This window comes from Kocuria marina (assembly GCA_014652975.1).
GTDB lineage: Bacteria > Actinomycetota > Actinomycetes > Actinomycetales > Micrococcaceae > Kocuria > Kocuria marina.
Map to the genome: position 1 here is coordinate 115,344 of BMZV01000004.1, position 57,293 is coordinate 172,636.

Annotated in this window: 52 protein-coding genes, 1 tRNA gene and 1 other RNA gene (2 of these 54 cut by a window edge); 15 read left to right on the forward strand and 39 right to left on the reverse strand. The window is 69.1% G+C overall.

The features are described 5' to 3' along the window. The 7 genes in view from atpB to IE157_RS10070 are tightly spaced (at most 30 nt apart) and all read right to left on the reverse strand, a layout consistent with a single transcriptional unit that may run on beyond the window. Window positions 1-343: the 5' end (the start) of a F0F1 ATP synthase subunit A gene (atpB, locus tag IE157_RS10040; RefSeq protein WP_064845326.1), read on the reverse strand. The gene continues 449 nt to the left of window position 1, outside the view; the window shows 343 of its 792 coding nt (coding positions 1-343); the start codon lies at window positions 341-343; its stop codon lies beyond the left edge, outside the window. Between the two features lie 30 nt (window positions 344-373). Then, the gene (locus IE157_RS10045; RefSeq protein ID WP_064845328.1) at window positions 374-754 is read right to left on the reverse strand and encodes a hypothetical protein; all 381 of its coding nucleotides are present in this window, start codon (window positions 752-754) and stop codon (window positions 374-376) included. Continuing rightward, on the reverse strand, window positions 751-1,344 hold the full coding sequence (locus IE157_RS10050) for a hypothetical protein (protein ID WP_193519871.1): 594 nt from the start codon (window positions 1,342-1,344) through the stop codon (window positions 751-753). Before IE157_RS10050 ends, IE157_RS10045 begins: the two co-directional genes overlap by 4 nt. Beyond that, on the reverse strand, window positions 1,341-2,471 hold the full coding sequence (locus IE157_RS10055) for an MraY family glycosyltransferase (protein ID WP_193519872.1): 1,131 nt from the start codon (window positions 2,469-2,471) through the stop codon (window positions 1,341-1,343). Before IE157_RS10055 ends, IE157_RS10050 begins: the two co-directional genes overlap by 4 nt. Continuing rightward, window positions 2,468-4,426, reverse strand: coding sequence for a polysaccharide biosynthesis protein (locus IE157_RS10060; protein WP_318281432.1), 1,959 nt, complete (start codon window positions 4,424-4,426; stop codon window positions 2,468-2,470). Before IE157_RS10060 ends, IE157_RS10055 begins: the two co-directional genes overlap by 4 nt. A 26-nt stretch (window positions 4,427-4,452) precedes the next feature. Further along, on the reverse strand, window positions 4,453-5,310 hold the full coding sequence (locus IE157_RS10065) for a glycosyltransferase (protein WP_193519873.1): 858 nt from the start codon (window positions 5,308-5,310) through the stop codon (window positions 4,453-4,455). After that, window positions 5,297-6,229, reverse strand: a complete 933-nt coding sequence (locus tag IE157_RS10070) for a glycosyltransferase family protein (RefSeq protein ID WP_064845332.1) — start codon at window positions 6,227-6,229, stop codon at window positions 5,297-5,299. Before IE157_RS10070 ends, IE157_RS10065 begins: the two co-directional genes overlap by 14 nt. 244 nt (window positions 6,230-6,473) lie before the next feature. Here IE157_RS10070 and IE157_RS10075 point away from each other — a divergent pair, with 244 nt between their 5' ends. After that, window positions 6,474-7,442, forward strand: coding sequence for an NAD-dependent epimerase/dehydratase family protein (locus IE157_RS10075; RefSeq protein WP_085106384.1), 969 nt, complete (start codon window positions 6,474-6,476; stop codon window positions 7,440-7,442). Between the two features lie 127 nt (window positions 7,443-7,569). Here the strand turns inward: IE157_RS10075 and IE157_RS10080 are convergent, their stop codons facing one another. The 9 genes from IE157_RS10080 to argS all read right to left on the reverse strand — a co-directional run bounded on the left by IE157_RS10080 (window position 7,570) and on the right by argS (window position 19,975). Further along, window positions 7,570-8,598, reverse strand: coding sequence for an L-threonylcarbamoyladenylate synthase (locus tag IE157_RS10080; protein ID WP_193519874.1), 1,029 nt, complete (start codon window positions 8,596-8,598; stop codon window positions 7,570-7,572). Between the two features lie 108 nt (window positions 8,599-8,706). Next, window positions 8,707-9,573 carry a peptide chain release factor N(5)-glutamine methyltransferase gene (gene prmC, locus IE157_RS10085; RefSeq protein WP_193519875.1) on the reverse strand — a complete coding sequence of 289 codons (867 nt, stop codon included), beginning with the start codon at window positions 9,571-9,573 and terminating at the stop codon, window positions 8,707-8,709. Window positions 9,574-9,579: 6 nt separating this feature from the next. After that, window positions 9,580-10,686, reverse strand: a complete 1,107-nt coding sequence (prfA, locus tag IE157_RS10090) for a peptide chain release factor 1 (protein ID WP_193519876.1) — start codon at window positions 10,684-10,686, stop codon at window positions 9,580-9,582. A 48-nt stretch (window positions 10,687-10,734) separates the two neighbouring features. Further along, on the reverse strand, window positions 10,735-12,861 hold the full coding sequence (gene rho, locus IE157_RS10095) for a transcription termination factor Rho (RefSeq protein ID WP_193519877.1): 2,127 nt from the start codon (window positions 12,859-12,861) through the stop codon (window positions 10,735-10,737). Between the two features lie 291 nt (window positions 12,862-13,152). Further along, on the reverse strand, window positions 13,153-14,115 hold the full coding sequence (thrB, locus tag IE157_RS10100) for a homoserine kinase (RefSeq protein WP_318281438.1): 963 nt from the start codon (window positions 14,113-14,115) through the stop codon (window positions 13,153-13,155). A gap of 95 nt (window positions 14,116-14,210) precedes the next feature. After that, complete coding sequence (gene thrC / locus IE157_RS10105) at window positions 14,211-15,320, reverse strand: threonine synthase (RefSeq protein WP_193519879.1); 1,110 nt, start codon at window positions 15,318-15,320, stop codon at window positions 14,211-14,213. Window positions 15,321-15,382: 62 nt separating this feature from the next. Further along, complete coding sequence (locus IE157_RS10110; RefSeq protein WP_193519880.1) at window positions 15,383-16,699, reverse strand: homoserine dehydrogenase; 1,317 nt, start codon at window positions 16,697-16,699, stop codon at window positions 15,383-15,385. A gap of 170 nt (window positions 16,700-16,869) precedes the next feature. Then, entirely contained in the window at window positions 16,870-18,300 is a 1,431-nt protein-coding gene (gene lysA, locus IE157_RS10115) for a diaminopimelate decarboxylase (RefSeq protein WP_193519881.1), read from the reverse strand. A 4-nt stretch (window positions 18,301-18,304) separates the two neighbouring features. Next, complete coding sequence (gene argS, locus IE157_RS10120) at window positions 18,305-19,975, reverse strand: arginine--tRNA ligase (protein ID WP_193519882.1); 1,671 nt, start codon at window positions 19,973-19,975, stop codon at window positions 18,305-18,307. 123 nt (window positions 19,976-20,098) lie between these two features. Between argS and IE157_RS10125 the strand changes: the two genes are divergently transcribed. Next, a tRNA-Arg gene (locus IE157_RS10125) sits at window positions 20,099-20,174 on the forward strand. 97 nt (window positions 20,175-20,271) lie between these two features. Here IE157_RS10125 and IE157_RS10130 read toward each other — a convergent pair. Genes IE157_RS10130 through IE157_RS10145 form a run of 4 tightly spaced genes read right to left on the reverse strand, consistent with a single transcriptional unit; the run spans window position 20,272 to window position 23,512 of the window. Beyond that, entirely contained in the window at window positions 20,272-20,643 is a 372-nt protein-coding gene (locus IE157_RS10130; protein ID WP_193519883.1) for a hypothetical protein, read from the reverse strand. Between the two features lie 4 nt (window positions 20,644-20,647). Beyond that, complete coding sequence (locus tag IE157_RS10135) at window positions 20,648-21,556, reverse strand: ABC transporter ATP-binding protein (protein ID WP_193519884.1); 909 nt, start codon at window positions 21,554-21,556, stop codon at window positions 20,648-20,650. Between the two features lie 4 nt (window positions 21,557-21,560). After that, window positions 21,561-22,520, reverse strand: coding sequence for an ABC transporter permease (locus IE157_RS10140; protein WP_085106359.1), 960 nt, complete (start codon window positions 22,518-22,520; stop codon window positions 21,561-21,563). A gap of 5 nt (window positions 22,521-22,525) precedes the next feature. Next, the gene (locus tag IE157_RS10145) at window positions 22,526-23,512 is read right to left on the reverse strand and encodes an ABC transporter substrate-binding protein (RefSeq protein WP_193519885.1); all 987 of its coding nucleotides are present in this window, start codon (window positions 23,510-23,512) and stop codon (window positions 22,526-22,528) included. Between the two features lie 165 nt (window positions 23,513-23,677). Here IE157_RS10145 and hrpA point away from each other — a divergent pair, with 165 nt between their 5' ends. Further along, window positions 23,678-27,805, forward strand: a complete 4,128-nt coding sequence (hrpA, locus tag IE157_RS10150; RefSeq protein WP_193519886.1) for an ATP-dependent RNA helicase HrpA — start codon at window positions 23,678-23,680, stop codon at window positions 27,803-27,805. A gap of 79 nt (window positions 27,806-27,884) precedes the next feature. Here hrpA and IE157_RS10155 read toward each other — a convergent pair whose 3' ends face one another. Beyond that, window positions 27,885-28,313 carry an HIT family protein gene (locus tag IE157_RS10155; RefSeq protein WP_035964690.1) on the reverse strand — a complete coding sequence of 143 codons (429 nt, stop codon included), beginning with the start codon at window positions 28,311-28,313 and terminating at the stop codon, window positions 27,885-27,887. Between the two features lie 46 nt (window positions 28,314-28,359). Beyond that, window positions 28,360-29,022 carry an MBL fold metallo-hydrolase gene (locus tag IE157_RS10160; protein WP_193519887.1) on the reverse strand — a complete coding sequence of 221 codons (663 nt, stop codon included), beginning with the start codon at window positions 29,020-29,022 and terminating at the stop codon, window positions 28,360-28,362. Between the two features lie 105 nt (window positions 29,023-29,127). Between IE157_RS10160 and IE157_RS10165 the strand changes: the two genes are divergently transcribed. Further along, window positions 29,128-29,589, forward strand: coding sequence for a Fur family transcriptional regulator (locus IE157_RS10165; RefSeq protein WP_064845348.1), 462 nt, complete (start codon window positions 29,128-29,130; stop codon window positions 29,587-29,589). A 5-nt stretch (window positions 29,590-29,594) separates the two neighbouring features. Then, window positions 29,595-30,545 (forward strand): diacylglycerol/lipid kinase family protein, encoded by a 951-nt coding sequence (locus tag IE157_RS10170; protein WP_193519941.1) that lies wholly within the window; start codon window positions 29,595-29,597, stop codon window positions 30,543-30,545. Here the strand turns inward: IE157_RS10170 and IE157_RS10175 are convergent. The 4 genes from IE157_RS10175 to IE157_RS10190 form a co-directional block, all read right to left on the reverse strand. Next, window positions 30,467-31,462: a metal ABC transporter permease gene (locus IE157_RS10175; RefSeq protein WP_064845350.1), complete on the reverse strand. Its 996-nt coding sequence runs from the start codon at window positions 31,460-31,462 to the stop codon at window positions 30,467-30,469. The two genes, IE157_RS10170 and IE157_RS10175, sit on opposite strands and share 79 nt — an antisense overlap. Next, the gene (locus IE157_RS10180; RefSeq protein ID WP_193519888.1) at window positions 31,459-32,310 is read right to left on the reverse strand and encodes a metal ABC transporter ATP-binding protein; all 852 of its coding nucleotides are present in this window, start codon (window positions 32,308-32,310) and stop codon (window positions 31,459-31,461) included. The genes IE157_RS10175 and IE157_RS10180 overlap by 4 nt, the downstream gene beginning before the upstream one ends. Window positions 32,311-32,314: 4 nt before the next feature. Beyond that, a complete protein-coding gene (locus IE157_RS10185) occupies window positions 32,315-33,268 on the reverse strand; it encodes a metal ABC transporter solute-binding protein, Zn/Mn family (protein ID WP_193519889.1) in 954 nt (317 codons plus the stop codon). Between the two features lie 115 nt (window positions 33,269-33,383). Continuing rightward, window positions 33,384-34,841 (reverse strand): GuaB1 family IMP dehydrogenase-related protein, encoded by a 1,458-nt coding sequence (locus IE157_RS10190; RefSeq protein ID WP_193519890.1) that lies wholly within the window; start codon window positions 34,839-34,841, stop codon window positions 33,384-33,386. Between the two features lie 280 nt (window positions 34,842-35,121). Between IE157_RS10190 and IE157_RS10195 the strand changes: the two genes are divergently transcribed. The 3 genes from IE157_RS10195 to IE157_RS13110 all read left to right on the forward strand — a co-directional run bounded on the left by IE157_RS10195 (window position 35,122) and on the right by IE157_RS13110 (window position 40,010). Further along, window positions 35,122-39,015 (forward strand): multifunctional oxoglutarate decarboxylase/oxoglutarate dehydrogenase thiamine pyrophosphate-binding subunit/dihydrolipoyllysine-residue succinyltransferase subunit, encoded by a 3,894-nt coding sequence (locus IE157_RS10195; protein ID WP_404820633.1) that lies wholly within the window; start codon window positions 35,122-35,124, stop codon window positions 39,013-39,015. Between the two features lie 130 nt (window positions 39,016-39,145). Next, the gene (locus IE157_RS10200) at window positions 39,146-39,745 is read left to right on the forward strand and encodes a GDSL-type esterase/lipase family protein (RefSeq protein ID WP_098054024.1); all 600 of its coding nucleotides are present in this window, start codon (window positions 39,146-39,148) and stop codon (window positions 39,743-39,745) included. Between the two features lie 190 nt (window positions 39,746-39,935). Next, window positions 39,936-40,010, forward strand: coding sequence for a 50S ribosomal protein bL37 (locus IE157_RS13110; protein WP_098054049.1), 75 nt, complete (start codon window positions 39,936-39,938; stop codon window positions 40,008-40,010). Window positions 40,011-40,187: 177 nt separating this feature from the next. Here IE157_RS13110 and rsrA read toward each other — a convergent pair whose 3' ends face one another. Together rsrA and IE157_RS10210 are read right to left on the reverse strand one after the other, a co-directional pair. Next, window positions 40,188-40,454, reverse strand: a complete 267-nt coding sequence (rsrA, locus tag IE157_RS10205; protein WP_131332657.1) for a mycothiol system anti-sigma-R factor — start codon at window positions 40,452-40,454, stop codon at window positions 40,188-40,190. A 3-nt stretch (window positions 40,455-40,457) separates the two neighbouring features. Further along, window positions 40,458-41,138: a sigma-70 family RNA polymerase sigma factor gene (locus tag IE157_RS10210; RefSeq protein WP_131332656.1), complete on the reverse strand. Its 681-nt coding sequence runs from the start codon at window positions 41,136-41,138 to the stop codon at window positions 40,458-40,460. A 210-nt stretch (window positions 41,139-41,348) separates the two neighbouring features. Here IE157_RS10210 and IE157_RS10215 point away from each other — a divergent pair, with 210 nt between their 5' ends. From IE157_RS10215 to hisN, 4 genes are read left to right on the forward strand one after another with little or no spacing between them, the layout of a single operon-like run. Next, window positions 41,349-41,885 carry a DoxX family protein gene (locus IE157_RS10215; RefSeq protein ID WP_193519892.1) on the forward strand — a complete coding sequence of 179 codons (537 nt, stop codon included), beginning with the start codon at window positions 41,349-41,351 and terminating at the stop codon, window positions 41,883-41,885. Between the two features lie 17 nt (window positions 41,886-41,902). Continuing rightward, window positions 41,903-43,243: a 3-phosphoshikimate 1-carboxyvinyltransferase gene (aroA, locus tag IE157_RS10220; RefSeq protein ID WP_193519893.1), complete on the forward strand. Its 1,341-nt coding sequence runs from the start codon at window positions 41,903-41,905 to the stop codon at window positions 43,241-43,243. Window positions 43,244-43,247: 4 nt separating this feature from the next. After that, the gene (gene rsgA / locus IE157_RS10225) at window positions 43,248-44,363 is read left to right on the forward strand and encodes a ribosome small subunit-dependent GTPase A (RefSeq protein WP_064845831.1); all 1,116 of its coding nucleotides are present in this window, start codon (window positions 43,248-43,250) and stop codon (window positions 44,361-44,363) included. Window positions 44,364-44,367: 4 nt separating this feature from the next. Next, window positions 44,368-45,174, forward strand: a complete 807-nt coding sequence (gene hisN, locus IE157_RS10230) for a histidinol-phosphatase (RefSeq protein WP_145006332.1) — start codon at window positions 44,368-44,370, stop codon at window positions 45,172-45,174. A 74-nt stretch (window positions 45,175-45,248) separates the two neighbouring features. On the opposite strand, the gene IE157_RS10235 is transcribed toward hisN, so the two are convergent. Continuing rightward, the gene (locus IE157_RS10235; protein ID WP_145006329.1) at window positions 45,249-46,049 is read right to left on the reverse strand and encodes a DUF4190 domain-containing protein; all 801 of its coding nucleotides are present in this window, start codon (window positions 46,047-46,049) and stop codon (window positions 45,249-45,251) included. A 538-nt stretch (window positions 46,050-46,587) separates the two neighbouring features. Continuing rightward, window positions 46,588-46,955: a transfer-messenger RNA gene (ssrA, locus tag IE157_RS10240) on the reverse strand. 389 nt (window positions 46,956-47,344) lie between these two features. Here ssrA and IE157_RS10245 point away from each other — a divergent pair. After that, a complete protein-coding gene (locus IE157_RS10245; protein ID WP_193519894.1) occupies window positions 47,345-49,087 on the forward strand; it encodes an ABC-F family ATP-binding cassette domain-containing protein in 1,743 nt (580 codons plus the stop codon). A gap of 10 nt (window positions 49,088-49,097) precedes the next feature. Here the strand turns inward: IE157_RS10245 and smpB are convergent, their stop codons facing one another. Continuing rightward, a complete protein-coding gene (gene smpB / locus IE157_RS10250; protein WP_035964713.1) occupies window positions 49,098-49,586 on the reverse strand; it encodes an SsrA-binding protein SmpB in 489 nt (162 codons plus the stop codon). A gap of 109 nt (window positions 49,587-49,695) precedes the next feature. Continuing rightward, window positions 49,696-50,814 (reverse strand): peptide chain release factor 2, encoded by a 1,119-nt coding sequence (prfB, locus tag IE157_RS10255; protein ID WP_193519895.1) that lies wholly within the window; start codon window positions 50,812-50,814, stop codon window positions 49,696-49,698. Window positions 50,815-50,895: 81 nt separating this feature from the next. On the opposite strand from prfB, the gene IE157_RS10260 reads away from it, so the two are divergent. Next, window positions 50,896-52,068, forward strand: a complete 1,173-nt coding sequence (locus IE157_RS10260) for a glucose-1-phosphate adenylyltransferase family protein (protein WP_145006320.1) — start codon at window positions 50,896-50,898, stop codon at window positions 52,066-52,068. A 27-nt stretch (window positions 52,069-52,095) separates the two neighbouring features. Beyond that, window positions 52,096-52,257, forward strand: a complete 162-nt coding sequence (locus IE157_RS10265) for a hypothetical protein (protein ID WP_156523380.1) — start codon at window positions 52,096-52,098, stop codon at window positions 52,255-52,257. Window positions 52,258-52,693: 436 nt separating this feature from the next. Here IE157_RS10265 and IE157_RS10270 read toward each other — a convergent pair whose 3' ends face one another. The 7 genes in view from IE157_RS10270 to IE157_RS10300 are tightly spaced (at most 42 nt apart) and all read right to left on the reverse strand, a layout consistent with a single transcriptional unit that may run on beyond the window. Beyond that, a complete protein-coding gene (locus IE157_RS10270) occupies window positions 52,694-53,266 on the reverse strand; it encodes a pilus assembly protein TadG-related protein (RefSeq protein WP_231885500.1) in 573 nt (190 codons plus the stop codon). Between the two features lie 8 nt (window positions 53,267-53,274). Beyond that, window positions 53,275-53,733, reverse strand: coding sequence for a hypothetical protein (locus tag IE157_RS10275; RefSeq protein WP_231885499.1), 459 nt, complete (start codon window positions 53,731-53,733; stop codon window positions 53,275-53,277). After that, entirely contained in the window at window positions 53,711-54,121 is a 411-nt protein-coding gene (locus IE157_RS10280; RefSeq protein ID WP_064845826.1) for a TadE/TadG family type IV pilus assembly protein, read from the reverse strand. The genes IE157_RS10275 and IE157_RS10280 overlap by 23 nt, the downstream gene beginning before the upstream one ends. After that, a complete protein-coding gene (locus IE157_RS10285) occupies window positions 54,093-54,317 on the reverse strand; it encodes a hypothetical protein (protein WP_094067118.1) in 225 nt (74 codons plus the stop codon). Before IE157_RS10285 ends, IE157_RS10280 begins: the two co-directional genes overlap by 29 nt. A gap of 42 nt (window positions 54,318-54,359) precedes the next feature. Further along, a complete protein-coding gene (locus tag IE157_RS10290) occupies window positions 54,360-55,304 on the reverse strand; it encodes a type II secretion system F family protein (RefSeq protein WP_193519896.1) in 945 nt (314 codons plus the stop codon). Then, complete coding sequence (locus tag IE157_RS10295; protein ID WP_193519897.1) at window positions 55,301-56,158, reverse strand: type II secretion system F family protein; 858 nt, start codon at window positions 56,156-56,158, stop codon at window positions 55,301-55,303. Before IE157_RS10295 ends, IE157_RS10290 begins: the two co-directional genes overlap by 4 nt. Then, window positions 56,155-57,293 carry the 3' portion of a CpaF family protein gene (locus IE157_RS10300; RefSeq protein WP_241180774.1) on the reverse strand. Its footprint extends 187 nt past the window's final position, so the window shows 1,139 of its 1,326 coding nt (coding positions 188-1,326); its start codon lies beyond the right edge, outside the window; the stop codon is at window positions 56,155-56,157. Before IE157_RS10300 ends, IE157_RS10295 begins: the two co-directional genes overlap by 4 nt.

Genomic DNA, 57,293 nt, shown 5'->3' on the forward strand with positions numbered 1-57,293 from the left:
GGACGGGGATGGACCCGAAGAGGTTGTTCACCAGGATGAAGAAGAAGAAGGTGAACAGCAGGGGCACGAACGGGCGGAAGTCCTTCTCGCCGATGATGTCGCGACCCAGGTGGTTACGCACGAGCCCGTAGCCCATCTCACCCAGGTACTGGCCCTTGGTGGGGACCAGCGCTCGCCGCCGCACCACGTACATGAAGAACGCGGCGATCAGAACCACCGACAACAGGATCAGCAACGAGTGCTTACCGAGGGCGAAGGAACCCACTTCGAAGAACGGGGGCAGATGCGCATCTTCCGTGGACGGGGCCACGAATTCGGCCGGAATCCTCAGGGCGGGGTTCAATACAGGTCCTTTCTGCGGTATCCAGACCGGTCACACTCTGGGCTCGGGGCCCATGCCGGATGACTTCTTCGTCTCCGACGGGGTCTTTTGCGGGGCGGTACTGCGGTTCAAGGCGTCCCTCATATGAAGATAACCGAGGTACACCCCGGCGGCCGCCCCGAAGACAGCTCCCGCGATCACAATCCACCGAGTTCCCAGTAGGTGATCCAGGAACCAGCCTACCAAACTCCAAAACACCGCACCGACCACGATGTACAGCAGGACCGCGATCCCACCACCCAGACCGCCACGCTCCACGAGCTCCCCCGCGGTGTGGAGGGTTTCCTTGCGCGCGTTGTCCCGCATGCGCGTTGACATCCCCCGCAGGTCCCTGGGGCGCCGGTCTCCCGGCTCGTTCGGTGCGGAACTCATGGCGTTCGCCTTTCGTGAGTGGGTCGGTCGTGCCCCGCCCGGCCGCCACTCGAGTCACGGGCGGGAGGGACGGACGGGGCGGCAGCGGCGTCGTCGTGGGCGTGTTCGACGGCCGACGACGCAGCGTGGGGTGCGGGCTCGGGCGCGTCCTGCCGGGTGACACCGCGGGTCAGCACGGTGAAACTGGCCAGGGCGAGTACGAGACACACCAGGACGGTCACGGCGAACACGCGCGGGGCGAGCCACGGCGGGGCCCCCAGGAACAGCAGGAACCAGCCCAGCACGAGCACCTTGAGGAGGTACAGCGCGGCGAGCGCGGGAGCCGTGGCCGCCGGTGCCACGCGGTACATCTGAGCCGCCACGAGGGTGGTGGCTGCGGAGCTGACCGCAATGATCCCCGCCCCGAGCAGCGCCGAGCGCGGTGCCGAGAGTATGTCCACGACGGCTGAAAGTGTAAGCAGAATCACACCCAGGATCAGGAACATGACGGCCCCGGCCCGCACACCCCGGGCGTAGGAAGGGGGGCGGGAGCGGGCGGCGTCGTGCGCGGCGGATTCCTCCGACGAACGCGGAGCGCGGTCAGGGGTCACGGGCGCAAACTCCGTGCGGTGCTCCGGGCGCGGGCGAGCAGCACCGGGGACACGAGGTACAGCACGATCACGAGCACCACAGCCACACCGGCGAGCACGGAACCCGTGCCCGCGGCCCGTAGACCGTAGAGGGAGATCAGACTGACGCACGCCGTGGCGGTCGTGACCACCGCGGCGGACTGCACGTGGGACAGGCCCACGTCCGTGAGGCGCTGGTAGACGTGCTGCCGGTGCGGTGTGTACCAGACCTCCCCGCGGCGGATCCGCAGCACGAGCGTCACGGCGGTGTCCGCGAGGTAGACCAGCAGCGGGGACAGCAGGTACTCCACGTAGACGCCCGAGAGGAACGCGCCGATCGCGATCGCGGCGATGGCACTACCCAGGACGTAGGAGCCGACGTCGCCCAGGAAGACCGTGCCGCGCCCCAGGTTCCACGGTAGGAAGCCCAGGAACGCACCGGCGAGCGCGAGGCCCGCGCACACCATCCACGGCATCCCGTTTGCCGCACCGGCCCACGCGTAGAACAGCCCCACCACGCCGCCGTGCAGCCCGGAGATCCCGTTGATACCGTCCATGAAGTTGGCGATGTTGACGTAGGCCACGGTCGCGAGCACACCCACGGGCCACCACCACGCGGGGATGCCCAGGGCCACGATCATGGCGGCGGTCCCGAGCGCGCCCACGAGGGCCTGCATGCCCAACCGGACTCCGATGGACACGCCGCGGTAGTCCTCGGCCCAGCCCAGGGCCGCGCTGGCCGCGGTCATGGCGAGCACGGACAGGGCGAGCGAGCGGTCCACGGGGATCAGACCGAACCCCAGGGACAGCCCGTACGTGAGGATCAGGGCGATGGCCACCGCGAGTCCCATCCCGCGCAGTACGGGCCGCGAGTGCGAGGACCGGTCGGACGGGATGTCGATCACGCCCCACCGGCGTAGCAACGGCTTGACCGCGAACGGCAGGAGCACTGAGAGCACGAAGGCAGCGGCGAGTGTCCACGGGGCGAGGGCCAACAACAGATTCAGCGCCTGGCCGTCCGTGAAAGTGGCGGGGCCGGTGTCGACCGCGGGGGCCGTGGGTACGCCGTGGGCGGGCAGGAACGCGGTGGACACGAGGACGGTGCTCATGCGTGGCGCCTCCAGCCCGTGTGTCCCTCGGCGGCGTCGCCGTCCGCACCGTCAGCGTCCGCGTCCTCGGCGCGGGGTCCGGTGGCCGGTGCGCACTCGGCGGCGCGCGGCACGGAGAAGTCCGTGACCTTGGGCTGGGTGCTCACCACGACCTGCGGGATGGACCCCGTGAACATCATCCCGCCGCGCACCTTCCACACGTGACGGTCCAGGTTCGCGGGATCCAGGCGCTCGGCCTTGGCGTGGGAGATCTTGGGGTGGAAGGGCCGCTCGTCGGTCTCACCCGTGCCGATGAGGTCCTCGTGCAGCTTCTCACCGTGGCGCAGCCCGGTGATCTCGATGCTGATGTCCTCGCGCCCGGACATCGACCGCAACCGGCGGGCGATGTCCAGGATCCGCACGGGCTCCCCCATGTCCAGGATGAGCACCTCTCCCCCGTGCGCGATCGCACCGGCCTGGATCACGAGCTGACACGCCTCGGGGATGGTCATGAAGTACCGGGTGGCATCCGGGTGGGTCACGGTGATCGGCCCGCCCTGACGGATCTGTTCCGCGAACAGCGGCAGCATGGACCCGCGCGAACCGAAGACGTTGCCGAAGCGCACGGACGCGTAGCGCTTGCCCGTGCGGTCCCCCATCCACGCGGTGAGTTTCTCCGCCACGCGCTTGGAGTGACCGAGCGCCGTGGTGGGGTTGGCGGCCTTGTCCGTGGAGATGTTCACGAACACGTCCACGTCCACGGCGGCCGCGGCGCTCAACACGTGCAGCGAGCCCATGACGTTGGTCTTCCACGCCTCGTCCGGGTACTGCTCGAGCAGGGACACGTGCTTCAGCGCCGCAGCGTGGAAGACCACCTGGGGCCGGCGGTCCTGGAACACCCGGGTGAGCGCGTCCGGATCGCGGATGTCACAGAGCACGGTGTCGTTGCCGTCCAGCAGGCCACGCCCGGTGATGGAGATCTGTGTGGCCTGCAATCCGGATTCGTCACGGTCCAGCATGATCAGCTCGGCGGGTTCGAAACCCACGAGTTGGCGGCACAGTTCCGAACCGATCGACCCACCCGCGCCCGTGACGAGCACGCGCTTGCCGGTCACGTACCCCGCAATGGCCTCCACGTGGATGTCCACGGGCCGCCGTCCGATGAGGTCCTCCATGGAGATGTCACGAAGGTCCACGCTCTGGTTTGCGCCGGTGAGCATCTCGGTCAGGGGCGGGACGGTCATCACGCGGGTCCCGGTGCCCTCCACGGCTTCCGAGACGCGTTGCATGGTGCGGGGGTCCACGTCCGCGACGGCCACGATCAGCACGCCGGCGCGCGTGTGCTCCAGGACGGACGCGGCGTCGTGCAGCGTGCCCATGACCGGGACGGAGGAGATGCGCAGGTGCTTCTTGGCGGGGTCGTCGTCGAGCAGGGCCACGGGCAGGAAACCGGAGGCGGGGTCCTGCATCATGCGGTGTACCAGGAACGTGCCCAGCGCGCCCGCACCGAAGATCACCACGTTCTGCGCCTGCTCACCCGGCTTGGCCGTGGATTCCTGGTACATGCGTTTGAGGTAGCGGAACGCGGCCATCAGCAGGCACGCGAACGGGAACGCGATGAACCCCAGCGAGCGCGGGATCCACAGGGCCACACCGAAGACCAGCAGGACGGCCTCGAGCAGTGCCGTGACGATCACGGTCACGACCACGAGCAGCTTGGCCTCCTCGAAACTGCCGAACGAGTACCGGCCCTTGTAGAGGGCGAACGAGAAGCCCACGAGCAGTTGCAGCACGACCGCCACCACGCACGTGATGATCACGCCCCCCACGGAGATGAGCTCCACGTTCATCTCGAACCGGAGGAACGCCGCGACCCACAGCGCCACGATCCACGCGATGGAATCCAAGATCATCTGGATCCACAGCCACGCGACCGGTTTGTCCGCTCGGGGGGTGGGGCTTGCGGGGGTGACCATGCAGTCGTAGTCCTTTCGGGTGCGGGTCAGTCGCGGTGACCCACCATGAGCCGGTACGCCGTTTCCCGTACCCTCAGGGGGACGAATCGGTAGCCGCCGCGCACCATGACGTTCACGGCCCATTGTAGGAACCCCACGTGGCCCAGGGTGCGCAACCGGTGCTGCAACGTCAGTTCGGCCCGCAGCACGCGGTACCCGCCGCGGCGTTCGTAGGAGCCCGCGGAGACGCGATAACCCACGAGCGGTTCCGCCACGTTGCGCACGTCCGCGCCGGCATGGAGCATGCGCGTCCACAACCAGTAGTCCTCGGCCATGGGGACGTCCTCGTAACCACCCACGGCGAGCGCGGCACTGCGGCGCAGCACGACCGTGGGATGGGAGATGGGGTTGCGGTATCGGCTCACCGCGGCGATCCGCGCGGCCCCCACGGGGGCTGTGCGCAGCGCGACGGGCCGAGTCTCGTCGTCGCCGATCTCGTGCATGGACGCACCCACGAGGTCCGCGCCGTCCTCGATCAGGGGCAGTTGCCTCTCGAACCGGCGGGGGTAGGAGACGTCGTCCGCGTCCGCGCGCGCGACGACGTCGTACGCGCACCGCGGCAACGCAACGGTCAGCGCCCGGGCGAGGCCACCGTTTTCCGGGATCCGCAGCACACGGACGGGGATCGGGGATTCTTTCGCGAGCCGCTCGAGCTCCGCCGTGACCGACGCCGACACCGGACCGTCCTGGACGAGCAGCACCTCCGCGGGCGGGCGGGTCTGCTCCACCGAATTAGACTCCACCGCGCGCCGGATCCGCTCGGCGGTGTCCGCGGCGTACACGGGGATCAGCACCGAGAACCGAGCCGGCAGTTGCGCGGGGGTCAGCGGGTCAGCGAGGGCCACCGAAACCACGTCCGCGCATGCCGTTGCCGTAGAGCCGCGCCCACCGCACCAGTCCGGGCAGGTCACGGCGGCGCGCGTAGTGGGCGGGGTAGCCGATCGCGTCCGCGACCAGTTGCACCACGCGCTTGTAACGCCACGAGACGTACCCGCGGTTACGGAAGAAGTGGCGCTGCTTGAACTCCCCCGGCGGGATCAACACCTGCAGCTTGCCGGGGATCACCACGTGTTCCTCGGCCCAGCCCGGCGGGTGGGACACGGCCGTGGTCGTGACCGTGCCGAACGGCAGCCCACTCTTGCGCAGGCGCACGAGGAAGTCGACCTCATCCCCGCGCAGGAACAGTTTCAGGTCCGGCAACCCCACCCGGAAGAACACGGACTCGTCCATGAGCGCACCGTTGAAGAAATTGGCGTAGGAATCGATGAAGCCCAGCGGTTCCAGGTCCGCGCGACGGTGGGTGATCCCGCCGTCCAAGCGGAACGGGAACGCGAGGGCGTCGTGGTCCTGGGGCGCCACGATGAGCGGTGACACCACGGCGAGCCCCCGCTCGCGCGCTGTTTCGCGCAGGGTGTGTAGGCACTCGGGGTCCTCGGGATGGGCGTCGTCGTCCATGAGCCACACCTGGTCCGCGCCGCTCGCGAGCGCCGTGAGGATGGCGAGCGCGAATCCGCCCGCCCCGCCCAGATTGGCCACGGAGCGGCGGTAGTGCAGCGTGAAGGCTCCCCCGATCCGCTCCCCCAGCGCGGCCTGGTCCAGGGCAGTGCGCCCGGCGTCCACGAGACACAGACTCGCGATCGGGTCGGTCTGGACGCGCAGCGCGTCGATCAGCGCCGCGACGTCCTCGGGGCGGTCCTGCGTGACGCACGCGACGCTCACGTTCGCGTCCGGACGGTCGCTCGCCCGCGCGGTGGATTCGGTCATGGCGCCCCCGGGACGACTCGTGATGTGCAAGGAAGATGTGCTCGACCGCGGCGCACGCGCAGCCGCTCGCGCGGGCGCCCGGCACGCCGGTGAACTCCGGGAGTCTATCAACGCGTACCTTGACGCCGCCTCGACGTCACCCGCACGGGTGATGTGCCGTGCTGACGACCACGGGCTGACCACCAAGAACGGGTCCGGGGCGCTACCGTACGATGAAGACACCATCACAGGAGGAGACACAACAGTGACGGCTCACAGCTGGCGCGTTCTCGGGGCCACGGGGTTCATCGGTTCCGCCATCACCACTGCCCTGCAGACCCGGAACATCCCGGTCACCCCGGTGGCCACCCCCCGACTGGCCTCGCCCGCGACCACGGTGCACCACCTCATTGAGCACGCGCACCGCCTCGAGTCCGTGATCGACTACCTGGCCGATTCCTTCGCCGGCGCGGACGTGGTGGTCAACGCCGCCGGTCTGGCCGCCCCCGATCAGACGCACCAGCAGTCCCTGACCGGGGCTAACGCGCTGCTTCCCGTCCTCGTGGCGCTCGCCGCCCACCGCACGGGCGTGCGCCGGGTGATCCACATGAGTTCCGCGTCCGTGCAGGCCGACGCACCCGTGCTGGACGAGTCCATCCGCACCGCACCGTTCTCCCCCTACTCCTTCTCCAAGGCCCTGGGCGAGTCCGCGCTCTACCGGTTGCGCTCCCAATGGCGCGAGGAATCCGGCGCTCCGCAGTTGAGCGTCATCCGCGCGACGTCCGTGATGGGCAGCGGGCGGCGCACCACGCGCATGCTCGCACGGTTCGCGTCCTCGCCCCTGAGCTCGGTCGCCGGGGACGGCTCCGCCCCCACCCCCGTGACCTCCGTGACCGCCCTCGCGCAGTTCACGGTGGCCGTGGGCGAGTTCCCTGAGGTCCTGCCCCCCGTGATCCTGCAACCGTGGGAGGGCGCCACGACCGGTTCCGTGCTGCGCGACGCCGGACGCCGCCACCCCCTGCAGCTGCCGTCCTGGGTGTGCCGGGCGGTGATCGCGACCGCGCGCACGGCCTCGGCCGCTGCCGGTTACCGCTACGGCGGGCTCATCCGCCGCCTGGAGGTCACGTGGTTCGGTCAGCGCCAGGTCCCCGGGTGGGCCCACGAGAACGGTGTGCTCCCCGAGCCCCACGTGCAGGAGGTGCTGCGCCAGGCGCACCTCGCGCTGGGTCGCTGAGCCGCGCGTTGGGTTCTTCGCAGCGCGGCCGCGCCCGGTCCGGAGCACTCCCGCGCTGACAGAACGATCCCCGCACCGTACCCGTCATGGGATGGTGCGGGGATCGTCTCGTCAAGGCACCTGTTGTTCAGGCCCCGTGGTTCTCGGGTTCCCCGGCGACGAGCCGCTGCGCCTCCTCCATGCTCAGTGCCCCGGTCCCGTCCCAGCGCGGCTCGGTGTCCGGTGTGCGTTCCCGTCCCTGGTCCACGAACGGACGGGCCTCCGCGGGGGAACTTCGGACCAGGTCGGCCACGAGGTCCTCGTCCGCGGGAGTCGAGCCGGCCGAGAGGGCCACGCCCTCGCCGAACGATTCCGGTGCATTCGCTTCGGGGTTCTGACGCGCGGAGTGTGTCGACGCCGCGGCGTCGTCGTCCGAGACCGCCGCGCCGGCACCGCCGGCTGCAGCGGCCGCCTCCGGGCTCTCACCGGTCGCCGGAGCTGCCGGTTCGGTGCCGCCGTCCACGTTCGGGACGACCTCGCGCAGCCGCGCCAGCGTGATCGCGCCGTGGCGCAGCACCACGGGCGTCTCCCCCGTGCAGTCCACGATGGTCGAGGCCACGTCCTGCGCACCGGCGGGGACCTCACCCGCGGGCCGCGGACCGTCGTCGAGGTAGAGCGCCACGCGGTCCTGCAGCATCTCGCGGGCCTGCTCGGCGGTGCGCGCGGCGGGCATCCCCGTCCGGTTGGCGGAGGACACGGCCATGGGACCCACGCGTTCGAGGACCGCGCGGGTCACGGCGTCGTCGGGGACGCGTAGTGCCACTGTCCCATGGGTCTCCCCCAGGTCCCAGCCCAGGGTGGGCTGGGCCCAGCAGATGATCGTGAGGGCGCCGGGCCAGAACGCCTGCGCGAGCGCGCGGGCGTCGTCGGAGATCTGGTCCGCGAGGCCGTCGATCACCTCGGGGCGGGCGATCAGCACGGGCGGGGGCATTTCCCGCGTGCGGCCCTTGGCGCCCAGCAGTCCCTGGACACCGGGCGCCGAGAACGCATCGCAGCCGATGCCGTAGACGGTGTCCGTGGGCAGCACGAGGCATTCGCCGTCCGCGACGACGCCCGCGGCCTCGGTCACGGCCGCTTCGAGTTCCTGCGGGGTCCCGCAGGATCGGATCTCACTCACGAGCAACTCCTCTGCTGACGTGTTTCGTGTTCTTCCCGTGCTCCGCGCACCCGGCCGTCCCGTTCACGGTACGTCTCCCGGCACGACGGCGCTGCGGCGCCCGGTCTCTCAGCCCCCCGGCCCCGGCAGCGTGGCGGTCGTGGCCCGCGGGCGGTCGGTCAGGTCGTGGTACGTGCGGATGTCCCGGAACCCCCGGTCCTCGAGGGCGCGGGCGACGGCCGCGACCTGGGACTCGGCGTGTTCCATGACGAACGAACCGCCCGGACGCAGGATCCGCACGGCGGTGTCCATCGCGGCGCACGGGAACGTCATCCCGGTCTCGTCCCCGCCGTACAGCGCCGTGGGTGGATCGTAATCGCGTACCTCGGGATCCTCCGGGATCTCACCGTCCGGGACGTAGGGTGGGTTGGTCACGACCACGCAGAACCGCCCCGCCGACTCGACCGTGACATCGCGGTAGTCGGATTCGAGCAAGCGCACGCGGGAGCCCGCCAGATTGCGCCGGGTCCACTCCAGTGCGGCCGGTTCGCGTTCCACGGCGGTGACCCTACTCGCGGGATCCTCGCTCGCCACGGCCAGGGCTATCGCGCCACTGCCCGTCCCGAGGTCGATGACCCCCGGGTGGGTCTCGCCGGCCCCGCGCCATACGCGCACCAGATCCAGGGTCAATTGGACGAGCAGTTCGGTCTCCGGTCGGGGGACGAAGACCCCGGGACCCACCGCGAGCTCGAGCTTACGGAACGGGGCCGTGCCCGTGATGTGTTGCAGGGGCTCACGCCGTGCGCGGCGTTCCACGAGGTCGCGGTACCCGTGCGGTTCCGGCGCGCCCAGGATGGCCCGCGCTTCGGTGTCCCCGCGGCCCAGGCCCAGCGTGTGGGCGGCGAGCAACACGGCGTCGACGTCCGGGGAGGCCACACCCGCGCGAAGCAACCGGGACCGGCCCCACGCGATCGCCTGGGCGAGAGTCGTGGCCACGGGAAGTTACTTCCCGCCCGCGGACCCGTGCTGTGCGGAGTCCTGACCCAGTTGTTCCAACCGGTGCTTCTCGTCCAGTTCCACGGCGGAGGCGATCACGGGTTCCAATGCGCCGTCCAGGACGTGGTCCAGGTTGTAGGCCTTGTACCCGGTGCGGTGGTCCGCGATGCGGTTCTCGGGGAAGTTGTAGGTGCGGATGCGTTCCGAACGGTCCACGGTGCGCACCTGCGACTTGCGGGCCGCGGCGTTCTCGGCGTCGATCTGTTCCTGCTGGTGCGCGAGCAACCGGGCGCGCAACACGCGCATGGCCGCCTCACGGTTCTGCAGCTGGGACTTCTCGTTTTGCATGGACACCACGATGCCCGTAGGGACGTGCGTGATCCGCACCGCGGAGTCCGTGGTGTTCACCGACTGCCCACCCGGACCCGAGGACCGGTAGACGTCGATCTTGAGGTCGTTCTGGTTGATGTCGATCTCGTCCGGCTCGTCCACCTCGGGGAAGACCAGCACCCCCGCAGCGGACGTGTGCACGCGCCCCTGGGACTCGGTCACGGGCACCCGCTGCACGCGATGCACCCCGCCCTCGTACTTGAACCGGGCCCACGCGCCCTCGGCCGGATCGGAGGAGGACCCCTTGACCGCGAGCTGGACGTCCTTGTAGCCGCCCAGTTCGGTGGGGGTTGACGAGAGGATCTCGGTCTTGAGCCCGGATTGTTCCGCGAAGCGCATGTACATGCGCAGTAGGTCCCCGGCGAACAGGGCGGATTCGTCCCCGCCCTCACCCGCCTTGACCTCGAGGATTACGTTGCGGCCGTCGTCCGGGTCCCGCGGGATGAGCTTGCGGCGCAGTTCCTCGCGCGCCACGACGAGCTCGTCCTCAAGGGGCTTGACCTCCGCGGCGAGTTCGGGATCCACGCTCCCGAGCTCGCGCGCGGTGCCCAGGTCCTCGGAGATGCGTTCCACCCGGCGATGCGCCTCGACGATGCCGTTGAGTTCGGAGTAGCGCCGACCCAGTTTCCTGGCCTTGCTCGCGTCCGCGTGGACGGCGGGATCCGCCAGGGCGCGCTGGAGCTCGGCGTGCTCATCCAGCAGCGGCTGAACGGGGTCGGACATACGGTGCTCTCCTGGGATCGACGGGTGGAACGCGGTGCTCGCGGGTTCCTAGTGACCGGCCAGCGTGGTCTTCTGGACCTGCAGCAGGAACTCGGTGTTGGACTGGGTATCCCGCAGCTTGCTCGTGAGCAGTTCCAGGGCCTGCTGCTGTTCCAGACCGGAGAGCACGCGGCGCAGCCGCCACATGATCTTGATCTCGTCCGCGGACAGCAGGTTCTCCTCGCGGCGGGTACCGGAGGAATTGACGTCCACGGCCGGGAAGATCCGCCGGTCCGCGAGCTGACGGGACAGGCGCAGTTCCATGTTGCCCGTGCCCTTGAACTCCTCGAAGATGACCTCGTCCATCTTGGACCCGGTCTCCACGAGCGCGGTCGCGAGGATGGTCAGCGAGCCACCGTTCTCGATGTTGCGCGCGGCGCCGAAGAACTTCTTGGGCGGGTACAGCGCGGCGGAGTCCACACCACCGGAGAGGATGCGGCCGGACGCCGGTGCCGAGAGGTTGTACGCGCGGCCCAGGCGGGTCATGGAGTCCAGCAGGACCACCACGTCCATGCCCATCTCCACCAGGCGCTTGGCCCGCTCGATCGCGAGCTCCGCGACCGTGGTGTGGTCGTCCGCAGGCCGGTCGAAGGTCGAGGCGATAACCTCACCCTTGACCGTGCGCTGCATGTCCGTGACCTCTTCGGGGCGCTCGTCCACGAGCACCATCATGAGGTGGACCTCGGGGTTGTTGGTCGTGATCGCGTTGGCGATCGATTGCAGCATGAGCGTCTTACCGGCCTTGGGCGGGGAAACGATCAGACCGCGCTGGCCCTTGCCGATCGGGGCCACGAGATCCACCACGCGGGGACCGATCTTCTTGGGCTCGGTCTCCAGGCGCAGCCGCTCCTGGGGGTACAGCGGGACGAGCTTGTTGAACTCGACCCGGTCCTTGTTCTCCTCGGGCTTGCGGCCGTTGACCGTGGTCAGCTGCACGAGCGCGGAGAACTTCTGGCGCGAGTTGTTGTGTTGTTCGCCCTCGCGGGGAGCACGGATGGCACCCACGATCGCGTCGCCCTTGCGCAGGTTGTTCTTCTTGACCTGGGACAGGCTCACGTACACGTCCGACGGGCCGGGCAGGTAGCCCGAGGTGCGCACGAACGCGTAGTTGTCGAGCACGTCCAGGATGCCCGCCACGGGCAGCAGGACGTCGTCCTCGGTGATCTCGACGTCGTCCACGTCCGGACCGTTGTGCCGGTTGCGACGGTTGCGCCGCTCGTTGCGGTCGTTGCGATCGTTACGGTCGTTGCGATTGCGATTGCGCCGGTTGCGGCGGGAGTTGCCCTCACCGTCGTTGTTGCGATCGTTGTTGTTGCGGTTGCGCCGGTCGTTGCGGTTCTGGTTGTCCTGACCGCCGTCCTTGGGGTCACCGGAATCGTTGGAACCGCCTTGGCCCTTGGAGTCACGGCGGTTGTCCCGGTCCTGACCGTTGTCCTTGGAATCCTTCTGGTGGTTGGCGTGGCGGGAACCGTCCACCTGACCCTGCTTGTTCTCGCGCCGGTTCTCGTCCTGGGACGAGCCGTTCTGCTCGGACTTCTCGTTGCGGCGACCGCGCTGGTTGCGCTGGCCGCGCCCGGACTCGTTGCCGGAGTCGTCAGAGCCCTGGGCGGAGTCCTGCCCGGACTCGTCTCGGCCCTTCTCCGCCTGGTCCTTGTCCTGCTGGTTCTGGGCGGAACGGTCCTGGCCGGAGCGCCCGTGCTCACCCGTGCCGCTGGCCGTGGCGCGCCGGGAACGGCGCGAACCGCTCTGCCGCGGGACGTTCTGTTCGCCGTTCTCGCTCTCCGAGCCCTCCTGGGGCTTCGAGGAGGAGTCCGACGACGCCGCGTCCGCGTCCGCGGCGGCCGGAGCGGCGTCGGCGGAGGACGACTGCGGAGCGTCGGAGGAGTGGCGCTGGGAGGCCTTGCGAGCGGTCTGCTCGATCTTGGCCTCCACGGCTTTGTCGCGTTCGGCGACGACGCCCCCGCGCTGGTGGGCCTCGATGGCCTCGACCAGGAGGGACTTGCGCATGCGACGCGCGCCGGTAATGCCCAACTGGGCCGCGAGGGCCTGCAGCTGCGCGAGTTTGAGCCCGGACAGACCGGTGCTCTGGGCGTTCGAGGTGTCCGTTCCCTGTTCGGGGGCGGTGGTTTCTGTCACGAAGCTTCCTTCTGACTCGATGGGGGTTGCGGCACTCAGATCGCCAGCAACCCGACGATGATGGTGTGGGCCACCCGCGGCGGGCCACGAAAGTGCGCGCCGGAGGCGCGCGTCATCAGCAATGAAGTCCCCCGAATCTCCCGCGGAGCCGGGACGCCACATTACAGAGGTGGCTGGTCTACGCGGAAGAGGATCGCAGAGAGGCGACGCGGTCGAACACCTGCGTTGAGGAACTGCGCACGAGGCTCGGCTGCGGGGTTGCACTGTCCGGCACGGACGCGAACCCGGGGCCTATTGCGTGGATACGCTCACTTTAGCACCCTCTTCGGGCACCCGCAGGACATGAACACGCCACGTCACCGTCCGCCCCTGGTACTCGTGCGCCGGCGACGCCGCGTCCGCCGCGATCTCCTCGATCGCCGCAGCCACGCGCCCAGCGTGCTCCGCGCCGTTCGCGAGCGTGAGCACGGTGGGGCCCGCACCCGAGATCAGGGCGGCGTGACCGAGGTCGCGCAATCGGGTCATGAGCTCGCAGCTCGGTGCCATGGCCTGTGCGCGGTAGGGCTGGTGCAGCAGGTCGAACGTCGCGGGCACGAGCAGCTCGGGCCGTTCGCCCAGGGCCGCAACCAGAAGCGCCGCGCGGCCGGCGTTCACGGCCGCCGTGCGATGCGCGACCATCTCCGGCAGCAGCCCGCGGGCCACCGACGTGGCGACTTCGAAGTCGGGCACCGCGACCACGGGAACCACGTCCGGATGCACGCGCACGGGCACGCTGTGGAAACGGCCTTCGTCCTCGTACGAGATCGTCAGACCACCCAGCAGGGTGGGGGCCACGTTGTCCGGGTGTCCCTCCATGTGGGAGCACACCTGCAGCACCGCATCCGGTGAGAGCCGGTGGGATGCGGGGAGCAGCGCGTTGGCCGCGAGGACACCGGCGACCACCGCGGAGGCCGAGGAGCCCATGCCCCGGCCGTGCGGGATCGCGTTGTGGGCGCGCAAGCGCAGCGGGGGCAGCTCACCGGCCCCGGCGGCGTCGAACGCGGCCTGCATGGCACGGATCACCAGGTGCTCGGGACCGCGCGGCACGCCCGCCGCGCCCTCCCCCGAGAGGTCGAACTCGAGTCCGCGCTCGATGCGCGTGAGCGTCACGGTGTCGTAGTGACCCAGCGCGAGACCGAGCGAGTCGAAGCCCGGGCCCACGTTGCCCGTGGAGCCGGGGACCCGCACGCTCACGGTGGTACCCACGGGCGTGATGGCGCCCGGCACGTTCCCGGTGCGGGGTGCGCTGTCGGTGTCGGGCGCGTCGGAGCGGGTGGCGTGCAACGGTGCGTTATTCACGGCGGAGCCGGTCATTCCAGGCCGAGGGCCGAGGCCACGGAGACCACGTCGAAGGCCACGCGCTTGGGCTCGGCGGCCGTGGGGTCCTCGGCCTCGGCGCCCTTGATCGCCCACTGGGGGTCCTTCAGGCCGTGGCCCGTGACGGTCACCACGATCGTCGCGTCCGTGGGTACCTCCCCGGCCCGGGCCTTCTTGAGCAGACCCGCCACTCCGGACGCGGAGCCCGGTTCCACGAACACGCCCTCGCGGGACGAGAGCCAGCGGTGGGCCTCGAGGATCTCGACGTCGCTCACGGAGTCGATGAGCCCGCCGGACTCGTCACGCGCGGCGATGGCCGTGTCCCAGGACGCGGGGTTGCCGATCCGGATCGCGGTCGCGATGGTCTCCGGTTCCGTCACGGGATGGCCCAGCACGAGAGGTGCGGCACCCTCCGCCTGGAAGCCCCACATGGCGGGCGTGCGGGTGGACACCGCGGACAGGGTCTCACCCGAGGTGGCCGGGGTCTCCTGCGCGTACTCTCGGTAGCCCTTCCAGTACGCCGTGATGTTCCCGGCGTTGCCCACGGGCAGCACGTGAATGTCCGGGGCGTCGCCCAGTGTGTCCACGACCTCGAAGGCCGCGGTCTTCTGACCCTCGATCCGGTACGGGTTCACGGAGTTGACCAGGAAGACCGGGTAGGACTCGGAGAGCTTGCGCGCGACCTCCAGGCAGTTGTCGAAGTTGCCGTCGATCTGGATGATGTCCGCGCCGTGGGCCACGGCCTGGGACATTTTGCCCATGGAGATCTTGCCCTCCGGCACGAGCACCGCGCTGCGCATCCCGGCCTGCTTGGCGTACGCCGCCGCGGACGCGGACGTGTTGCCGGTGGACGCGCACACCACGGCCTTGGCCCCGGACTCCTTGGCCTTGGTGATGGCCATGGTCATCCCGCGGTCCTTGAACGAACCGGTGGGGTTCATGCCCTCGAACTTGAGCCACACCGTGGAGCCCGTGAGCTCGGACAGCGCCCGCGCCTGGATCAGAGGGGTGCCACCCTCTCCCATGGTGATGACCTCGGTCTGCTTGGTGACCGGCAACCGGTCCTTGTACTCGTTGATGACGCCCTGCCAGACGTGTGCCATGCCGCGTGCTCCTCGGTTCGACTCGTGGCCCCGCGCCGCGTGGTGCGCGGGGCGCTCAAGAATTATTCTCCGGCTTCCACCGGTGTGACGGACACGATGTCCCGCACCACGTCCAGCTCGCGCAGGGCCGCGACCGTGGCCATGAGGGACGCGTGTCGGCCGCTGTGCGTCACGAGCCGCAGCTGGGACATCCCGGGGGCGTCCGGGTCCTCGATCTGCAGCATCGTGGAGATCGAGACCCCGTGGTCCGCGAACACCTGGGCCAGTTGCGCGAGCGCACCCAGTCGGTCCGTGACGGCCACCGTGATGGACAGCCGCGTGGTGGCGTCGTCCATGCTCACGGCGGGCAGCGCCGCGTAGGCGTCGAGCGGGATGCCCTGAGCTCCCAGCGCGATCGCGCGCGCCGCGGAGACGAGGTCGCCCAGCACCGCCGACGCCGTGGGGTGACCACCCGCGCCCTGTCCGTAGAACATGAGGGAACCCGCGTTCGCGGCCTCCACGAACACCGCGTTGTACGCGCCGTGCACACCCGCGAGCACGTGGTCGCGCGGGATCATCACGGGGTTCACGCGCAGATTCACGCCGTCACCGCAGCGCTCGCCCACGGACAGCAGCTTGATCACGTACCCCGCCTCGCGGGCGGCCGCGACGTCCTGCGCCGTGATGCCCGTGATCCCCACGCAGTGCACGTCCGCGATCGTGTAGGTCGAGTGGAACGCGAGGGACGCGAGCACGGCGGCCTTGGCGGCGGCGTCGTGCCCCTCGACGTCCGCGGTGGGGTCCGCCTCGGCGTAGCCGAGCTCCTGAGCTTGCGCGAGGGCGTCGTCGAACGCGGCCCCCGTGGTGTCCATCTGGTCCAGGATGAAGTTGGTGGTCCCGTTCATGATGCCCAGGAAACGGTTGACCCGGTCCCCCGCGAGCGAGTCGCGCATGGGGCGCACGATGGGGATCGCGCCGGCCACCGCGGCCTCGTAGGACAACTGGGCGCCCGACGCCGCCGCGGCGTCGTGCAGTTCGCGCCCGTGCTCCGCGAGCAGCGCCTTGTTGCCCGTGATCACGGACTTCCCGGCGTTCAGGGCACGCAGCACTCGCGTGCGCGTGGGTTCGATCCCGCCGGTCAGCTCCACCACCACGTCCGCGGCGTCGATCACCGCGTCCGCGTCCGTGGTCAGCAGTTCCGCGGGCAGCTCCGTGTCCCGCGGGGCTTGCGGATTGCGCACGGCCACGCCGCTCAGTTCCAGGCGCACGCCGCTGCGCAGGGCCAGCTCATGGGCGTGGTTGAGCAGCACGCGGGCCACCTGGGAGCCCACGGTGCCAGCACCCAACAGGCCCACTTTCAGCACGGGCGTCTCGCGGTCGGTTGCGGGTGAAGTGTTCATGGCTCCTGGTGTTCTGTCGGGGGCTTGCTGTCGGGGCGTGTCAATGGGTAGGGCCGCGCCCCGCGGGCGGTCGCGGCCCGGTGGGTGCGGCGAGGCGGGCGCGGCGGGGCGGCGTCCGGCGCGGTGGCGGGGCACGATGTGGCTCGCGCCCCTCGACCGCGCCGGCCGGCTCACACCCCGGTGTCGCGGGCGAGCAGATCCGTGAGGGCCTCGCGGCGCACGATCTCGCGGGTGGCACCGTCCGGTGCGACCGCCACGATCCCCGGGCGGGGCAGCCAGTTGTAATTGCTGGACAGGGACCAGCAATACGCACCGGTCACGGGCACCACGAGCAGGTCACCCGCGGTGACGTCCCCGGGGAGGTAGACGTCCTTGACCACGATGTCACCGGACTCGCAGTGCTTGCCGACCACGCGCGAGAGCACGGGGGTCTCCTCGGACACGCGGTTGGCGAGCACGGCGGTGTAGTCGGCGTCGTAGAGCACAGGACGGGCGTTGTCGCTCATGCCGCCGTCCACGGACACGTACCGGCGCTGCACGCCCGGGCTGACCGTGACCGTCTTGACGGTGCCCACCGTGTAGACCGTGCACCCGGAGGGCCCGGCGATGAACCGGCCCGGTTCGAAGGACAGGTGCGGGGTGGGCAGATCCGAGGACTCGAGCACGGAAGTGAGCAGCGGGGCGAGGTCCGCGGCGATCGCGGCGACCTCGCGCGGGCTGTCCGCGGCGGTGTACGCCACACCGTGGCCGCCACCCAGGTCGATCTCGGGCAGCGTCACGTCCCAGCGCTCGGCCACGGTCTCGCGCAGCGCGAAGACGCGCTCGGCGGCCTGACCGAAGCCCTCCGCCGCGAAAATCTGGGATCCGATGTGGCAGTGCAGCCCGCGCAGGTCCAGTGCATCGGAAGCGTCAACGCATGCAGCCACGGCCACGAGTGCGGGAGAGTCCTCCCCCTCCTGCACGGGGTTCAGCGAGAGTCCGAACTTCTGGTCCTCGTGGGCGGTCGCGATGAACTCGTGCGTGGACGCGTGCACCCCCGGGGTCACGCGGATCATCACGGGCGCGCGGGTGCCGCGGTCGCGGGCCAGCCGTGCCACGAGCTCGATCTCGGCGAGCGAGTCCACGACGATGCGTCCCACGCCCACCTCGAGGGCCCGGTCGAGTTCCTCCGCGGACTTGTTGTTGCCGTGCAACGCGATCCGGCCCGGGGCCACACCCGCGGCGAGCGCCACGGCGAGTTCCCCGCCGGAGGCGGTGTCGATATTGAGGCCCTCCTCCGTGGCCCACCGCGCCACGGCGGTGTTCAGCAGGGCCTTGGAGGCGTAATAGACCTCGAGTTCCACGCCGAGAGGATTCAGGGCGGCCTCGAACGCCTCGCGGAAACCGCGGGCGCGGTCCCGGAAGGTCCGTTCAGAGACCACGTAGCTCGGGGAACCGTGGCGCGCGGCGATCTCGGTCACGGGCACGGAATCCACGGTGACGCACCCCGTGTCATCCCGGGCGTACTGGGACGTGAAGACCACGGGGTCCAGTGCCGCGGGGTCCGCGGGGACCTGCAGCCAGGCCGGGGCGAGCGGGTGGGCGGGAGCGAGTTCGGTCATGGGATCACATCCTTTCGGGAGCGGAGACGCCCAGCAGGTCCAGCCCGTTGGCGAGGACCTGGCGCACGGCGTCGTTGAGCCACAGGCGGGTGTGGTGGACGGGCGCCACCGGGTCGTCGCCCTGCGGGGTGACCCGGCACGCGTCGTACCAGCGGTGGTACGCCCCAGCCAGGGCCTCGAGGTGGCGCGCCACGCGGTGCGGTTCGCGCAGGGCCGCGGCCTGGGCGACGACGGACGGGTACTGTCCGAGCGCGGCCAACAGGTCCGCTTCACGCGGGTGCTCGAGCAGGGACGCGTCGAACCGGGCGGCGCCGGCCTCGTCCGTGCGCGCGACACCGGCGGCGTGGGCGTTGCGTTCCACAGCGCACGTGCGTGCGTGGGCGTACTGGACGTAGAAGACCGGGTTCTCGTTGGAGCGCTTGGTCAGCACGTCCAAATCGATGTCGATGTTGGAGTCCACGGAATAGCGGGTCAGCGAGTACCGCGCGGCGTCCACGCCCACGGCCTCCACGAGGTCCTCCATGGTCACCACGGTGCCCGCGCGCTTGGACATCCGCACCGCGGTGCCGTCCTTGACCAGGTTGACCATCTGACCGATCAGCACCTCGACGGCGTCCGGGGAGTCCCCGAGCGCGGCCGCGGCGGCCTTGAGCCGGGCCACGTAACCGTGGTGGTCCGCGCCGAGCATGTAGATGCACAGGTCCGCGCCACGGTCCCGCTTGTTCTTGAAGTAGGCGATGTCCCCCGCGATGTACGCGGCGTGACCGTCCGACTTGATGACCACGCGGTCCTTGTCGTCCCCGTGGTCGGTGGAGCGCAGCCACCACGCTCCGTCCTCGAAGTACAGCGCGTCCGAGGAACGCAGCTGGTCGAGCAGCGTCTCGACCTGGCCGTCATCGAACAGCGAGTTCTCGTGGAAGAAGACATCGAAGTCCACGCCGAAATCGTGCAGCGAGGATTTGATCTGGGCGAACATCAGTTCCACGCCCGCGGCGCGGAAGACCTCCTGCGGGTCCTCGGACTCCAGGGCGTCCGGGTGCTGGGCCAGGACCTCGTCCGCGATCTCGGAGATGTACTGCCCGCCGTAGCCGTCCTCCGGGGCGGCCTCCCCGCGGGCGCGGGCCAGCAGGGAACGGGCGAAGCGGTCGATCTGGTTGCCGTGGTCGTTGAAGTAGTACTCCCGCACGACCGAGGCGCCCTGCGCATCCAGGATCCGGGCCAGGGAGTCACCCACGGCGGCCCACCGCGTGCCACCCAGGTGGATCGGACCGGTGGGGTTCGCGGAGACGAACTCGAGGTTGATGGTCGTGCCGGACAGGGTGTCCGCGGTCCCGAAGGCGCGCCCCTGTTCCACGATCGACTGCGCGAGCTCACCGGCCGCGGCGGCGTCGAGCGTGACGTTGAGGAAGCCCGGACCGGCGATGTCCACCGTCTTCACACCGGGGACGGCCGACAGGCGCTCGGAGAGGATCTGCGCGACGTCCCGGGGGGAACGGCCCACCTTCTTGGCCACCTGCATGGCCACGGTGGTAGCCCAGTCCCCGTGCTCACGGTTCTTGGGTCGCTCCACCTTCGCGTGCGGGAGTTCGGCGCCATCCACCGGGGTCAGTTCACCGGCGGCCACGGCGTCTTGCAGGCATGCGGACACGGCGGAGGAAAGTTCTTCAGGAGTCACTGTGCCAGTGTAACGGCGCGGGAGCACCCCGCTCGATCCGCGTCGATTGGTGCGCCCGCGCGACCTGGTAGTATCGTCGAGTTGTCGTCGCGGGCCTCGTTCTCGGGTCCTGTGACACGGCACGCCCGCGTAGCTCAGTGGATAGAGCGTCTGCCTCCGGAGCAGAAGGTCGTAGGTTCGAATCCTGTCGCGGGCACCACGAATGCCCTCCCCTCGGGGAGGGCATTTTCGCATTTCGGGGACCCCCACGCCCTACGGGGCCGGCACCCGGATCGCGGGTGGTTCGAGCTAGCGGGTCAGCGGTGACCGCGGCGCTGCTGGCGGGTCCTCAGGTGGGGGTTCAGCTCGAGTGGGTCGTACTCATTGACCACGGAGTCGCTGCCGTAGTGCTCTTCGAGCAGTTGGTCCTCCTCCACCGGGCGGGGTGGAGCCGTGCGCCGCAGCACGACCCCCACAATCGTGAGCAGGCCACCCACCGCGAGGGTTCCGAAACCCACCGCAATCATGGTCCACCCGCGAGTGTTCAAGGGCTCTCCCCCGTGGTCCGCCGCGGCCCGGCTCATGGCCACGAGTGCCTCCGGGAGGGTGAAACAACACACGAACAACAAAAGCAGCCCCACCGCGGTGATGACGGACGTGAAACGTTGTCTGCGGTGGGGCTGCTTCATAAGATCAATGGCCTTCCGGTGACACCCCCGGAGCGGAGGAACCACCCGTTGGGGCGCCGTGGGCGGGGGCACCCCGGGACGGGGCACCGGCCGGTTCGGCGCTGCGAGCTGTCTCCAGAAGCGTAGCGTCATCCAGGGCGGGTTCGCCCGTGGCCGCTTGCAGCTTGCGGAACTCGGCGAGCAGATCCGCCACGGTGGCCTCGGCCTTCTGCTGCGCGTCCAGCTCGAAGAGGATGCGACCCTCGTGCATCATGATGAGCCGGTTGCCCAGCCGCAGGGCCTGGTCCATGTTGTGCGTGACCATGAGCGTGGTCAGGTGACGCTCGTTCACGATCCGCTCGGTGATCTCCGTGACGTGCTGCGCACGCTGGGGATCCAGGGCGGCCGTGTGCTCGTCCAGTAACAAGATCTCGGGTGCGGAGAACGTGGCCATGAGCAGGGACAGCGCCTGGCGTTGCCCGCCGGACAGCAACCCCACCTTGGCCCCCAGCCGGTGCTCCAGACCCAGTTCGAGGGTCTTGAGCTCCTGCTCGAACTCGTGGCGTCGGGCGCGGGTGACGCCGCGCGCGAGACCACGGGAGCGACCGCGGCGCTGCGCGATGGCCATGTTCTGCTCGATGCTCAGGGTGGGCGAGGATCCTTTCATGGGGTCCTGGAACACCCGGGAGATCCACGTGGCCTTGCGGTGTTCGGGAAGCCGCGTGACGTCCCGGTCCCCCACCATGATCCGGCCGCTGTCCGGGATGATCGTCCCGGACACCGTGTTGAGCAGGGTGGACTTGCCCGCACCGTTGGAGCCGATGACCGTGACGAAGTCCCCGGGTTTGACCGTGAGGCTCACCCCGTTCAACGCCACGCGTTCGTTGACCGTCCCGGCGAAGAACGTCTTGCGCACGTCCTGTATGTTCAGCATCCGATCACGCTCCCGTTCGTCCGGACACACCGGCGTCCACGGTGCGCCGGGCGCGGGATCGCACGTCCGCCTGCACCGCTTGCGCGGCCCTGAGGGTGCGGTGGCGCTTCCACCGCTTGTACACGCCGAGCTGTGGCAGCACGAGCGCGATCACCACGAGCACCGCGGAGATCAGCTTCATGTCCGAGGGGTTCAGTCCCGCCTGCAGCGCCACGGTGATCACCAGGCGGTACAGCACCGAGCCGAGGATCACCGCGAGCGTGGCGATCACCACGGTGCGCGTGCCGAAGATGCCCTGGCCGAGGATCACGGAGGCGAGGCCCACGACGATCATGCCGATGCCCATGCCGATGTCCGCGAAGCCCTGGTACTGCGCGATCAGGGCACCGGACAAGCCCACGAGGGCGTTGGACAGGCACAGACCGAGGATCTTCTGCCGGTCCGTATTCACCCCGAAGGAACGGATCATCTCCGGGTTGTCACCCGTGGCCTGCATGGCCAGGCCGGCGTCCGTGTACAGGAACCAGTCCAGTGCGAGCTTCACGAGCAGCACACCGACCAACAACAACAACACTCCCACGACCGTCCCCTGCAGCCCGGCCTCGCGCAGGGGCGTGAAGACGGTCTCCTCGCGCAACAGCGCGAGGTTCGCCTTGCCACCCATAAGCCGCAGGTTCACGGAGTACAGGGCGGTCATGGTCAGGATGCCCGCGAGCAACCCGTTGATCCGCGCCTTGGTGTGCAGCAGCGCGGTGATCAGACCGGCGAAGGCGCCGACCACGAAGCCCACGACGGTCGCAAACCACGGGCTGCCGCCGTGCAGGATCACCATGGCCGCGGTGGCCGCCCCGCTCGTGAAGGACTGGTCCACGGTCAGGTCCGGGAAGTCCAGCACGCGGAACGTGAGGTACACACCCAGGGCCATGATCGCGTAGATCAGCCCCAGTTCGATTCCAGCGATCACCGGCGTTACTCGATGACCTGGTCGGCCTGGTCCCGCAGGCTCTGCGGGACCTCCACGCCCATGGCCTTGGCGGCCTTGGCGTTAATGATGAGCTTGGTTTCTTTCTGGGACTCCACGGCCATCTCGCCGGGCTTGGCGCCGTCCTTGAGGATGCGCACCGCCATCTCACCGGTCTGCTTGCCCAGGTCCGTGTAGTTGATCCCCTGGGTTGCCAGGGCACCGCGCTCCACGGAGTCGCCCTCACCCGCGATCAACGGGATCTTCTTGGCCTCCGCGGCGGAGATCACGGCCTCGAGCCCGGCTACGACCTTGTTGTCGGTGGGCACGTAGATGGAGTCGGTGTCGAAGGACTCGGCGGCCTGGGCCACCTCAGCCGTGGTGGTCACGGTCTTCTCCTCAACCTTCAGACCCTCGGCCTGCGCGGCCTTCTTGGCCTCGTCCACCTGCACCTGGGAGTTGGTCTCACCGGAGCTGTAGATGATGCCCACGGACTTGGCGCCAGACTTGAGCTTCTTGATGAGCTGGATCTGCTCGGCCACGGGGTTCATGTCCGTGGTGCCGGTGACGTTGGCGCCGGGCGCATCCATGGAATTCACGAGCCCCGCGTCCACGGGATCGGTCACGGCGGTGAACAGGACGGGCTTGTCCGTGACGGCCTGGGCAAGGGACTGGGCGGACGGCGTGGCGATGCCCAGGATCAGATCGTCGTTGGAGGACGTGAAGTTGGAGGCGATGTTGGTCGCGGTGGCCTGGTCGCCGGAGGCGTTCTGCACGTCCAGGGTCAGGTTCTCACCCTCCGTGTAGCCGCCGTCCTTGAGGGCCTGCACGAAACCTTCGCGGGCGGCGTCGAGCGAGGGGTGCTCCACGAACTGCGAGATGCCCACGGTGACCTTCTTGGTCTCACCGGACTGCCCACCGTTGTCGGATCCGCAACCCGTGAGCAGCAACGCCGCGGTGGTGGCCACGGCGGCGACCGGGAGTAAACGCTTCATGACGGGTAATTCCTTTCCCCGAGGATCAATGATGAGTGGATATTATCTAACAATCGGTCGAAAAAGAGACGCAGCTCACATGTGCGGACAATCGGGCGCGTCGTCGGGCTCCCGCAGCGGCCCGTGGGCGCGTGTCGGCCGGGGCCCGTAGACTCTTCCGTTGACATGACTGAGCCCCGCATCCAGCCCCGCATCGTGTACCCGGACGACCTCCCCGTCAGCGCGCGCCGGGAGGACATTATGGCCGCGATCCGCGATCACCAGGTCGTGGTGATCGCGGGTGAGACCGGTTCCGGCAAGACCACCCAGCTGCCCAAGATGTGTCTGGAGCTGGGTCTGGGAGACGGCGGTCTGATCGGTCACACCCAGCCGCGCAGGATTGCGGCGCGTTCGGTGGCCGAGCGCATCGCCCATGAACTCGGGCAGCGCGTGGGGGACACCGTGGGCTACCAGGTGCGCTTCACGTCCGAGGTGGGCAAGGACTCGCGGATCAAGCTCATGACGGACGGCATCCTGCTGGCCGAGATCGGCCACGACCCGCAGCTGTCGCGCTACAACGCGATCATCATCGACGAGGCCCACGAGCGCTCCCTCAACATCGACTTCCTGCTGGGCTACCTCAAGCGACTGCTCCCCCAGCGCCCGGACCTGAAGGTCGTCATCACGTCCGCGACGATCGACCCGCAACGCTTCGCCGAGCACTTCGTGCTGCCGGACCCGCAGCACCCGGACGCCGATCCAGAGCCCGCCCCGATCATCGAGGTCTCCGGGCGCACCTACCCCGTGGAGATCCGCTACCGACCACTGGCCCAGGAGCGCAGCGGGGACGGCGGCGAGGACGAGGACAACACCGGCGACGGGCTCGTGGACGAGGACCGCGACCCGATCGACGCCGTGTGCGACGCCGTCGTGGAACTCTCGCGCGAACCCCGCGGGGACATCCTCGTGTTCTTCGCGGGCGAGCGTGAGATCCGGGATGCCCAGGACGCGCTGCACAAGGTCATCGACTCGCACCGTTCCCTGGCCGGGACCCAGATCCTGCCGCTGTTCGGGCGGCTGTCCATGGCCGAACAGAACCGCGTGTTCGCGCCGTCCTCGCACCGCCGGATCGTGCTCGCGACCAACGTGGCCGAGACCTCGCTCACGGTCCCGGGCATCAAGTACGTGATCGACCCGGGCACCGCCCGGATCTCCCGGTACTCGGCGCGCACCAAGGTCCAGCGCCTGCCCATCGAGCGCATCTCCCAGGCGTCGGCGCGGCAGCGCGCGGGGCGCTCGGGGCGTACGTCCGACGGCGTGTGCATCCGGTTGTACTCCGAGGAGGACTTCGAGTCCCGGCCGGAGTACACGGACCCGGAGATCCTGCGCACGAACCTCGCTGCGGTCATCCTGCAGATGATCTCGGTGGGCGTGGTGGAGCAACCCCACGACATCACCCAGTTCCCGTTCGTGCAGAAACCCGATGCGCGCGCGGTCAAGGACGGCGTGGTGCTGCTGCGCGAACTCGGTGCCCTGCGCTCGGGCGCGGCGGACGCGGGCGACGCCGCGGCGTCGTCGTCCGCGCGTGACGGGCACCGGGGGCGGCGCTCGCGGTCCGGGCGCCACCGCGGTCGGCAGAGCGGACCGCGGGGTCCGCTGACCCGCACGGGCGAGGTGCTCGCCGCGCTGCCGGTGGACCCGCGACTGGGCCGGATGATCGTGGAGTCGCAGCGCCGGGGGTGCGTGCGCGAGGTGCTCGTGCTCACGGCCGCGCTCACGGTGCAGGACCCGCGGGAACGCCCGCTCGAGAAGCGCCAGGCGGCGGACGAGTTCCACGCGCGCTTCCGCGACAAGACCTCCGACTTCCTGTCCTACGGTCTGCTGTGGCAGTACCTGCAGGAGCAGCAGAGCGAGCTGTCCTCGTCCCAGTTCCGCAAGCTGTGCCGACGCGAGTACCTGAACTTCCTGCGGATCCGCGAGTGGCAGGACCTCTACGCGCAGTTGCGACAGATCGCACGCCAGGTGGGGATCGATGCCGGGGCGTCCCGGGAGATCGACGTCGCCTCGCACCAGGAGGCCGTGCACAAGAGCCTGCTATCCGGGCTGCTGAGCAACATCGGCGTGCGGGACGAACGCACGCGCGAGTACCGCGGCGCGCGCGGGACCAAGTTCGCGATCTTCCCGGGCTCGGCCCTGTTCAAGACGTCCCCGGACTGGCTCGTGTCCGCGGAGCTCGTGGAGACCTCCCGATTGTGGGCGCGCACCAACGCGGCGATCAAGCCCGAGTGGGCCGAGGAGATCGCGCCGCAGCTCGTCAAGCGCAGCTACTCCGAACCCCACTGGTCCCGTTCCCGCGGGGCCGTAATGGCGTACGAGAAGGTCACGCTCTACGGGCTGCCCGTGGTGTCCGAGCGGCCCGTGTTGTTCTCCCGGATCGATCCCGAACTCTCCCGGGAACTGTTCATCCGCCACGCGCTCGTGGAGGGCGACTGGCAGACCCGCCACACGTTCGTCAAGCGCAATCGCAAGGCCCTGGCCCAGGTCGAGGAACTCGAGAACCGCATGCGCCGCAAGGACCTGCGCGTGGACGACCAGGTGCTGTTCGACTTCTACGACGCGCGCGTGCCCGCGGACGTGGTCTCCCAGCGGCATTTCGATGCGTGGTGGAAGAAGGCCCGCCAGCGGGACGAGCACCTGCTGGACCTCACTCCCGAGGACCTGATCGCGCCCGAGGTCGCGGAGCTGGACACGGCCTCCTTCCCGCGGTCCTGGACCGTGGCATCCCCGGACGGCGAGCTGAGTCTGGACCTGGACTACGAATTCGCGCCCGGGGCGGAGACCGCGGACGGCGTCACGGTGCGGGTCCCCGTGCTGTTCCTGGACCGACTGGCCCCCGAGCAGTTCGAATGGCACATCCCCGGGCTGCGTGTGGAGCTCGTGACCGCGCTGATCAAATCGCTGCCCAAGGCCGTGCGGCGCAACTTCGTGCCCGCCCCGGACACCGCCGTCACCGCCGTGAAGCACCTGGACGCCGAGTTCGATCCGGCCCGCGACTCCCTCCTGGAGTCCCTGGCCACCGTTCTGCGGCGGTTGCGGGGCCACCCCGTCCAGGCCTCGGACTTCCACCCGGAGGCCCTGCCCGCCCACCTGCGCATGCGCTTCGAGGTGCGCGACGCCCGCAACTCGGTACTGGGCCGGGGCGACGACCTCACGGAGCTCAAACAGCGGTTGCGGCCCAAGGTCCGCGCGGCGCTCGCCGAGTCCCTCGGGGGCGCTGCGGCCCAGCTGTACGACGCCGCTCGGGGCAGCGCCGAGGGTTCGGCCGCGTCCGGTGACGACGCCGCCGCGGCCCGTCGCGGTCGCGGCAAGCGGGGCTCGGCGCGACCGGCCCCAGGGACTTCCCCCGGATCCGGCGCACCCCAGGCCGCCTCGCTGGAACGCACCGACCTCACGGCGTGGCCCGAACCCGATCCGCCGCGCCGCGTGGAGACGACCGTGGCGGGTCAGACGGTCACGGGATACCCCACACTCGTGGCGGTGCGGGACACCGATGCTTCGCAGCCACCCCGCGTGGACCTGCGGATCCTGAGCGACGCGGAGGAACAGCGCGCCGCGCAACGCGACGGCGTGATCGCCCTGCTGCACCGGACCCTGCCGTCCGTGCACCGCTACGTGGTGGACCACCTGAGCCAGAAGGAACGGTTGATCTTCACCCAGAACCCCCACGGTTCGGTCGAGGCGCTCATCACCGATTGCACGATCGCCGCGATCGACCGGCTGGTACCCGAGGAGCCGCCGTTCACGCGGGACCAGTTCCGGGCGGTCGCCGAGCACGTACGCGCCGAGCTGATCGACACGGTCTTCGCCGTCACTGCGCTCGTGACCACCGCGCTCACCGAGTCCAACACCGTGCGCAAACGGTTGAAGAAACCCGGGTCACTCGGGGCGGTCGCCGCGTTCAAGGACATGTCCGAGCAGCTCTCCCGCTTGATCCATCCCGGCTTCGTGGCCCGCACCGGGTGGCGGGCCCTGCAGCACGTGCCGCGCTACCTCGCGGGGATCAACGTGCGCCTGGACAAACTCTCCGGCCACCTGCAGCGGGACGCCGTGGCCATGCAGACCGTGCACGATCTCGAGGCCGAGTACCGCGCCGCGGTGGACGCCGTCCCCTCGACCGTACCCACGCCCGCTGCGCTGCGGGCCGTGCGCTGGGACCTCGAGGAACTGCGCATCTCGTTCTTCGCGCAGGAACTGGGCACCGCGCACACGGTGTCGGAGAAGCGGATCCGCAAGCGGTTGCGCGAGCTCGGCTGAGCGACACCGGCGGTTAAAGCCCGCCAGCGACGGGTGCATTGCACCCGCCGCCGGTACCCGTGAGCGAGGCCGTCGGTCGCTACTGCTGCGGGACCTCGTCCTGGTGGCCCTGGGCCTCGAGGGCCTCGCGGATCCGGCGGGCAGACTCGTCCAGGACCGCGGGGTCCGGGTCCTGATCCACCTGGGCGAAGTCGAACTCCTCGATCGAATTGGTGGGCCACACGTGCAGGTGGGTGTGGGGCACCTCGAAGCCCTGGATCATGAGCCCCACCCGTTTGGGCGTGAACGCGGCGTCGATGGCCTTGCCGATGAACTGGCTGACCTTCATGAGGTGCATGGCCAGCTCCACGGGTAGGTCCACCCACGCGTCGATCTCCTGGCGCGGGACCACCAGGACGTGGCCCTGGGACAGGGGCTGGATGGACAGGAAGCCCACGCAGTGCTCGTCCGCCCAGACGAACCGGCCGGGCAGTTCGCCCTCGATGATCCTGGTGAACACTGAACTCACGGTGATGTCCTTTCCGTCGGGTGGAACCGGCTGGTGGCCGGATGGGTCATGCGGTGTGGAGCTCCACGCTCTCGCGAGTGTCCAGGTGCCGGTACTCGGTCCCGTAGACCTGCGAGAAATGCTTGACCTGCTTCTCCACGACACCGAAGCCGGTCTCGGAGAGCAGCGCGTCGTGGATCTGGTACACCCGCTGCGCGCGGGTCGCGATGATGAAGTCGATGACCTCGGACATCTTGGACCACGGGGCGTGCAACGGGACCAGGACCGTGGGAACGGTGAGCCCGTGCGGGACGGTGAAGGAGTCCCCGGGGTGGAACACGGCGTCGTCGATCACGTAGCCCACGTTGGCGATGATGGGGATGAGGGGGTGGATCAGTGCGTGCTGACCCCCGTACGTGGCCACGGAGAACGGCCCCGCGGTGAACGTGGTGTCCGCCGACACGGCGTGCAACCGGTCCGTGTCCGTGATGTGCTCCGCGAGCTTCTCGATCACCTGGCCCGGGGCATGTACCGTGAGCTCGGGATCCGCCGAAAGGGCGGCGCCCAGCCGCTCGGCGTCGTAGTGGTCCGGGTGCTCGTGGGTGATGAGGACCGTGTCCGCTCCGCGCAGTGCCTCCTCGACCTCGGAGAACGTGCCCGGGTCGATCACGAGCACCGCGCCGTCCTTCTCGAGGCGCACGCACGAGTGGGTGAACTTGGTCAGCAACATGGCTTCACCCTAGCGGCTCGGTCCGGCCGTGACGACGCCGCCTGTGCATGTCCGCGCCGCACGTTAAGATGTCCCGGACGGCCGCTCGCGGAAAGGACACCTGGGTTGAGCACCAAGACCACCGGAACCGCGGAGGTTCGCAACACCAAGCAGCGCCGTGCCGTGACCGGCGCGCTGCAGGGGTTGGAGGACTTCATCTCCACGCAGGACCTGCACCGGCTGTTGCGCGATCGCGGACAGTCGGTGTCCCTGGCCACCACGTACCGGATCCTGCAGTCCATGGCCGAGCTGGGTCAGGTGGATGTGCTGCGCAACGCCGAGGGCGAGGCCATCTACCGCCGGTGCGAGGCCGAGCACCACCACCATCACATCGTGTGCCGCTCGTGCGGCGCGGCCGTGGAACTCGAAGCTCCGGACGTCGAGACATGGGCGGAGGAGACCGCGCGCCGCTACGGTTACGCCGACGTGGACCACACCGTGGAGATCTCCGGGATCTGTGCCGAGTGCGGGGCCCGGGGCCGCGTCGAGTCCTCCGACGCCCGAGAAACCGCGAAACCCGCCCGGTGACCCGGATGTCACGCCGCGAGATCCTGCTCGTCCACAACGGCGCCTCCCTCGTGGGCCGGAACGCGTGCGAGCGCGCCGTGGGCATCCTGCGGGCCGGCGGCTACGACCCCCGACCGCTCAGCGCGGCCACCGCCCAGGCCCTCTCCCGCGATCTCACCGCGACCCTGCGCAACGCGTCCACCCGGATCGCCGCGGTCGTCGCGGTCGGCGGAGACGGCATGGTCCACCTGGTCTTGCAGTCACTGAACCGGTTGCGCGAGCAGGGCGTCGAGTTCCCGTTCGGGCTGATCCCGGCCGGTTCCGGCAACGATCTGGCCCGGTTCCACGGTGTACCCGTGGGGGACGTCGAACGCGCGGCGGGCCGGGTGCTGCGCGGACTCGAGTCCCCCGAACGCAGCATGGACCTCGTGCACGTCACGTGCGCGGACGGCAGCCACCACGTGTGCGCGACCGCGGTGTGCCTCGGCCTCGACGCCCGCGTGAACGCGCGCGCCAACCGCTGGTCCAGCGTCACGCACTCGGTCAAGTACGTCGCCGCGCTCGCCGTGGAGGCCGTCTCCATGCGCGCGCGGCGTTACGACCTGAGCTGGACCGGCCCGGACGGCGCGTGCCACGTGAGTGACCGCACGCTGACCTTCCTGGCGCTGACCAACACCTCGTCGATCGGGGGCGGGCTGACCATCGTTCCCCGCGCGGATCCCACGGACGGCTCGGGTGAGCTGTTCATGGTCTCCGACGTGGGCGCGCTGCGGCTCGCGTGGCTATTCCCCCGTTTGTTCCTGGGCACGCACGAATCCCTGCGGGAGGTCACCGTGGTGCCCGCCACGGCCGCGACCGTCGCGGCCCACGGTATCCCTTCCGAGCCGCGGGACGCGGCCTACGGCGACGGCGAACGGTTGGGTCCGCTGCCCGCCTCGCTCAAGGTGCTCCCCGCCGCGGTGCGCGTCCTGCTCTGAACCGCGCGACCGGCGCCGAGCGGCGTCGTCGACCGCGGTGTCGAACGGCGATACGACGACGAGCGCTCACGCGCCGCGCGCACGCACCGCGAGACGAGCCACACGACGAACGAGATGGTCGTGACGTACGGGCTGATCGGGACGTTGCCGCCCAGCGCCAGGAGGATCCCGCCCACCATGGCGAGCTCGGCGAAGACCACGGAGAGCACCACGGTGCGCGCGGGACTCGAGGTGAGGTTCATGGCCGCCGCGGCCGGGGTGATCAGAAGCGCGAGCACGAGCAGCGCGCCCACGATCTGCACGGACATCGCGACCGAGATCCCCAACACGACCATGAACATGATCGCCAACGAGCGCATCGGCAGCCCCTTGGCCCGGGCCACGAGCGGGTCCGTGCTCGCGAACGTCAGCGGCCGCCACACCACAAGCAGCGTGGCGAGCACCACCACGGACAGCACGATCATCGACGTCAACTGCAGGGAGGACACGGAGACGATCTGGCCCGTGAGCAAGGAGAACTTGTTGGAGGATCTGCCCTCGTAGAGGGACAGGAAGAGGATCCCGAGCCCCAGGCCGAAGGGCATGAGCACGCCCACGAACGAGTTGCCCTCCCGCGCGCGCAGGCCCATGAACCCCATGATGAGCGCGGCGAGCACGGACCCCACGAGGGACCCGGTGACCACATCGGAGCCGACCAACAGGGCCGCGGCGGCACCGGCGAAGGACAGCTCCGCGATCCCGTGCACCGAGAACGCGAGATCGCGCATCATCACGAACGTGCCCACGAGCCCGCCCACCAAGCCAAGCACCGCGCCCGCCCACACGGAGTTGCGCAGCAGGGACAGCAGTTCGCCGTAGTTGTCGAAGACGAACACGGAACCGAACAATGAGTTCCAGTCGATCGCGGCCAGGCTCACAGGATCAGCTCCTCCGGGGAATCGGTGTGGTGGGAGCTGTCCGGGCGCCCGGCCACGAGGATGCGACCGTTGCTGTGCAGCACCTCGACGCGGGTCCCGTACAGCTCGGAGAGCACGTCCGAACGCAGCACCTGCTCCGGCGTGCCGATCCGGAACGAGCCGTTGGCCAGGTAGAGGATCCGGTCCACGTGCTCGATGATCGGGTTCACGTCATGGGTCACGAAGACCACGGCGCACCCGCTGCGTTCACGTTGTTCGTGCACGAGTTCGCTCACCACGTGCTGGTGATGCAGGTCCAGGGACAGCAGGGCCTCGTCGCACAGCACGAGCGTGGGGTCCGCAGCGAGCGCCTGGGCCACGCGCAGGCGCTGTTGCTCGCCCCCGGACAGGACGCCCACGGGGGCGTCGGCGTAGTCGGTGGCACCCACGCGTTCGAGCAACTCGTCCACGGTGCGGTGCACGCGGCGCGGATGCAGTCGGATCCCCCAGCGGTGCCCGTCCACGCCCTGCGCCACGAGGTCCCGGGCCCGCAGCGGCGTGCGCGCCGGGAAGCCGCGCTGTTGGGGCACGTACCCCACGCGGGCGGAGGCGGCCCGCGGACGGGTCCCGTTGACGCGTACGGTCCCGCTCGTGAGCGGGAGCAGTCCCAGCAGCACGCGCAGGAAGCTCGTCTTGCCGGTCCCGTTGGAGCCCAGGACCGCGAGGTACTCCCCCGGGGCGACGTCCAGGTCCAGACCGGACCACAGGGTGCGGTCCCCGAAGGCCAGGCGCGCGTCCCTGAGCCGGACGACGGCGTCGTCGGCCCCGGAACGGGCGGCCACCTCGGGTGCGGATTGGGGTGCGTTCATGTCCCTACTTCTGGAGCGCGTGGGCCACGCGGTCCGCGTTCTGCGTCATCCACTGCTGGTAGTTCAGCCCGTCCGGGATGGTCTCGGTGAACTCCACCACGGGCTTGCCGGCGTCCCCGGCGGCCGAGCGCAACCGGTCGGTCTGCCCCGTGGAGGTCTGCTTGTTGAGGGCGAGCAGTTTCACGTCGCTGCCTTTGACGAGCCCGAGGGTGTCGTTGAGCACCGCGGGTGCGGCGTCGGAGCCGGCGTCGATGGCCTCGGTGAACGCCTGCGGGGTCTCGTCGTGCAGGCCGGCGTCTTGCAGGAGGTACCCGGGCAGAGGCTCGGTCGCGATGTATCCGCCCGAGGCCTTGATCCCCTCGACCTTCTGTTCGACCGTGCCGAGCTCGTTCTTCACGCGCGCGGCGTTGTCCCGGTAGTACTCGGCGTTCTGCTGGTCCACCTGGCCGAGCTGCTCGGCCAGGCGGTCCACGACCATCTGCATGCTCTCGACGTCGTACCACACGTGCTCGTTGAAGTCGCCGTGGTGGTGGTGCCCGGAGCCGTGGTCGTCGTGCGCGTCCTCTTCTCGCTGCAGACCGGAGGCCTCCACGGCGTCCACCACGTGCTGGCCGCCGGAGGCCAGATCGGTCATGAACTGGTCGTACCCACCCCCGTTGCACACCACGACGTCCGCCTTCTCCACCTTCAGCCGGTCCTGGGGGGTGGCCTCGTAGGAGTGGGGGTCCTGGGCGCTCGAGTCGATCACGGGGGTCGCGGAGACCTTGTCGCCACCCACCTGGGACGCGAGGTCCGAGTAGACGTTCGTGGAGGTGACCACGGCGATCTTCCCCGCACCGGGCGAACCTTGCGCGTCCGACGCGGTCCCGCTCGAACACCCGGCGAGCGCGAGACCCACCACCACGCCCGCGCCCAACACGCTCGTCCTACCCTTGCGCACGCTGCGCCCTGCGGTCATCGTCCATCTCCCTCGTCCGACCCCCGGCTCCCGCCAATGAGAATCAATGTCATGTAGCCGTGCGTGAGCATATCATGAACCATTCTCAATAAGGGGCGTGGTGAGAACGGGCCGCTCAGGCCCAGGACTCCGAGCGGGGGCGGCCCTCGTCGTACCCGGACTGGGACTGGATGCCCACCACGGCGCGCGCCGCGAACTGCTCGAGCGTGGCCGCACCGGCGTACGTCATGGAGCTGCGCACCCCGGAGGTGATGTGGTCCAGCAGGTCCTCCACGCCGGGGCGCTGGGGGTCCAGGTACATGGTGGAGTTGGAGATGCCCTCCTCGAACAGGGCCTTGCGGGCCCGCGCGAAGCGGTCCTCCCCTGCAGTGCGGTGGCGCACGGCGCGCGCCGAGGCCATCCCGAAGGACTCCTTGTAGGCGCGCCCGTTGGCGTCAATGTTGATCTCACCGGGGCTCTCGTGCGTGCCCGCGAACCAGGATCCGACCATCACCTGGCTCGCGCCGGCCGCGAGCGCGAGGGCGACGTCGCGCGGGTGCTTGACCCCGCCGTCGGCCCACACGTGCTTGCCGAGATCGGCCGCGGCCTCCGCGCACTCGACCACGGCGGAGAACTGGGGGCGACCCACGGCGGTCATCATGCGCGTGGTGCACATGGCCCCGGGGCCCACGCCCACCTTGATGATGTCGGCACCCGCGCCCGCGAGGTCCCGCACGCCGTCCGCGGTGACCACGTTGCCGGCCACGATCGGCACCCGGGGGTGCAGGTCCCGCACGGCGGACACGGCCTCCAACGCTTTGATCTGGTGACCGTGGGCGGTGTCCACCACGAGGACGTCCACCCCAGCCTCGAGCAGTTGCTCGGCCTTGCCGGAGACGTCCCCGTTGATTCCGACCGCGGCACCCACGCGCAACCGGCCGTCGTCGTCCAGGGCGGGTGCGTAGATCGTGGAACGCACCAGGCCCTGGTGGGTCAGGATGCCCACGACCTCGCGTCCGCGCAGCACCGGGGCCACGTTGACGCGCGCGGCGGACATCGTCTCGTAGGCGGCGCGCAACACCTCCGGGTCGGAGTCCACGGGGAAGTCGCTGTCCTGGAACTCGGGGCCCTCCGAATGCGCCAGGTCCCCCAGTTGGGTGAAGCGGTCCACGTCCCGGCAGTCGGAGTCCAGGACCATGCCGGCGTAGTGCTCGTCCGCGTCCACGACGATGACCACGCCGTGGGGGCGTTTGTGCATGATCCCCAGGGCGTCGTGCACGGTGTTGCTGCGGTGCATCACCACGGGGGTCTCGTAGCGCGGCGAGCGCTGCTTGACCCACGAGGTCACCTCCGCGATCACGTCCAGCGGGATGTCCTGGGGCAGGATGCCCAGACCGCCGCGCCGGGCCATGGTCTCGACCATGCGCCGCCCGGTCACCGCGGTCATGTTCGCGGCCACGAGCGGGATGGTGGAACCGGTGCCGTCCGCGGGGGCCAGATCGACGTCGAACCGGGAGGTCACCCGGGACATCGAGGGCACCAGGAAGACGTCATTGTAGGTCAGGTCCGTGGTGGGTGTCGTCAGGAATCGCACAAGAGGAGAGTCTACGTGCTCCGCCGCGGGCCGGCGGGCGGGCCGGCGGGTAGGTGGCAACCGTCCAGATGCCTCACTAGACTGAAAAACCGGTACGGCTTTGCGTGCGCGAAGCCAGTTCGCAAGTCCCGCGGCCGGTAAGCTCCGTGGGAGCCACACGAGGGCCGCAAGGACCAGCTCGCCGCCCGGGACACCCAGCACAGATGGAAGAGGCGTATCACTAGTGCCAGACCAGCCGCGTCACCTTATCCCTGAAGAATTTGCCGGCAACGAATGGCTCGTGGATGAGCTGTTCGACAAGTACCAGGCGGACAAGAACTCGGTGGACAAGAAGTGGTGGCCCATCTTCGAACAGATGGCCGGCGACGACCAGTCCGATACCCAGACCCCCGACACCAAGACCTCAGCAGCCGCCCCGTCCCAGGGGGCGGCTGCGCGGACGTCCGGGGGTGATCGTCCCGCTGTACGGCGCGACGACGCCGCCGCCAAGACGTCCGCGGACAAGGCCTCCTCCGGGACGTTCGGCGAGAACAAGCCCGCCTCCGGGACGGCGTCAACCTCGTCCAAGACCGAGCAGAACACCTCCGGTGCCGGCGCGGAGGCGCCCAGGAAGGCGCAGCGGGCCAAGTCCCCGGCGCCGTCGACCACCGGTTCCAAGGCGAAGGGACGACCCGAAGGCGTGGACACCGAGACCGAGACCAGCGAGGGCTCCGGAACCAAGCGCCCCATCCGGGCGCAGCCGGAGGACCGTGCGAAGGACAAGGGCCAGGACAAACCCGCCGAGGACACCGTGGTCAAGCTGCGCGGTCCCGCCAAGGCCGTGGCCGCCAACATGGACGCCTCCCTGACCGTGCCCACCGCCACCACGGTGCGCGCGGTGCCCGCCAAGCTGCTGATCGACAACCGCCTGGTGATCAACTCGCACTTGGCCCGTAACCGCGGCGGCAAGGTGTCCTTCACCCACCTCGTGGGCTACGCCGTGATCCGCGCGCTCGCCAACTTCCCGTCCCAGAACGTGATCTACGACGAGGTGGACGGCAAGCCCGCCGCGGTGCATCCCGCGCACGTGAACTTCGGGATCGCGATCGACATCCCCAACAAGGACGGTTCCCGCAACCTGGTGGTGCCCAACATCAAGGGTGCGGAAGAGATGTCCTTCCAGCAGTTCTGGACCTCGTACGAGGACATCGTCAAGCGCGGGCGCAATGGCGCGCTGACCATGGAGGACTACGCGGGCACCACGGTGTCCCTGACGAACCCCGGTGGCATCGGCACCGTGCACTCGGTGCCGCGACTGTCCAAGGGCCAGGCGTGCATCATCGGCGTGGGTGCGCTGGACTACCCCGCCGAGTACAAGGGTGCCTCCCCCCGCACGATCGCGCGCAACGCGGTCTCCAAGGTCATCACCCTGACGTCCACGTACGACCACCGCGTGATCCAGGGCGCCGGTTCGGGTGAGTTCCTCAAGCTCGTGGAGCACTACCTGCTGGGCGGCGATGACTTCTACGACCACATCTTCGAGGCCCTGCGCATCCCCTACGAGCCCGTCCGCTGGGCCGTGGACAACCAGGTCAACCCCGAGATCCAGATCAACAAGGTCGCCCGGATCCAGCAGCTGATCCACTCCTACCGCGTGCGCGGTCACCTCATGGCGGACACCAACCCGCTCGAGTACGTGATGCGCAAGCACCCGGACCTGGACATCCGCACCTACGGGCTCACCCTGTGGGACCTGGAGCGCGAGTGGCCCACCGGCGGTTTCGGCGGCCAGAGCCTGCTCACGCTGCGCGTGATCCTGGGTCGGCTGCGGGATGCCTACTGCCGCACCGTGGGCGTGGAGTACATGCACATCCAGGAGCCCGAGCAGCGCGAATGGTTCCAGTCCAAGCTCGAGCGTGACTACCAGAAGCCCGCGCGCGAGGAGCAGTTCCACATCCTCGAGCGGCTCAACGCCGCCGAGGCTTTCGAGACCTTCCTGCAGACCAAGTACGTGGGTCAGAAGCGCTTCTCGCTGGAGGGCGGCGAGTCGCTGATCCCGCTGCTGGACGCGATCATCTCCGAGGCCGCGGATGCTTCCCTCGCGGGTGTGGGCATCGCGATGGCCCACCGCGGCCGCCTCAACGTGCTGACCAACATCGCCGGGAAGTCCTACGCCCAGGTGTTCCGCGAGTTCGAGGGCAGCCAGGACCCGCGCGCCGCCGAGGGCTCGGGTGACGTGAAGTACCACCTGGGCACCGAGGGCGTGTTCACCTCCGACAACGGCAACGAGACCCAGGTGTACCTGGCCGCGAACCCCTCCCACCTGGAGGCCGCGGACCCGGTGATCGAGGGCATCGCCCGCGCCAAGACGGACGTGCTGGGCGCCGGGCCGGAGGGTAACGGTGAGTACCCCGTGCTGCCCATCCAGGTCCACGGTGACGCCGCGATGGCCGGACAGGGCATCGTCTACGAGGTCATGCAGATGTCCGGGCTCGAGGCCTACAACGTGGGTGGCACCATCCACGTGGTGGTCAACAACCAGGTGGGCTTCACCACCGCGCCCTCTGCGGGCCGCACGTCCACGTACTCCACGGACGTCGCGCGTACCGTGCAGGCCCCGATCTTCCACGTCAACGCGGACGATCCCGAGGCCGTGGCCCGTGTGGCGCAGCTCGCGTTCGAGTACCGCCAGCGGTTCCAGCGCGACGTCGTGATCGACCTGGTGTGCTACCGCCGCCGCGGGCACAACGAGGGCGACGACCCCTCGATGACCCAGCCGCTGATGTACTCCCTGATCGACGGCAAGCGCTCCACGCGCAAGGTCTACACCGAGAACCTCGTGGGCCGCGGGGACATCACGCAGGAAGAAGCGGACCGCGCTCTGAAGGACTACCAGGAGCGTCTGGAGCGGGTCTTCGCCGAGACCCATGAGGCCCAGACCTCCACGGTCCCGCTCGTGACCGGGGACGCCGCCGCGATCGCCAACATCGAGCGGCCGTCCGCGCAGCAGGCCGATTCCGGGGTGTCCGTGCCCAAGACCACGGCCATCTCCGAGGAAGCGGCTCACCGCATCGGTGACGCCCACGTGGACCTGCCCGAGGGCTTCACGATGCACCGCAAGCTGCACAAGCTCGCGGAGAAGCGCCGCGAGATGACGCGCGAGGGCGGGATCGACTGGGGCATGGGCGAGCTCATGGCCTTCGGTTCGCTGCTCATGGACGGTGTCCCGGTGCGGATGTCCGGTCAGGACGTGCGCCGCGGTACGTTCACGCAGCGCCACGCGGTGTTCTTCGACGCCGAGAACGGTGCCGAATGGACCCCGCTGAACCACCTCTCCGCGGACCAGGCACGGTTCTCGATCTACAACTCCTTGCTCTCCGAGTACGGCGTGCTGGGCTTCGAGTACGGCTACTCCGTGGAACGCCCCGAGGCGCTCACGGTGTGGGAGGCGCAGTTCGGTGACTTCACCAACGGTGCGCAGACCATCGTGGACGAGTTCATCTCCTCCGCGGAACAGAAGTGGGGTCAGCGCTCCAACCTGGTGATGCTGTTGCCGCACGGCTTCGAGGGCCAGGGACCCGACCACTCCTCCGCGCGCATCGAGCGCTTCCTGGTGCTGTGCGCGGAGAAGAACATGATCGTGGCCCAGCCCTCCACCCCGGCCAACCACTTCCACCTGCTGCGCCGCCAGGCGTACTCGCGCCCGCGCCGGCCGCTGATCGTGGCCACGCCCAAGCAGCTGCTGCGCCTGAAGGCCGCGGCGTCCCCGGTGGAGGAGTTCACGCAGGGCGGCTTCCAGACGGTCATCCCGGACACCGCCGGGCTCGACGACGCCAAGGTCACCGACGTCATCCTGGTCTCCGGTCGGTTGTACTACGACCTCGTGACCCAGCGGAAGAAGTCGGACGACCACTCCACCGCGATCGTGCGCGTGGAGCAGCTCTACCCGCTGCCCGTGGACGAGATCAAGGAACAGCTGGCGCGCTACCCGGAGGCCCGGATCCTGTGGGCTCAGGACGAACCCGCCAACCAGGGTGCGTGGCCGTTCATGGCCGTGAACCTCGTGCCGCAGCTGGACCGCCCGATCACGCTCGCGTCCCGCCCCGCCTCGGCCTCCCCCGCCAACGGCTCGGCCAAGCGCCACACGGCGGAGCTGGAGACCCTGGTGCAGCAGGCGTTCGCCCGCGGCGAGTGAGTGCCGCCCGGCGCACGGGACCGCGAGCTGCGCGGCGTCGTACGTCCCCGCCCAATCACCGGGCATGATCCGCCCGGGGGCCGTCGCGAGACGGCCCCCCGGGTCCCAGCTAGCGAAGGATGTAAGAAGAGTGGACCAACGCAGGATCCGCATTGTGGCCGTGGGAGACGAATTGTTGGCCGGCGTGGACGACCCCCGCGCGCTCGGCTGGTTCGGACGAGTCATGGCGCGCACCCCCCGAGACGTGGTTCCCGTGGACGCCTACAATCTCGCCGCGCCTGGTCAGGGCAGTGAGACCCTCAACGACCACTGGTTCGCGGAGGCTTCCCGCCGCTTCGATTCCGCGTGCGACAACCGTCTGGTGATCGCACCGTCCGCCCTGGACATCGACCTGGGGATCACCTCCGCCCGGTCCCGGCTGAACATGGCCAACATCGTGGACCAGGCCACCCAGAACAACACCAAGGTACTCGTCGTGGGTCCCCCACCCACCCTGGACCCGCAGCGCAACCGCAAGATCGCGGACCTCTCTGCGGCCTACGGGGACGTGACCACGCGGCGCAACCACGTGTACGTGGACACGTTCAACCCCCTGCAGCACCATGAGCAGTGGCGCAAGGACCTCGCCGCCAACCACGGCAACCCCGGTCAGGCCGGCTACGGGCTCATCGCGTGGCTTGTGCTGCACCGCGGGTGGTACGACTGGCTGCAGCTGCCCGAGCCGCGCTGAGCTCGCCTCTCGCCGTGGCGACCGCGGCAATGCGGGGCGGCGGTTCCGGGTGACACCACCCGTGGCGCTGGCCGCAGGGTCCGGGGGCACCCCTATGGCATGGGCGGCACCGGAGCGGTGGCATGAGCACCGCCCGGAATGTGAGATACTGACAGACGATGTCCCAGCCAATCATCGCAGGAGGTACATCATGAGCAAGCGTGGACGTAAGCGCAAGGATCGTCGCAAGAACTCGGCAAACCGCGGCAAGCGGCCCAATTCCTGAGGTTCGGCGAACGCATCACGAAGCCCCCGTGACCGTCATCGGTCACGGGGGCTTCGCTCTGTCCGAGGGAGCCGCGTCATCGGGTACTTCGTTCCCCGGGTCCCTGCGCGGCTGAGCACTCACGCCGCTGGGCGCCGCCGGCGACTCATCCCGCCCGGTACCGGCGCAGCCCGGTCCTCAGGCAGCGGGGTGCTCGTTGCACTGGGCGTCGATGCGCGCGAGGATCGAGCGCTTGAGCTCGTCCGGCGCGGTCTCGCAGCACGAACGCTTCACCACGGAGCGGATCACGCACTCCAGGTTGTACTCGCGCTCGCAGTCGGCGCAGTCCGTGAGGTGCGCGTGGATCTCCTCGAGGTCCTCGGTGGTCAGTGCCCCGTCCAGGTACTCGTAGATCCGCTGGATGCGTTCGTCGGTGCAGCCGTTGTGACACGGTTTCGCGGTCATGCTCTAGCCTCGATCCTTCGCTCGTGCGCCGTCCTTGGTCTTCTTCTGGACCTTGGACGTGTCGAATCCTCGTTCTTGGGCGTAGTCGCCCAGTTTCTCGCGCAGAAGCTTGCGGCCACGGTGCAACCTGGACATCACGGTTCCGATGGGCGTGTCCATGATCTCGGAGATCTCCTTGTAGGCGAATCCCTCCACGTCCGAGAAGTACACCGCCAGACGGAACTCCTCGGGCAACTCCTGCAGGGCTCGCTTGACGTCCGAGTCCGGCAGGTGGTCCAACGCCTCCGCCTCCGCAGAACGCAGTCCCGTGGAGGTGTGCGACTCCGCTCGGTGCAGCTGCCAATCCTCCACGGTGTCCGTGTTGGCCTGGCGCGGTTCGCGTTGCCGCTTGCGGTACAGGTTGATGTACGTGTTGGTCAGGATCCGGTACAACCAGGCCTTGAGATTGGTCCCCGGCTTGTACTGGTGGAATGCGGAGAACGCCTTGGTGTAGGCCTCCTGCACTAGGTCCTCGGCATCGGACGGGTTGCGGGTCATGCGCAATGCCGCGGCGTAGAGCTGGTCCACGTACTGCATGGCGTCGCGTTCGAAACGCTCACGGCGCTGCTGCGTGGTTTCCGCTCCGGCGGGCACCTCTTCGGGGTGTTCCACCGGATGGGAATCGTGAGTTCGCTGATCGTTCATCACGTCCCAGTCTAAGGTGGGGGCCGTCATCCTCCGCCGTCACCCACTTCCCTGGTCGTTGCCGAGTGTTACGTCACATATGTGGCGCTTCTGTACACCGTGGATAACACGCACGCGCCGTGCGAGTATTCCCGGCGGCGGCGCGAACTCGGGCCGATAGGATGGCTACAGTGCGTACCCGGAGATGCCGGGGCCGTAAGGAGGAGAACCATGAGCATTGTTCGTCGTCTCGCCCGCCCGCTGCTCGCCACCGGTTACATCGCCGGGGGCGTCAACGCGTTCCGCAACTCGTCCGCTGCCGCGAAGCAGTTGGACCCGGTCCTCAAGGCCCTCGAGAGCGCCGCCCCGCAGGTGCGCCCCGTGACCGCCAACCGCGCTCAGGTCGCACAGGGCATCGCCGCCGCCCAGGTCGTCGCGGCGTCGCTGCTCGCCGCGAGCAAGCTCCCGCGCCTGTCGTCCACCGTGCTGCTCGGCACCACCGCGCTCAACGGCTACACCCAATACCGCTCCGCGGACGCGAGCACCACCGAGGGCAAGGCCGCCCGCCGGTCGGACCTGCTCAAGAACGTGTCCCTGCTGGGTGCCGTGATGATCGCGGCCGTGGACACTTCGGGCAACCCGTCCCTCGTGTGGCGCGCTAGCCACCTCGCCGACGATGTCCGCAAGAACGCGGTCAAGGTCGGCAAGGACACCAAGAAGAAGCTGGAGCAGGCCGAGAAGGTCGTCCAGGACGCCGTTTCCAACTAGGAGCACCGCGCCACGTGATGCCGAGCAACGGCGAACCGCAAGCCCTGGATGCCGCTCACTGGCGGGCCCCCTTCTCGGAGGGGGCCGCCGTGAGAGGCACGGTGGCCGTCCCCGGTTCCAAGTCCCTGACCAACAGGTATCTGGTCCTCGCGGCCCTCGCGGATGAACCGTCCGTGCTGCGCAAGCCGTTGCACTCGCGTGACAGCAGGCTCATGATCACCGCGCTCGAGCAGTTGGGCGCGGTGATCGAAGCGCTGCCGGACCCGGGGCCGTTCGGTCCGGATCTGCGGATCACCCCCCTGCCCCGCGCGCATACCCTCACCGGGCCCGTGGCCGTGGACTGCGGTCTTGCGGGTACCGTGATGCGCTTCGTCCCGCCCCTGGCGGCGCTATGTTCCGGGGTCGTGGATTTCGACGGCGACGCCGGAGCGCGCGTGCGTCCCATGGGTCCCGTGATCGCGGGGTTGCGCGAGCTCGGCGTGGCCGTCGAGGGCGACGGCCGGGGCACGCTGCCGTTGCGGGTCGTCGGCACCGGATCGGTGACCGGGGGCACCGTGACGATCGACGCGAGCGGCTCGTCCCAGTTCGTCTCCGCACTACTGCTCTCCGCGGTGCGCTTCAACTCCCCGCTCGTACTGCACCACGAGGGCGGCTCCGGTGTGCCCTCACTACCGCACGTGGACATGACCGTGTCCGTGCTGCGCGACGCCGGTGTGGCCGCCGAGCGCATCGGTGACGCCGCGTGGCGGGTCAGCCCGAGCGACGTCGCCGGCCTGGACGTGACCGTGGAACCGGACCTGTCCAACGCCGGACCGTTCCTGGCGGCGGCCGTGGTCACGGGCGGGACCGTGAGCATCCCCGACTGGCCCGCCCACACCACGCAGGGCGGGGATCAGTGGCGGCGGATCCTGCCCCTGTTCGGCGCGGACGTCCGTGTGCAGGGCAGCACGTTCACCGTGACCGGTCCGGACGAGATCGCCGGGGTGGACCTGGATCTCTCGGAAGCCGGCGAGCTCGCGCCCACCGTGGCCGCGATCTGCGCGCTAGCCACCGGCCCCTCCGTGCTGCGCGGTATCGCCCACCTGCGCGGGCACGAGACCGATCGGCTCGCCGCGTTGAGCACCGAGCTCAACGCGCTGGGTGGGAACGTGGAGGAGACCGCGGACGGACTTCTGATCACCCCCGCTGAGCTGCACGCCGGAGTCTTCCACAGCTATCACGACCACCGCATGGCCACCGCGGGAGCCATCCTGGGCCTGCGCGTGTTCGGGATCCGGGTGGAGAACGTCGCCACCACCGCCAAGACGCTTCCCGATTTCCCGGGCATGTGGGACCGCCTCGTGCGGCGGGGTTCCTGACGCAGTGGCCCGCAGGACCTGGGACGAGTCCGACGTCCGGATCCGCGCGAATAAGCGCGGCTCCCGCCCTCGCACCAAGCAGCGACCCACGCACGAGGACGCCGTGATCGTACGTGTGGTGGCCGTGGACCGCGGCCGGTACACGTGCGTGGTGGGAGAGGACGAGGAACAACCGCGCACGGTGACGTGCGTGCGCGCCAAGGAGCTGCGGCGCCGGCCCATCGTGCCCGGGGATCTCGTGGGCGTCGTGGGTGACGTCACCGGTGCCCCGGACACCCTGGCACGCATCGTGCGGATCGAACCGCGCGCCACCGTGCTGCGTCGCAGTGCCGATGACACCGATCCCGTGGAACGCGTGATCGTGGCGAACGCGGACCGGCTCGTGCTCGTGCTCGCGGCGGCCTCTCCCACCCCCCGCACGGGATTCGTGGACCGCGGGTTGGTGGCGGCATGGGACGCGGGAATCACCCCCGTGGTGTGCATGACCAAGTCCGATCTGGCCGATCCCACGGAGTTCCTGGACTACCTCCACGATCTGGACGTGATCACCCTCAGCACGCAGCGCGCGACCGACCGCGGCGAACGACCCGAGGCCGGCATCCACGAGCAGTCCCTGGCCGTGTCCCCCGATTCCCTCGAGCGGTTGCGGTCGTTGCTGGACGGTCATGTGAGCGTGTTCCTGGGGCCCTCCGGCGTGGGCAAGTCCACGCTGGTCAACGCCCTCACGGGAGCGCAGCGGGCCACCGGCGGCGTCAACGACGTCACGGGCCGTGGCCGGCACACGTCGTCCTCCGCGCGCGCCCTCACGGTGCCCGGAACCCGCCCCGGGACCTGGGTCGTGGACACCCCCGGGATCCGTTCCCTGGGTCTGGCCCACGTGCCCGAGGAGGAACTGCTCAACGCGTTCACCGACCTGGTCCCCGCCACCGCAGACTGTCCTCGCGGGTGCCTGCACACGGAGGATTCCCCCGGGTGCGCGCTGGACGCGTGGGTGCACCGCCCGGGGGCCTCCCCGGCGGCCCCGCAGCGGCTCGAATCGCTGCGCAGGTTGCTCGCGGCGTCGCGCGGGCAGACACAGCGGGGGGACAGCGAGAAGCAGCTCGGACAAGCGATAACGTAGACGCATGCGTGCACCCAGCAGTTACACGGACGACCTCCGCCTGGCCCACATCCTCGCGGATTCCGTGGACGGGCTGACCATGAAACGGTTCAAGTCCCAAAACCTCACCGTGGAGACCAAGCCCGATCTCACACCCGTGACGGACGCGGACCGCGAGGCCGAACAGGTGATCCGCGCGCAACTGGGGCGCGTACGGAATCGGGACGCCGTGATCGGCGAGGAGTTCGGGACCACGGGTTCGGGCGGCCGCCAGTGGGTCATCGACCCGATCGACGGCACCAAGAACTACGTGCGCGGCGTACCCGTGTGGGCCACGCTGATCGGTTTGATCGAGGACGGTGAGGTGGTGTTGGGCGTGGTGTCCGCGCCGGCGCTCAACCGCCGCTGGTGGGCCGCCGCCGGGTCGGGGGCCTTCACCGGGCGCTCCCTCTCGCAGGCCACGCGCTTGTCGGTCTCCTCGGTCAACCAGCTCTCGGACGCGTCGCTGTCCTACTCGTCCCTGAGCGGATGGCGGGATCTGGGTGTGCGCGAGCAGTTCATCGAGCTCACCGATTCCGTGTGGCGCACGCGGGCCTACGGCGACTTCTGGTCCTACTGCATGGTCGCCGAGGGCGCGGTGGACCTCGCGTGCGAACCCGAACTCAACCTCTACGACATGGCCGCGCTCGTGCCCGTCGTCACCGAGGCCGGCGGGCGTTTCACGTCCCTGGCCGGGCAGGACGGTCCCTTCGGGGACAACGCCCTGGCCAGCAACGGTCTCCTGCACGACGCCGCTCTGGACGTCCTCGGTACCCGCGCCCCCCAGGACTGAACGAGCCCGGTGTCACGTGCGTGACACCGGGCTCGTCCGTCTCATCCGAGGGGCGGGGATCACCCGCGGGGACCTCAGGAGTTCAAGGAATCGTTGAGGGCGTTCTGCACGCACTCCTGGTACGCGGCGTCGCTTCCGGCCACCGCGAGGTCCATGCAATCGGCGGCCTGACCGAAGACCCAGGCGAACAGCACGGCCATCAGGATGCCTCCCAGCAGCGCGAGTGCGGAGAGTACGATGCCCACGACCGCGAGTGCCGGGGAACCACGGCGCGACTTACGGATCTTGACCACGCCGATGATGCCGAGGATCAGGCCCACGAGGCCCAGTACACCGCCCAGACCGGCAAACCAGAACGTGAGGATGCCCAGGATACCGAGCACCAGTGAGGCGATGCCCAGCCCGCGGCCCGGCACCGGAGCGTAGGGGTTGTCGTAACCCCCCTGGCTGTACTCGTTCTGGTAGTGCGTGGGGTAGCCACCCTGGGTGTCCTGGCCCTGGACGCCGTAACCCTGGTGGGGGTAGCCGCCGGCGCCGTAGCCCTGGTTGCCGTAGCCATGATTGCCGTAAGCCTGGTCGCCGTAGGACTGCTGACCGGACTGGCCGTACTGGTCGCCACCGCCGTACTGGTTGGAGGCACCGTACTGGTCGCCACCGCCGTACTGGCCGGTGGCGCCGTAGCCGTCGGCCTGGGAGGCGTTGTTTCCGTAGCCCTGGCCGCCCTGTTGAGCGGACGGATCGCTGTACTGGCCGTACTCGGGCTGCTGCGTCCCGCCCGCACTCTGAACCCGGTCGTCGGAGTACTGACCGTACTGCGGCTGGTCCCGGTGGGAGGCCGAGGACGAACCCGACTGATCGTTGGACCGCTCACTCATGGAAGCGCCTACCTCTCGGTTTCGATGATGGGTTTCCGGCTCAAGTCTTCCACATCGCGCCGGGAACACCGGGGACGCCCCAGCCGCCCCTTCCGGCCGCCTTGAACCACTGTGCTGCACCACGCACATTGACCGGCCGGTACACGGTTTTATCGCAGCACACATGTTCCCGGGGCGCGGGCGTGGGTCCTGGCCCTCGTTCCATGTGCGGACTGCACAGGCCCGGGCCCACCGCTGTGAAGTGCGGAAGGCCCCCGCCAGGGACCTTGCGCTCCCAGGTAAGGTCTCGGCCCACCTCACCGCACTTCTCCACGCCTCACTGCACCGCAAAGATCTTCAGGCGGACACAGCCCAGGTCCGCCGGGCTCCCGTGCTTGCCCCGCCGAACGCGGACCCCTGGACACAAATATGTCCCGATAACGCACCCTCAGGCATCGGCCACGTGCTTTTTCGGGGCACAGATGTTGCCGGGCTCAGGCAAACAGAAAGACCCTGAACCGTTGGTTCAGGGTCTTTCTCACATCCTGGGACAGGACGACGGTGGAGATGGGGGGAATTGAACCCCCGTCCGATGCAGCATTGTCAGGGCTTCTCCGGGTGCAGTGTGCTTACAGGTTTCTCAGTTCCGGCCATCTCGCACACGAGTGGCCGCCGAACTCAGTTACGTAGAAGTCCCACGAACGCCCGTAACCTGCGTCCGCAGCAGTGACCTTCTAGCTGATGGCAGGATCCAGGTCGAAGGTGAACCTGGGCTGCCAGACTGCTGTCGCTACTTACGCAGCGAGAGCGAAGTCAGTGCGCTTGGATTTGGCACTTATTGTTTTACAGAGAGCGTTTACGAGATAACTCTGCATCCTCGACCCGCTTCCCCTGTCTCAACTCACATCGTCGAAACCGATCATCCCCGTATTCATTTTTCAATGATCTTCCACGTGCCTGCGACACTTACAGATCCGCCCGCGCGTGGACACATAAGAATACGCCCGCCCGGGCCGAACCGTCAACTCGCCGTGGGCCCCTGAACCCCCGGCCCCATGCACCGACCCACTCATGCGCCGGACCTCAACCACCGAGCCCCCTCACGTCGGACCCCGCGACCCCCAAGGCCCAGGCTCCGGGAACAGGCTCGGAGAACGGCGAGCCCTCACGGCCCGCGCTGACACCCCCGGTGCTGCACCACCCTGGACCTCCCCCGCGGGATGCCCTAGGGTGTAACGCATGTTCCGATGAGCCATTCGACCTCCCCGCGCCCGTGGCCGCTGCCCGGCGGGGATCCCGGCTATCCGAGGACACCCATGGCTCATCCCCCGCATTCCCCCGCCACCCCCAATACGGCCGCGCACCTCCGCGTGTCCGGCGTCTCCGCCTCCTACGGCTCCCACCGGGTGTTCACGGACATCAGCTTCTCCGTGACCGCGGGTGATCCCACGGGTCTGATCGGAGAGAACGGTTCCGGCAAGAGCACCCTGCTGCGCATCATGGCGGGCCTGCGCGCGCCCGACGCCGGTGAGGTCCGTGCCGTCGGCCCCGGCGATCCGCTGCGCGTGGGCCTACTGCACCAAGAACCCCCCTTCGCGCCGCCCGACACCGTGGCCCAGGCCGTGGAGTCGGCGGTGCGGGCCGTGCGGGACGCAGCATCCGCCGTCGACCGCGCAGCTGACGCCCTCACCCGCGCCCCGGAGGACGAGGGCGCCGCCACCGCGTACGCCGCCGCCCTGGACACTGCCGAACGGGTCGACGCGTGGGACGTGGACACCCGCATCGACGTCACCCTGGACGGGCTCGGCCTGGGAAGCGTGGATCGCGACCGGCCCACGGGCGCCCTGTCCGGCGGACAGCGCTCACGGCTGTCCCTGGCCTGGCTGCTGCTCTCCACCCCGGACGTGTTGCTGCTCGACGAACCCACGAACCACCTTGACGACGCCGCCACGAACTTCCTGCGCGCGACCCTGCGGTCGTGGCACGGACCGGTGCTGCTGGCGAGCCATGACCGCGCATTCCTGGACACCGCCGTGAGCTCGCTCGTGGACCTGGACCCCGCACCCCGACCGCATGCCGTCACCTCGGATCTTGTGGGTGACGGCACCGGGACGGGCATCGGCGTAACCCGCTTCGGCGGCACCTATTCCCAGTACGTGCTCGCCCGCATGGATGCCCGCGAGCGCTGGGAACGCACGTACCGGGACGAACAGGCGCAACTGAAGAAGCTACGGGCCGCGGTCAGGGAGCAGCAGAGCGTGGGCCACGCGAACTGGACCCCACGCTCCGAGACACGGATGGCCGCGAAGTTCTACGCGGACCGCAACGCCACCGTGATCTCGCGCCGGGTCAACGACGCCCGCACACGCCTCGCCACGCTCGAGGAGGAGCAGATCCGCAAGCCACCCCGGGAGCTGTTCTTCCAGGGGCTCACCGCGGGTTTGTCCGGATCGGAGGCCGCACTGCACCGCACGGGTCCGGTACTGACCGCCTCCGCGGCCGAGGTCGCGGGACGGATGGCATCCGCGTCCCTGACCGTGAGCGCGGGTGAGTCGTGGCTCATCACGGGTCCCAATGGCGTGGGCAAATCTACCCTGCTGAGCCTGTTCGCCCGGCGACTGGAACCCACGAGCGGTTCCGTGCACGTCGCACCCGGCATACGCGTGGGGTTACTGGATCAGGACTCTACACTGCCCGGCGCCGACCCGGGGCACACGGCGGCCCATATCTACCATGAGCTCGTGGGAGAGGATCGCGCGGAGACCGTTCCCCTCGGGACGTTCGGTCTGCTGGCCGGGCGGGACGAGAACCGGCGGGTCGGTGAGCTCAGCGTGGGACAGCGGCGTCGGCTCGCCCTGGCGGTGCTGCTCGCGGACCCGCCGCACGTGTTGTTGCTGGACGAGCCCACCAACCACTTCTCACTCGTGCTCGCCACGCAGCTCGAGGCGGCGGTGCCCGACTACCCGGGGACCGTGCTCGTGGCCTCCCACGACCGCTGGTTGCGCAGGAACTGGACCGGCCAGCACCTCGCACTGGAGGGACCGGCCGGGACGCCGTGAGTCAAAGGGCTCAGCCGCGCATGTTGCGGTAGCGCATGGCGCGCTGGGCTTCGCGGTTGTCCTGCTTCTCGCGCAGGGTCTGACGCTTGTCGTACTCGCGCTTACCGCGGGCCACCGCGATCTCCACCTTCACGCGCTTGTGGTCCACGAAGTACAGGGACAGCGGGATGATGGTGTAACCGGCCTCGCGCGTCTTGCCCGCGATCTTGTCCAGCTCGGAGCGGTGCAACAGCAGCTTGCGCCGCCGCCGCGCGGAATGGTTGGTCCACGAGCCCTGCAGATACTCCGGGATGTGGGCGTGTTCAAGCCACAGCTCGCCGCGGTTGTCGAACTGGCAGAACGCGTCCACCAAGGACGCCCGCCCCATGCGCAGCGACTTCACCTCGGTCCCCATGAGCGCCAGACCAGCCTCGTAGGTGTCGTAGATGTTGTAGTCGTGGCGCGCCTTCTTGTTGTTGGCCACGATCTGGCGGCCGTCATCAGCGTTCTTCTTGGCCATCGGCCTGTTCTTCCTTCACCGGGTCTCGCCGGGGACGACGCCGCTGTCCCGGCCCGGGTGCGCGGGGCACCTGCCGGGCGCGGTGGCGTCGTCGTGCGGCGTGGAACCCTTAGTCCTCGTCGTGCTGGCGGGCGTCCGCGCGCCAGCGAATGCCTTCGTCGATGAACGAGTCGATCCCGCCGTCGAACACGGAACTGGGATTGCCCTCTTCGTAGTTGGTGCGCAGATCCTTGACCATCTGGTAGGGGTTGAGCACGTACGAGCGCATCTGGTCACCCCAGGATGCCTTCACGTCCCCCGCCATCTCCTTCTTCTTGGCGTCCGCCTCCTCCTGGCGCAACAGCAGCAAGCGGGACTGCAGCACACGCAGCGCGGACGCGCGGTTCTGGATCTGCGACTTCTCGTTCTGCATGGACACCACGATGCCCGTGGGGATGTGGGTCATGCGCACCGCGGAGTCGGTCGTGTTCACGGACTGACCACCGGGACCCGAGGAGCGGAACACGTCCACCTTCAGCTCGGACTCCGGGATCTCGATCGTGTCGTCGGACTCGATGAGCGGGATGACCTCCACCGCGGCGAAGGACGTCTGGCGCCGCCCCTGGTTGTCGAACGGGGAGATCCGCACGAGCCGGTGCGTACCCGCCTCCACGGACAGGGTCCCGAACGCGTAGGGCGCCTTGACCTCGAACGTGGCGGACTTCAGACCCGCCTCTTCCGCGTAGGAGGTGTCCAGGACCTTGGTGGGGTATCCGTGACGCTCCGCCCAGCGCAGGTACATGCGCATGAGGATCTCCGCGAAGTCCGCGGCGTCCACACCACCGGCACCGGAGCGGATGGTGACCACGGCCTCGCGCTCGTCGTACTCGCCGGCCAGCAGGGTCTGGATCTCCAGTTCGGACAGCGCCTTGCGGATGGACTCGAGCTCCACGGCCGAGGCGTCCCGGGTCTCCTGGTCGTCCTCGTCCTCCGCGAGCTCCACCATGACCTCGAGGTCGTCGATGCGCCCGTGGATCTTGTTCAGCCGGTCCAGCTTGCTCTGCGCGTGCGAGAGCTGCGAGGTGACCTTCTGGGCCTCGTCCGGGTTGTCCCACAGGTCCGGGGCCGCGGCCTGCTCGGACAGGACGGCGATCTGCTTCTTCATGGACTCGACGTCGCTGACCGCCGCCACGGAGTCGTAGATGGCTCGGAGGGCACGGATTTCTGCAGCGTAGTCAATGGAGGCCATGACACATCACTTTACGTCATGGCCCCCCGGGTCCGTGAGTCGGTACGATTGCCTGCGACCCCGCTGCTGAGGAGCCCGCCGATGGAACGCCCCACCGTACTCGCACTCATCCTGGCGGGAGGCAAGGGGTCTCGACTGGGCACCCTGACCGATCACGTGGTCAAGCCCGCGCTGCCCGTGGGCGGCACGTACCGCTTGATCGACGTGTCCCTGTCCAACCTGGCGCACTCGCGCATCCCCGACGTGTGGATGGTGCAGCAGTACCTGCCCCACGACCTCAACGCCTACATGGCCGGCGGTCGCCCGTGGGACCTGGACCGCTCCCACGGCGGGCTGCAGATCCTGCCGCCGTACGAGGGGTCCCACGGCGAGGGTTTCGCGAGCGGCAACTCGGACTCCATCTACCGCCAGAGCACCATCATCCGTAAGGCGAACCCGGATCTGGTCCTCGTGCTCTCCGCGGACCACCTCTACACGATCGATTTCCGGTCCGTGGTGGACACCCACCTGACCAAGCGCGCTGATCTGACCATGGTCACCACCGAGGTCCCCGAGGATCCCTCCCGCTACAGCGTGGTGCGCACCAATGAAGTCGGCCAGGTCACCGAGTTCGCGTACAAGCCCGAGGAGCCCAAGGGCAACCTTGTGGCCGGTGAGATGTTCCTCTTCTCCACGGACGTGCTTCTGTCGGCGCTGGACACCCTGCAGTCCGAACTGGGCGAGCTGGGCGACTACGGCGAGGACCTCATCCCCTACGTCCTGGAACACCACCGGGTGGTCGAGCACCGGCACCTGGGGTACTGGATGGACCTCGGGACCGTCCAGTCCTACTGGACCGCGCAGATGCAGCTGATCGACGGTGACGGCGCGACCCTCGACGATCCCGCATGGCCCATCTGGAGCGGCCAGGTTGCTCTCCCGCCCGCATTCATCGCCGACGACGCCGCGGTCTCCCGCTCGTACGTGGCCCCCGGGGCGCGGGTGGCTGGCACCGTGGAACACTCGATCATCGGCCAGAACTGCGTGATCGAGGCCGGGGCCGTGGTGCGCAACTCCGTGCTGCTCGACGACGTGCACGTGGGGCCCACAGTGGAGCTCATCAACGTGGTCGCCGATTCGGGTGCGGACATCACCGGCGGTTCGCAGCGCGGTTCCGCGCAGCACGTCACGGTGATCGACCGCACCGGTACCGTGAGCCAACGAGAAGCGTTCGACACCTCCGCGGTCCTGCCGCGGAACCATGAGCAGTACTGATCGCCTCCTTCGAAAGGTCGTCTTGTCATGAGCCGTTCCCGATCCACCCTGGGCCCCGTGCTGCGTCAGGTGCTGCGCTCCACCGTGCGCCGTCAGGCCACCCGCCGCCTCATCGGCGTGGTGCCTCCCGTGGCCGCATACCGCCGGGTGGCCACCGCCCGTCGCTTGCTGCGTATGCTGCGCCGCTGAGTCACGTCCACTGCAATGTGGCGAAGGCACGGCCGGGAATCTCCCGGCCGTGCCTTCGTCATATCGGTGCTTCGTTCAGTGCGGTGCATCACGCGTAGCGTTGCCGTGCTCCTAGCGGTGCGTGGTTCATAGCGACACCTCGCTTGTAGCGGGGCCTCGCTAATGGCGGAACGTCACTCGTGACGGCACCCGTCATCGGGCCGTTTGGGGCATCGGGCCCAGGCGCAGGATCAGGAGGCCCACGGACACCGAGGGAGCACCGTCGTGCTGGACGACGGCCCAGGAGGTTGCGCGTGCGGTGTCGGTTGTGGTGGTCGGAGCATCGGTCATGGCAGTCCTACTTATCACGGAAAGTCACTCCGCCAGTGACGCGTCAACGGTACACAACACGTCACCTGTGAAACCGCTGGTCAGACGGCAAACCGGGTGAGGTGAATCACCGCTGCATGACGGCTCGCGCGTCCCCCGTGGCGCTGATCGGGACACCCGCTGGGATGAACACGTTGACCACCGGCGGATGCACCACGGCCGAGAGCGTGACCTGGGCGGTCGTCCCGTCCGCCGATCCCGTGGGCGCCGCGAGGGACAGCCCGCTGACATCGTGGAAAGCCCCCACGGTCCCCAGGTAACTCGTGGCCGAGGCGGCCACCGCCCCGTTCGTGAGGATGGGTGTGGGCGGACCCGAACCGGAGCGGTCCACGTTCGTGAACGTGTCCGCGGCGGCCCCCGCCGCCCGATCGGCGAGCGATTGAAGTTGCCGCTCCCCCACGTACACGCTGGTGATCGCCATGACTGTGACCACCAGGAGCAGAGTCACCAGGGCGAAACCGATCAGCACGATCGTGGTCTGACCGGAGTCAGGATCCTCGGGGTTCGCACGATGCGGTTCATCGCGGTCCTGACTCGTCCCCTGCGCCGGGCATTCGTGTGGCCGCGGCCCGTCGAGGTCGTCGATCTGCGCAGTCGCGATACCGATGAAGAGCCGCATCACGTCGCGGCCGGATAGCATTGCGCGCATCATGAGTACCGCCCCGCGATCACGGTGACGTCCGAGGACAGCGTGGCGATCCTGGCTGTGACGAACCCCGGCATCAAGGGGAGTTCCACAGTGACGGTGGCGTGAACCCGGGCCACCGAACCGGGTGTCTCACATGTCCCGTCCGAACAGCTCACCGTCACAGCGAGGTCCCGCGGGTCGAAACCGTGATCCTGGGCCGCAACGGCGGCGACGTCGTGCACCCTTACGCGGTTGAGGTCTTTGGCCTCGAGAACGGACACGGCCTGAGCCGCCTGGTCCGCCGCCGCGACCACGGCGAGCGAGCCCGCCTGGACCCGGGCCACCGTGACCACCAGGTACATCACGGGCACGAGCAATAGCAGGCCCAGTCCGATGAACTCCACGATCGCGCTCCCCCGGTCCGGATCGTCCCCGGAACCGCGCCGCGCGAGGACCTCACGAATCCATGTCGACCGCATGCCCACTCACCTCCAGCGCGCGCGGCGGGCCCAGCGTGGCCACGACCGGTAGGGGCGAGACCACACGGATCTCGACCGCCGGCAGTGACCCCACGCTGGTACGGGACACGGAGATGTCCCGCGCATAATTCGCGCCCACGGTGTCGGTGATGATCCCGCGCGTGCGGGCGATGCCGTCCTCGTCGGTGCGGTCCGCGAGGCTCGCGTACCGGGCCCCGGCCGCGGCGGCGTCGATCAGGGTGTTGCGCACGTGCAGCGCGAATCCGACCTGCAGAATGAGGCCGAACAGCACGATCGCGAGCGCGAGGACCATGACGTATTCGGCCACCGCGTTGCCGGCGTCCAGGTCGAGCGCGGGGTCAGAGGCCCGAGACGCGGTTGATGGCATCCTGGAACAGCCCCTCCAAGGCGGGCCGGGCGATCAGCAACAACCCCGCCACCAGCACCGCGGACATGAGCGTAAGCATGACCCAGCCGGGTACGTCCCCCCGATCCGGGTGGTCATCACTCGGTGCGAGCCGGGCGGGCAGGGAGACGGTCAGCAGCCACACGGTGGCCGCATGACAGCGCATCAGGTGTTTCATGATTTTCTCCTTGTGTAGTCAGTGGGTTCGGGAGCCGATCCGTCAGAACCCCAGGTCCAGCACCGCGAGTCCGGGGAACACCGCGAACATCACGCTCAACGGCAGGATGAAGAACACGACCGGGACGAGCATCGCGATCTCCTTCTTGCCGGCGATCTCCATCAGGACCCGTTTGTCGTGGTCCCGCACGTCCTGAGCTTGGGCTCGCAGCACGTCAGCGAGCGGGGTGCCCCGTTCGATGGCGACGACGATGCCGTCCACGAACCTGCCCAGCGCCACGACGTCGGTGCGCGCCGAGAAGTCCTGCAGCGCCGTCGTCAATCCGGACCCGGCGTGCGTCTGGGCGAGCACCGCTCGGAATTCCCCGACCAACTCGCCCTCCGCGACCCGGCACACCCGTTCGAGCGCGCCTACGGTGCTTTCCCCGGCGCCTACCGCGAGCGCCATGAGCTCTGCCACGGCGGGGAACTCGGCGAGCATGCGCTTCTCCCGGCGCTGGATACTGCGGCTCAAGAGGTAGTTACGCAGCCATACACCGGTCCCCGCACCGAGGACGGCACCCACGGCGAGGATCGCGATGTTCACGTCCGCCCGCAGCACCAGGGCCGTTCCGATCATGCTGCCCACGACCGCTCCGGCCACACCGAAGAGCACCTGTTCGGCGCGGTAGTCCATGACGTCCTTACGGGAACCGTCCCGCACGAGTCGTCGGGCGAGGACGTCCGCGTTGGAGAACAGGGGCGCTGCGCGCTGAAGGATCCAGTGCATGAGGGCGTTGCCCGCCGCACCCGTCAGGGACTGGCCGCGGGAGCGCCGTGAGCGCCAGGGGTTGTCCCCGAGTCCGGCGGAGAGCTCCGCGGCACGCAGTTGCGGGGCGATCCGGTCCGCGAAGCTGGGCGCTCCCACTGCCTTGGCCGCGGCAAGGATGAGCCACAGTCCCAGCGAGAGGACGAGTCCGAGCACCCCGGACAGCACGGTGAGGTTCATCGCAGCACCCTCCGCTCGGTGGGTAAGGCGCCCAGGCGCAGCATGAGCTGGTACGCCAGCACCGAGATCGCGAGCCCGCCCAGGAGCACGGCGGCGCCGGTGGCCGTGTTGTAGGCGCGGACCGCTGCGGGTTGGGTGGCCATGAGCGCAAGGATGAGCCACGGTGCCGCCACGGACAGCCGAGCGGCGTTCACGGTCCAGGACTGCCGGGCTTCCAGTTCACTGCGGGTTCGTTCGTTCTCCCGCAGGAACTCGGACAGGGTGCCCAGCAACTTCCCCAGATCGGTGCCGCCCACCTCGCGGGTCACGCGCAGCGCCTCCACGATGTTGTCCGCCACGGGATCGGCGAGCCGCTGCTTGAGCATGGTCAGCGACCCGTGGAGCTGACCGCTAGCACGGTAGTCGGCCGCGAACTGGGCGAACGCGGGTCGCAGGGGTTCCGGTCCCCGGTACTGCAGTTGCATCAGGGCTTCGGGCAGGCCCATTCCCGCGCGGATCGCGGAGCGCACGTGGTCCACGACGTCGGGCCAGACCTCGCGCAGGACGGCCGTGCGACGTCGTGCGCGCCGTTTGACGAGCCACAGCGGGAGGCACAGTGTCACGAGGAAGACGCACAGGCCGAACACCGCGGCGGACGTCAGCGCCAGGATCAACACCCCCGCCACCAGGGCGAGAAGCAGGCTCAGCCCGATGAACGCCGCGGGTGACAGGCCCGGGAGATCCGCCCGTAACAACAGGGTGGGGAGGTAGCCTGCCCGCGCGTGTTTGGTCCGCGCGGCGGGTGGCCGGGTCCAGCACGACCACCACACGAGGAACACCCCGGTTCCCAGCAGTACTCCGAACAACGCACTCATGGGTCTCGCCGCCCCGTTCGCGACGCGTCGTCCGCGGGCGTGGCGTTGCGGCTGGCATCGTCGGACGCGGTACTCGCCGGAGCGTCGTCGTGAATCAGCGACGCCGGAGAATAACCCGCGCGCGTGAACTTGTGGGCCGAGGGCAGCTCCGAGGCCACCGCGCGCAGGGCACCGTCCTGTAAACGGAAGATCGGGTACGTCTCGATGACGCCGTTCTCCACCCGGTTACCGATGCCCAGGATCTCGGCGACGTACCGGTGACCCGAGGGCGCGCGGTGGCAATGGACGACCAGGTCGAAGCACGAGGCCACGGTGGGTACCACGAACGCGCTACTGATGTTCTCGCCCGCGAGCAGCGGCAGGGTGCAGATCTTGGTCACGGCATCGCGGGCAGAATTGGCGTGCAGCGAGCACATCCCCGGCAGCCCGGCATTCAGCGCGATGAGCATGTCCAGGCTCTCGGCCTCGCGCACCTCCCCCACGACCAACCGGTCCGGGCGCATGCGCAGCGCTTCCTTCACGAGCCGGCGCAGCGGGATCTCGCCCGTGCCCTCGAGGTTCGCTTGGCGGCACTGCATGCCGACGACGTCGCGCAGCGCCACCTTCAGCTCGAAGACCTCCTCGACCGTGATCACCCTCTCCCGCGGGCCGATCGCCGCGCACAAGCAGTTGAGCAGGGTGGTCTTCCCGGCCTGGGTGGCCCCCGACACCAGGATGTTCAACCCGGCATCCACCGCCGCATGCAGGAACTGCGCGGCCTGGGTGGTGAGCGAGCCCAACCCCACCAGATCCTCCAGGCGGCGGGCCCGTGCCACGAACTTGCGGATGTTCACCGCCCAATGCGCCCGGGTGACGTCCGGGATCACCACGTGCAACCGGGAACCGTCCGGCAGGGAGGCGTCCACGAACGGGGAACTCAGATCCAGGCGGCGCCCCGAGGACTTGAGCATGCGCTCCACGAGGGTGCGCACGTGTGACTCGCTCAGCACGAGACTCGTCAGCTCGGATTCGCCGTCGCGGGCGATGTAGATCTCGGTCGGGCCGTTGATCCAGATCTCCTCGACCTCGGGATCATCCAGGAACGGCTGCAACGGACCGTACCCGGCCACCAGGTCCAGCACCGTCTTACGGGCAG

What these genes read in the sequence shown, in the direction of transcription:
- IE157_RS10045 (WP_064845328.1), bottom strand. Translation starts at nt 754, where the DNA reads ATGAGTTCCGCACCGAACGAGCCGGGAGACCGGCGCCCCAGGGACCTG.
- IE157_RS10055 (WP_193519872.1), bottom strand. Translation starts at nt 2,471, where the DNA reads ATGAGCACCGTCCTCGTGTCCACCGCGTTCCTGCCCGCCCACGGCGTA.
- IE157_RS10060 (WP_318281432.1), bottom strand. Translation starts at nt 4,426, where the DNA reads ATGGTCACCCCCGCAAGCCCCACCCCCCGAGCGGACAAACCGGTCGCG.
- IE157_RS10070 (WP_064845332.1), bottom strand. Translation starts at nt 6,229, where the DNA reads ATGACCGAATCCACCGCGCGGGCGAGCGACCGTCCGGACGCGAACGTG.
- prfA (WP_193519876.1), bottom strand. Translation starts at nt 10,686, where the DNA reads ATGTCCGACCCCGTTCAGCCGCTGCTGGATGAGCACGCCGAGCTCCAG.
- thrC (WP_193519879.1), bottom strand. Translation starts at nt 15,320, where the DNA reads ATGGCACACGTCTGGCAGGGCGTCATCAACGAGTACAAGGACCGGTTG.
- IE157_RS10110 (WP_193519880.1), bottom strand. Translation starts at nt 16,699, where the DNA reads ATGAACACTTCACCCGCAACCGACCGCGAGACGCCCGTGCTGAAAGTG.
- lysA (WP_193519881.1), bottom strand. Translation starts at nt 18,300, where the DNA reads ATGACCGAACTCGCTCCCGCCCACCCGCTCGCCCCGGCCTGGCTGCAG.
- IE157_RS10130 (WP_193519883.1), bottom strand. Translation starts at nt 20,643, where the DNA reads ATGAAGCAGCCCCACCGCAGACAACGTTTCACGTCCGTCATCACCGCG.
- IE157_RS10135 (WP_193519884.1), bottom strand. Translation starts at nt 21,556, where the DNA reads ATGCTGAACATACAGGACGTGCGCAAGACGTTCTTCGCCGGGACGGTC.
- IE157_RS10145 (WP_193519885.1), bottom strand. Translation starts at nt 23,512, where the DNA reads ATGAAGCGTTTACTCCCGGTCGCCGCCGTGGCCACCACCGCGGCGTTG.
- hrpA (WP_193519886.1), top strand. Translation starts at nt 23,678, where the DNA reads ATGACTGAGCCCCGCATCCAGCCCCGCATCGTGTACCCGGACGACCTC.
- IE157_RS10160 (WP_193519887.1), bottom strand. Translation starts at nt 29,022, where the DNA reads ATGTTGCTGACCAAGTTCACCCACTCGTGCGTGCGCCTCGAGAAGGAC.
- IE157_RS10170 (WP_193519941.1), top strand. Translation starts at nt 29,595, where the DNA reads ATGTCACGCCGCGAGATCCTGCTCGTCCACAACGGCGCCTCCCTCGTG.
- IE157_RS10180 (WP_193519888.1), bottom strand. Translation starts at nt 32,310, where the DNA reads ATGAACGCACCCCAATCCGCACCCGAGGTGGCCGCCCGTTCCGGGGCC.
- IE157_RS10185 (WP_193519889.1), bottom strand. Translation starts at nt 33,268, where the DNA reads ATGACCGCAGGGCGCAGCGTGCGCAAGGGTAGGACGAGCGTGTTGGGC.
- rsrA (WP_131332657.1), bottom strand. Translation starts at nt 40,454, where the DNA reads ATGACCGCGAAACCGTGTCACAACGGCTGCACCGACGAACGCATCCAG.
- IE157_RS10210 (WP_131332656.1), bottom strand. Translation starts at nt 41,138, where the DNA reads ATGAACGATCAGCGAACTCACGATTCCCATCCGGTGGAACACCCCGAA.
- IE157_RS10215 (WP_193519892.1), top strand. Translation starts at nt 41,349, where the DNA reads ATGAGCATTGTTCGTCGTCTCGCCCGCCCGCTGCTCGCCACCGGTTAC.
- aroA (WP_193519893.1), top strand. Translation starts at nt 41,903, where the DNA reads ATGCCGAGCAACGGCGAACCGCAAGCCCTGGATGCCGCTCACTGGCGG.
- hisN (WP_145006332.1), top strand. Translation starts at nt 44,368, where the DNA reads ATGCGTGCACCCAGCAGTTACACGGACGACCTCCGCCTGGCCCACATC.
- IE157_RS10235 (WP_145006329.1), bottom strand. Translation starts at nt 46,049, where the DNA reads ATGAGTGAGCGGTCCAACGATCAGTCGGGTTCGTCCTCGGCCTCCCAC.
- IE157_RS10245 (WP_193519894.1), top strand. Translation starts at nt 47,345, where the DNA reads ATGGCTCATCCCCCGCATTCCCCCGCCACCCCCAATACGGCCGCGCAC.
- smpB (WP_035964713.1), bottom strand. Translation starts at nt 49,586, where the DNA reads ATGGCCAAGAAGAACGCTGATGACGGCCGCCAGATCGTGGCCAACAAC.
- prfB (WP_193519895.1), bottom strand. Translation starts at nt 50,814, where the DNA reads ATGGCCTCCATTGACTACGCTGCAGAAATCCGTGCCCTCCGAGCCATC.
- IE157_RS10260 (WP_145006320.1), top strand. Translation starts at nt 50,896, where the DNA reads ATGGAACGCCCCACCGTACTCGCACTCATCCTGGCGGGAGGCAAGGGG.
- IE157_RS10265 (WP_156523380.1), top strand. Translation starts at nt 52,096, where the DNA reads ATGAGCCGTTCCCGATCCACCCTGGGCCCCGTGCTGCGTCAGGTGCTG.
- IE157_RS10270 (WP_231885500.1), bottom strand. Translation starts at nt 53,266, where the DNA reads ATGCTATCCGGCCGCGACGTGATGCGGCTCTTCATCGGTATCGCGACT.
- IE157_RS10275 (WP_231885499.1), bottom strand. Translation starts at nt 53,733, where the DNA reads ATGCGGTCGACATGGATTCGTGAGGTCCTCGCGCGGCGCGGTTCCGGG.
- IE157_RS10280 (WP_064845826.1), bottom strand. Translation starts at nt 54,121, where the DNA reads ATGCCATCAACCGCGTCTCGGGCCTCTGACCCCGCGCTCGACCTGGAC.
- IE157_RS10285 (WP_094067118.1), bottom strand. Translation starts at nt 54,317, where the DNA reads ATGAAACACCTGATGCGCTGTCATGCGGCCACCGTGTGGCTGCTGACC.
- IE157_RS10290 (WP_193519896.1), bottom strand. Translation starts at nt 55,304, where the DNA reads ATGAACCTCACCGTGCTGTCCGGGGTGCTCGGACTCGTCCTCTCGCTG.
- IE157_RS10295 (WP_193519897.1), bottom strand. Translation starts at nt 56,158, where the DNA reads ATGAGTGCGTTGTTCGGAGTACTGCTGGGAACCGGGGTGTTCCTCGTG.